This is a genomic window from Microcystis wesenbergii NRERC-220, assembly GCF_032027425.1.
Taxonomy (GTDB): Bacteria; Cyanobacteriota; Cyanobacteriia; order Cyanobacteriales; family Microcystaceae; genus Microcystis; species Microcystis wesenbergii_A.
The window spans coordinates 3,821,372-3,879,042 of the sequence record NZ_JAVSJA010000001.1 but is presented as its reverse complement, the minus strand read 5'-3'; the positions used below and the strand labels follow the sequence as shown (position 1 = coordinate 3,879,042).

46 protein-coding genes, 2 tRNA genes and 7 pseudogenes (1 of these 55 cut by a window edge) are annotated in these 57,671 nt (G+C 42.5%); 26 read left to right on the top strand and 29 right to left on the bottom strand.

From position 1 onward, the window contains the following. The first annotated feature begins 250 nt into the window (after window positions 1-250). From RAM70_RS18845 to RAM70_RS18825, 5 genes are all read left to right on the top strand, one after another. Entirely contained in the window at window positions 251-502 is a 252-nt protein-coding gene (locus RAM70_RS18845) for a hypothetical protein (protein WP_008205084.1), read from the top strand. 8 nt (window positions 503-510) lie between these two features. Continuing rightward, window positions 511-942: a type II toxin-antitoxin system VapC family toxin gene (locus RAM70_RS18840; RefSeq protein WP_002803895.1), complete on the top strand. Its 432-nt coding sequence runs from the start codon at window positions 511-513 to the stop codon at window positions 940-942. Window positions 943-1,544: 602 nt separating this feature from the next. After that, window positions 1,545-4,313: a HEAT repeat domain-containing protein gene (locus tag RAM70_RS18835; protein ID WP_312675090.1), complete on the top strand. Its 2,769-nt coding sequence runs from the start codon at window positions 1,545-1,547 to the stop codon at window positions 4,311-4,313. Window position 4,314: 1 nt separating this feature from the next. Further along, complete coding sequence (locus RAM70_RS18830) at window positions 4,315-4,824, top strand: HEAT repeat domain-containing protein (RefSeq protein WP_002803901.1); 510 nt, start codon at window positions 4,315-4,317, stop codon at window positions 4,822-4,824. Between the two features lie 239 nt (window positions 4,825-5,063). Continuing rightward, window positions 5,064-5,420 carry a hypothetical protein gene (locus RAM70_RS18825; protein WP_312675087.1) on the top strand — a complete coding sequence of 119 codons (357 nt, stop codon included), beginning with the start codon at window positions 5,064-5,066 and terminating at the stop codon, window positions 5,418-5,420. Between the two features lie 19 nt (window positions 5,421-5,439). On the opposite strand, the gene RAM70_RS18820 is transcribed toward RAM70_RS18825, so the two are convergent. The 6 genes and pseudogenes from RAM70_RS18820 to RAM70_RS18795 all read right to left on the bottom strand — a co-directional run. Beyond that, a complete protein-coding gene (locus RAM70_RS18820) occupies window positions 5,440-5,547 on the bottom strand; it encodes a putative toxin-antitoxin system toxin component, PIN family (RefSeq protein WP_080602295.1) in 108 nt (35 codons plus the stop codon). Window positions 5,548-5,703: 156 nt separating this feature from the next. Beyond that, window positions 5,704-8,490, bottom strand: coding sequence for a cation-translocating P-type ATPase (locus RAM70_RS18815; RefSeq protein WP_312675085.1), 2,787 nt, complete (start codon window positions 8,488-8,490; stop codon window positions 5,704-5,706). A 245-nt stretch (window positions 8,491-8,735) separates the two neighbouring features. Then, window positions 8,736-9,842 carry a hybrid sensor histidine kinase/response regulator gene (locus RAM70_RS18810; protein ID WP_190380810.1) on the bottom strand — a complete coding sequence of 369 codons (1,107 nt, stop codon included), beginning with the start codon at window positions 9,840-9,842 and terminating at the stop codon, window positions 8,736-8,738. Window positions 9,843-10,048: 206 nt separating this feature from the next. Then, entirely contained in the window at window positions 10,049-10,486 is a 438-nt protein-coding gene (locus tag RAM70_RS18805) for a pentapeptide repeat-containing protein (protein WP_045359019.1), read from the bottom strand. A 114-nt stretch (window positions 10,487-10,600) separates the two neighbouring features. After that, window positions 10,601-12,073: a BCD family MFS transporter gene (locus RAM70_RS18800; protein WP_045359018.1), complete on the bottom strand. Its 1,473-nt coding sequence runs from the start codon at window positions 12,071-12,073 to the stop codon at window positions 10,601-10,603. 72 nt (window positions 12,074-12,145) lie between these two features. Further along, window positions 12,146-12,466: pseudogene (locus RAM70_RS18795) on the bottom strand (DUF4351 domain-containing protein); the annotation flags it as partial. A gap of 388 nt (window positions 12,467-12,854) precedes the next feature. Between RAM70_RS18795 and RAM70_RS18790 the strand changes: the two are divergent. After that, window positions 12,855-15,302: a HEAT repeat domain-containing protein gene (locus tag RAM70_RS18790; RefSeq protein ID WP_277874318.1), complete on the top strand. Its 2,448-nt coding sequence runs from the start codon at window positions 12,855-12,857 to the stop codon at window positions 15,300-15,302. A 165-nt stretch (window positions 15,303-15,467) separates the two neighbouring features. Here RAM70_RS18790 and RAM70_RS18785 read toward each other — a convergent pair whose 3' ends face one another. The 3 genes from RAM70_RS18785 to RAM70_RS18775 form a co-directional block, all read right to left on the bottom strand. After that, window positions 15,468-15,797, bottom strand: coding sequence for a hypothetical protein (locus RAM70_RS18785; RefSeq protein ID WP_312675080.1), 330 nt, complete (start codon window positions 15,795-15,797; stop codon window positions 15,468-15,470). A gap of 121 nt (window positions 15,798-15,918) precedes the next feature. Beyond that, on the bottom strand, window positions 15,919-17,169 hold the full coding sequence (gene rpoD / locus RAM70_RS18780; RefSeq protein ID WP_312675079.1) for an RNA polymerase sigma factor RpoD: 1,251 nt from the start codon (window positions 17,167-17,169) through the stop codon (window positions 15,919-15,921). 823 nt (window positions 17,170-17,992) lie between these two features. Beyond that, window positions 17,993-19,594: a 2-isopropylmalate synthase gene (locus tag RAM70_RS18775; RefSeq protein WP_312675078.1), complete on the bottom strand. Its 1,602-nt coding sequence runs from the start codon at window positions 19,592-19,594 to the stop codon at window positions 17,993-17,995. Between the two features lie 176 nt (window positions 19,595-19,770). On the opposite strand from RAM70_RS18775, the gene RAM70_RS18770 reads away from it, so the two are divergent. After that, window positions 19,771-20,106 carry a hypothetical protein gene (locus RAM70_RS18770; protein ID WP_045359012.1) on the top strand — a complete coding sequence of 112 codons (336 nt, stop codon included), beginning with the start codon at window positions 19,771-19,773 and terminating at the stop codon, window positions 20,104-20,106. A gap of 153 nt (window positions 20,107-20,259) precedes the next feature. Further along, window positions 20,260-21,807 (top strand): FAD-dependent oxidoreductase, encoded by a 1,548-nt coding sequence (locus RAM70_RS18765; RefSeq protein WP_312675076.1) that lies wholly within the window; start codon window positions 20,260-20,262, stop codon window positions 21,805-21,807. A gap of 241 nt (window positions 21,808-22,048) precedes the next feature. On the opposite strand, the gene RAM70_RS18760 is transcribed toward RAM70_RS18765, so the two are convergent. Then, window positions 22,049-23,557, bottom strand: coding sequence for a helicase C-terminal domain-containing protein (locus RAM70_RS18760; RefSeq protein ID WP_045359010.1), 1,509 nt, complete (start codon window positions 23,555-23,557; stop codon window positions 22,049-22,051). Between the two features lie 153 nt (window positions 23,558-23,710). On the opposite strand from RAM70_RS18760, the gene psb28 reads away from it, so the two are divergent. Next, window positions 23,711-24,049, top strand: a complete 339-nt coding sequence (psb28, locus tag RAM70_RS18755) for a photosystem II reaction center protein Psb28 (protein WP_045359008.1) — start codon at window positions 23,711-23,713, stop codon at window positions 24,047-24,049. Between the two features lie 83 nt (window positions 24,050-24,132). Here psb28 and RAM70_RS18750 read toward each other — a convergent pair whose 3' ends face one another. From RAM70_RS18750 to RAM70_RS18735, 4 genes are read right to left on the bottom strand one after another with little or no spacing between them, the layout of a single operon-like run. Beyond that, a complete protein-coding gene (locus tag RAM70_RS18750; protein WP_312675072.1) occupies window positions 24,133-24,651 on the bottom strand; it encodes an FKBP-type peptidyl-prolyl cis-trans isomerase in 519 nt (172 codons plus the stop codon). Window positions 24,652-24,657: 6 nt separating this feature from the next. Beyond that, complete coding sequence (locus RAM70_RS18745; protein WP_002746237.1) at window positions 24,658-24,981, bottom strand: phasin family protein; 324 nt, start codon at window positions 24,979-24,981, stop codon at window positions 24,658-24,660. Between the two features lie 14 nt (window positions 24,982-24,995). Further along, window positions 24,996-26,819 carry a phosphodiester glycosidase family protein gene (locus RAM70_RS18740; RefSeq protein ID WP_312675070.1) on the bottom strand — a complete coding sequence of 608 codons (1,824 nt, stop codon included), beginning with the start codon at window positions 26,817-26,819 and terminating at the stop codon, window positions 24,996-24,998. A 10-nt stretch (window positions 26,820-26,829) separates the two neighbouring features. After that, window positions 26,830-27,330, bottom strand: coding sequence for a type II toxin-antitoxin system VapC family toxin (locus RAM70_RS18735; RefSeq protein ID WP_312675069.1), 501 nt, complete (start codon window positions 27,328-27,330; stop codon window positions 26,830-26,832). Between the two features lie 250 nt (window positions 27,331-27,580). Here RAM70_RS18735 and RAM70_RS18730 point away from each other — a divergent pair, with 250 nt between their 5' ends. After that, the gene (locus RAM70_RS18730) at window positions 27,581-28,021 is read left to right on the top strand and encodes a hypothetical protein (RefSeq protein WP_045359002.1); all 441 of its coding nucleotides are present in this window, start codon (window positions 27,581-27,583) and stop codon (window positions 28,019-28,021) included. Window positions 28,022-28,269: 248 nt separating this feature from the next. On the opposite strand, the gene RAM70_RS18725 is transcribed toward RAM70_RS18730, so the two are convergent. Together RAM70_RS18725 and RAM70_RS18720 are read right to left on the bottom strand one after the other, a co-directional pair. Then, the gene (locus tag RAM70_RS18725; protein ID WP_045359001.1) at window positions 28,270-29,823 is read right to left on the bottom strand and encodes a bifunctional pantoate--beta-alanine ligase/(d)CMP kinase; all 1,554 of its coding nucleotides are present in this window, start codon (window positions 29,821-29,823) and stop codon (window positions 28,270-28,272) included. 51 nt (window positions 29,824-29,874) lie between these two features. Further along, on the bottom strand, window positions 29,875-30,069 hold the full coding sequence (locus tag RAM70_RS18720) for a YciI family protein (protein WP_190380719.1): 195 nt from the start codon (window positions 30,067-30,069) through the stop codon (window positions 29,875-29,877). 313 nt (window positions 30,070-30,382) lie between these two features. Between RAM70_RS18720 and RAM70_RS23115 the strand changes: the two are divergent. The 6 genes and pseudogenes from RAM70_RS23115 to malQ all read left to right on the top strand — a co-directional run. Further along, a pseudogene (locus RAM70_RS23115) lies at window positions 30,383-30,517 on the top strand (DUF6883 domain-containing protein); the annotation flags it as partial. Between the two features lie 3 nt (window positions 30,518-30,520). Beyond that, a complete protein-coding gene (locus RAM70_RS18715; RefSeq protein WP_045359000.1) occupies window positions 30,521-30,772 on the top strand; it encodes a DUF4926 domain-containing protein in 252 nt (83 codons plus the stop codon). A gap of 503 nt (window positions 30,773-31,275) precedes the next feature. Continuing rightward, a pseudogene (locus tag RAM70_RS18710) lies at window positions 31,276-32,721 on the top strand (AAA family ATPase); the annotation flags it as partial. Between the two features lie 256 nt (window positions 32,722-32,977). Continuing rightward, window positions 32,978-33,715: an HAD family hydrolase gene (locus RAM70_RS18705; RefSeq protein WP_045358993.1), complete on the top strand. Its 738-nt coding sequence runs from the start codon at window positions 32,978-32,980 to the stop codon at window positions 33,713-33,715. An 85-nt stretch (window positions 33,716-33,800) separates the two neighbouring features. Further along, window positions 33,801-33,871: transfer RNA gene (locus RAM70_RS18700), tRNA-Gly, on the top strand. 155 nt (window positions 33,872-34,026) lie between these two features. After that, the gene (gene malQ / locus RAM70_RS18695; protein ID WP_190381761.1) at window positions 34,027-35,529 is read left to right on the top strand and encodes a 4-alpha-glucanotransferase; all 1,503 of its coding nucleotides are present in this window, start codon (window positions 34,027-34,029) and stop codon (window positions 35,527-35,529) included. Between the two features lie 270 nt (window positions 35,530-35,799). Here the strand turns inward: malQ and RAM70_RS18690 are convergent, their stop codons facing one another. From RAM70_RS18690 to RAM70_RS18675, 4 genes are all read right to left on the bottom strand, one after another. Continuing rightward, entirely contained in the window at window positions 35,800-36,225 is a 426-nt protein-coding gene (locus tag RAM70_RS18690; RefSeq protein ID WP_045358991.1) for a hypothetical protein, read from the bottom strand. Between the two features lie 132 nt (window positions 36,226-36,357). Then, window positions 36,358-37,284 carry an ornithine carbamoyltransferase gene (argF, locus tag RAM70_RS18685; RefSeq protein ID WP_002762401.1) on the bottom strand — a complete coding sequence of 309 codons (927 nt, stop codon included), beginning with the start codon at window positions 37,282-37,284 and terminating at the stop codon, window positions 36,358-36,360. A 343-nt stretch (window positions 37,285-37,627) separates the two neighbouring features. Continuing rightward, window positions 37,628-40,864: a tubulin-like doman-containing protein gene (locus RAM70_RS18680; protein ID WP_312675063.1), complete on the bottom strand. Its 3,237-nt coding sequence runs from the start codon at window positions 40,862-40,864 to the stop codon at window positions 37,628-37,630. 2 nt (window positions 40,865-40,866) lie between these two features. Continuing rightward, a complete protein-coding gene (locus tag RAM70_RS18675) occupies window positions 40,867-41,823 on the bottom strand; it encodes a ribonuclease Z (RefSeq protein ID WP_045358987.1) in 957 nt (318 codons plus the stop codon). 429 nt (window positions 41,824-42,252) lie between these two features. Between RAM70_RS18675 and RAM70_RS23110 the strand changes: the two genes are divergently transcribed. Then, entirely contained in the window at window positions 42,253-42,516 is a 264-nt protein-coding gene (locus RAM70_RS23110) for a hypothetical protein (protein ID WP_441338879.1), read from the top strand. A 47-nt stretch (window positions 42,517-42,563) separates the two neighbouring features. Then, window positions 42,564-42,965 (top strand): fasciclin domain-containing protein, encoded by a 402-nt coding sequence (locus RAM70_RS18670; RefSeq protein ID WP_312675061.1) that lies wholly within the window; start codon window positions 42,564-42,566, stop codon window positions 42,963-42,965. 548 nt (window positions 42,966-43,513) lie between these two features. On the opposite strand, the gene glgB is transcribed toward RAM70_RS18670, so the two are convergent. The 3 genes from glgB to psbH form a co-directional block, all read right to left on the bottom strand. Beyond that, window positions 43,514-45,793 carry a 1,4-alpha-glucan branching enzyme gene (glgB, locus tag RAM70_RS18665; protein WP_045358985.1) on the bottom strand — a complete coding sequence of 760 codons (2,280 nt, stop codon included), beginning with the start codon at window positions 45,791-45,793 and terminating at the stop codon, window positions 43,514-43,516. 340 nt (window positions 45,794-46,133) lie between these two features. Next, a complete protein-coding gene (locus tag RAM70_RS18660; protein WP_045358984.1) occupies window positions 46,134-46,382 on the bottom strand; it encodes a TatA/E family twin arginine-targeting protein translocase in 249 nt (82 codons plus the stop codon). A gap of 104 nt (window positions 46,383-46,486) precedes the next feature. After that, complete coding sequence (gene psbH / locus RAM70_RS18655) at window positions 46,487-46,681, bottom strand: photosystem II reaction center phosphoprotein PsbH (RefSeq protein ID WP_002736544.1); 195 nt, start codon at window positions 46,679-46,681, stop codon at window positions 46,487-46,489. 444 nt (window positions 46,682-47,125) lie between these two features. Between psbH and RAM70_RS18650 the strand changes: the two genes are divergently transcribed. The 5 genes and pseudogenes from RAM70_RS18650 to RAM70_RS18635 all read left to right on the top strand — a co-directional run bounded on the left by RAM70_RS18650 (window position 47,126) and on the right by RAM70_RS18635 (window position 50,611). Next, complete coding sequence (locus RAM70_RS18650) at window positions 47,126-47,725, top strand: superoxide dismutase (RefSeq protein WP_045358983.1); 600 nt, start codon at window positions 47,126-47,128, stop codon at window positions 47,723-47,725. A 189-nt stretch (window positions 47,726-47,914) separates the two neighbouring features. Next, window positions 47,915-48,709, top strand: a complete 795-nt coding sequence (locus tag RAM70_RS18645) for an alpha/beta fold hydrolase (protein WP_045358982.1) — start codon at window positions 47,915-47,917, stop codon at window positions 48,707-48,709. Continuing rightward, window positions 48,669-49,565, top strand: coding sequence for a tRNA (5-methylaminomethyl-2-thiouridine)(34)-methyltransferase MnmD (locus RAM70_RS18640; RefSeq protein WP_288000836.1), 897 nt, complete (start codon window positions 48,669-48,671; stop codon window positions 49,563-49,565). The genes RAM70_RS18645 and RAM70_RS18640 overlap by 41 nt, the downstream gene beginning before the upstream one ends. A 68-nt stretch (window positions 49,566-49,633) precedes the next feature. Then, a pseudogene (locus RAM70_RS23025) lies at window positions 49,634-49,714 on the top strand (RNA-guided endonuclease InsQ/TnpB family protein); the annotation flags it as partial. Between the two features lie 456 nt (window positions 49,715-50,170). Further along, window positions 50,171-50,611: a helix-turn-helix domain-containing protein gene (locus RAM70_RS18635; protein ID WP_312673191.1), complete on the top strand. Its 441-nt coding sequence runs from the start codon at window positions 50,171-50,173 to the stop codon at window positions 50,609-50,611. Between the two features lie 346 nt (window positions 50,612-50,957). On the opposite strand, the gene RAM70_RS18630 is transcribed toward RAM70_RS18635, so the two are convergent. Genes RAM70_RS18630 through RAM70_RS18620 form a run of 3 tightly spaced genes read right to left on the bottom strand, consistent with a single transcriptional unit; the run spans window position 50,958 to window position 51,966 of the window. Beyond that, window positions 50,958-51,173, bottom strand: a complete 216-nt coding sequence (locus RAM70_RS18630; protein ID WP_376750905.1) for a transposase — start codon at window positions 51,171-51,173, stop codon at window positions 50,958-50,960. Between the two features lie 47 nt (window positions 51,174-51,220). Beyond that, complete coding sequence (locus RAM70_RS18625; RefSeq protein ID WP_376750908.1) at window positions 51,221-51,439, bottom strand: transposase; 219 nt, start codon at window positions 51,437-51,439, stop codon at window positions 51,221-51,223. A gap of 44 nt (window positions 51,440-51,483) precedes the next feature. Further along, window positions 51,484-51,966 (bottom strand): IS630 family transposase, encoded by a 483-nt coding sequence (locus RAM70_RS18620; RefSeq protein WP_235614858.1) that lies wholly within the window; start codon window positions 51,964-51,966, stop codon window positions 51,484-51,486. A 245-nt stretch (window positions 51,967-52,211) separates the two neighbouring features. On the opposite strand from RAM70_RS18620, the pseudogene RAM70_RS18615 reads away from it, so the two are divergent. Further along, window positions 52,212-53,426, top strand: a pseudogene (locus RAM70_RS18615) (ISL3 family transposase). Here the strand turns inward: RAM70_RS18615 and RAM70_RS18610 are convergent. Then, window positions 53,360-53,785 carry an IS630 transposase-related protein gene (locus tag RAM70_RS18610; RefSeq protein ID WP_312672158.1) on the bottom strand — a complete coding sequence of 142 codons (426 nt, stop codon included), beginning with the start codon at window positions 53,783-53,785 and terminating at the stop codon, window positions 53,360-53,362. The pseudogene RAM70_RS18615 and the gene RAM70_RS18610 sit on opposite strands and share 67 nt — an antisense overlap. Window positions 53,786-53,843: 58 nt before the next feature. Further along, window positions 53,844-54,725: pseudogene (locus RAM70_RS18605) on the bottom strand (ISL3 family transposase); the annotation flags it as partial. A 180-nt stretch (window positions 54,726-54,905) separates the two neighbouring features. On the opposite strand from RAM70_RS18605, the pseudogene RAM70_RS18600 reads away from it, so the two are divergent. Together RAM70_RS18600 and RAM70_RS18595 are read left to right on the top strand one after the other, a co-directional pair. After that, window positions 54,906-56,273: pseudogene (locus tag RAM70_RS18600) on the top strand (molybdopterin dinucleotide binding domain-containing protein); the annotation flags it as partial. Window positions 56,274-56,572: 299 nt separating this feature from the next. After that, window positions 56,573-56,998: a lysozyme inhibitor LprI family protein gene (locus RAM70_RS18595; protein ID WP_312675055.1), complete on the top strand. Its 426-nt coding sequence runs from the start codon at window positions 56,573-56,575 to the stop codon at window positions 56,996-56,998. Window positions 56,999-57,610: 612 nt separating this feature from the next. Here the strand turns inward: RAM70_RS18595 and RAM70_RS18590 are convergent. After that, window positions 57,611-57,671 (bottom strand) — tRNA-Gly (locus RAM70_RS18590); it runs 11 nt beyond the window's last position.

The following is a 57,671-nucleotide window of genomic DNA, read 5'->3' as shown; positions in this document are numbered from 1 at the left end:
ATTATTGCAAAAAGCCGTGAAAAAAGCAAGCAAAATTTTGCCGACAATTGTTAAAAAAGTCGGGCTAATTTTTTTTACGGGGGGATATGACTTTAAACGGGTTATTTCTCGGTTATCCAAGCGGTAAACTTTGATTGATGATAAATTGGGGACGTAAGCGACGGAGTTTGCGTCTCTTTGTTATAATTCAAAGGCTAGGCTATAATAACTCTTCATAAACACCGATAATTTTAGTCAAAGATGTAAAAAAATGAATATTCAACTCGTGGAATCTCTAGTTAATGCAATTAAATCCTTGTCCCTAGAAGAACAAGAATTGTTAGGAAAAAAACTCAAAGATCACCCCTCTTGGGAAATTGCATTAGAACGAATTGACGCAACTCGAAAAGCCATTTATGAACGTCGTCAGGGAAAACCATTTAAAACCGATGTTACTGAAATTATTCATCAAATGAGAGAAGAAAGAGATCGGCAATTGATGGAAGAAATTGTGAGTGAATAGAGAAAATAATGACTAATACATTTATCTGTGTTGATTCTAGTTTTATAGTTCGTTTAACAACGGTTGAACCTTCTGTAACAATGTACAGTCAACTCTGGCAAAAATGGATGACCGAGGAAAATTTAGTGATTGCACCAACTTTATTATGTTACGAAGTCACTAACGTATTTTATCGTCTGAAAAAAGCTGGTCAAATTTTGGAGACGGAAGCGCAAACCCTCCTTACAGAAGTCTTAGATTTACCTATTCAGTTTCATGGAGATCATTACCTCCATTACCAAGCAATAGAAATTTCGCAAACCTTGAATCTTCCTGCTACTTATGATGCCCATTATCTAGTATTAGCTCAACGATTTCAAGCAAATTTATACACTAGCGATAAACGCTTATTTAACAGCGTTAAATCTTCTCTAAGTTGGGTTCATTTGGTTGAAGTGTAGATTTTTATTTCTCTCTCAATAGCTTTAGTTTTATTTAACCTGACTAGGCAGTATGCTTAGAAAAGCACAAAAGTCGAGCTAGTTTTGCTTACGGGGGGATATGACTTTAAACGGGTTATTTCTCGGTTATCCAAGCGGTTGAGAGAAGAAAGAGATCGGCAATTGATGGAAGAAATTGTGATAGAGAAAATCATGACTAATACATTTATCTGTGTTGATTTTAGTTTTATAAATTCTTGTAGGGTGCGTGTTTGCGGCGATAATCTCTGACAAAAAAACAAATTAATAATCTGCACCCCACGCAGCAACTTAATTATTAAATTGCTGCGTTACGCTTTGGCTAACGCACCTACGATTTATGCTTCTGTTTGTGGCTAAATTGACAAAAGTTGCTCAAAATATAACCTTAGCAAAATAAATCGGCCTATTCCTAGTTAACCTGAGTTGAGGATAAGCCGAAACCCTAATTTTACCGTAGCTGGTTAGCTCTATTCTATCTTGGAAGTTGTGACCAAATCTTCTTAGTCCGAACTAACTTAGCTTACAATTAAAATATTAGAAAGTTTAATCGGGATTCCTTCTCGAACTAACAGACAGCATCAATGATTGACTGGACTCCCTATCTCAAATCAATCTCGGACTCGGAAAAGTACGCCCAGTGGGAGACATTTTACACCCTCACGGACGTAGAGGGAAAAACACGCCCGTCGAAAACTGCACCTTTAATGGATTTGCAGGTGCAGACGATTGAAAAAGAACCACAAAACCCACAAGAAAGAGCAGAAAGACCAGAAAAAACCGAAAGATTCACAGTTTTAGATGGTTTACGCAAGTATGCGACTAATCACGTTCTTTTAAAAGGTCGTCCCGGTTCAGGAAAATCGACCGCTTTAGCCAGATTATTATTAGAAGAATCTGTAGGGGCGCAAAGGTTGCGCCCAAATCAACAAAATCAGGCTAAAATCATTCAAATTCCCATTCTCATCGAATTACGCTTGTATGAAACCTCAATTCTTGATTTAATTTTACAATTCCTGAAACGCCATAAATTAATTATTGATAGTAATACCCTAGAAAGTTGGCTGTTAGAAAATCAGAATTTTAGACCATTATTATTATTTGATGGTATCAATGAGTTGCCCTCAGATACTGCACGACAGAATTTAAAAAACTTTCGCCAGCAGTATGCAGAAATTTCGATGATTTTCACAACAAGGGATTTAGGCAGCGACGACTTAAACATTGAAAAAAAGCTGGAAATGCTTCCCCTGACTGAACCACAGATGCGGGATTTTGTCAAGGCCTATTTGCCTGAAAAAGGCGAAGAAATGCTTAAACAGTTGGGAAATCGTCTCAAGGAATTGGGAGAAACTCCTCTACTTTTGTGGATGCTTTGTTCAGTTTTTGATGATAATCAGAACAAAATTCCTGCTAATTTAGGCTTAATTTTCCGAGGTTTTACAAAAAAAATTGACATACGCAAAGGAGTTAAAATTTCAGAGGATTTGCATCTCTGGCAAAATCGACTACTGCAACATTTGGCGTGGACGATGACAACTGGTGAAAACCCAACGGAGATAAAGTTATCTATTTCTAAGAATCAAGCAGAGGAGATATTAATAAAGTTTTTACAGGGCAAAATTTCTTATCCTGATAATACTGCATTGAAGTGGCTAGAAGATTTATTGAAATATCATCTAATTCACCTAGAAGGTAATGATAAAATTGCTTTTCGCCATCAACTGATTCAAGAATATTACACGGCTGAGGAATTAAAGAAAAAGTTACCCCATCTCAGGGATGAGCAGTTAAAGTGGGACTATTTGAATTATCTCAAATGGACAGAACCTATGGCGTTGCTGTTGGGGTTATTGGATAATGAAACCCAAGCAAAACGGGTGGTTAAATTAGGGTTAGAGATTGATTTAAAATTAGGAGCGAGGTTAGCAGGAGAAGTCAACTTTAAGTTTCAAAAGCAGACAGTGGGGTTAGTGCTTGGGTTGGATGTGCCGAAACGGTTTAAGGTGGAGTTATTGGGATTAACAAAGTCTAATCAAGTTGTTAATGAGTTACTCAAGGCTTTAAAAGACTCTGATGAGGATGTTCGTGGGAACGCAGTCGAGGCTTTGGGTAAGATTGGCACAGAAACAGCCATTGCGGGATTACTCAAGGCTTTGGAAGAATCTAATAAAGATGTTCGTTGGAAGGCAGCCTTCGCTTTGGGTAAAATTGGCTCAGAAACAGCCATTCCGGGATTACTCAAGGCTTTAAAAGATTCTGATAAAGATGTTCGTAGCAACGCAGTCGTGGCTTTGTGTAAAATTGGCTCAGAAACAGCCATTGCGGGGTTATTCAAGGTTTTAGAACACTCTGATAAAGATGTTCGTGGGAATGCAGCCTTCGCTTTGGGTAATATTGGCTCAGAAACAGCAATTCCTCGGTCACTCAAGGCTTTAGAAAACTCTGATAGGAATGCTCGTAGGAGTGCAGCCTTCGCTTTGGGTAAGATTGGCTCAGAAGAAGCAATTCCGGTGTTACTCAAGGCTTTAAAAGACTCTGATGGGTATGTTCGTTGGAAGGCAGCCGCGGCTTTGGCTAAGATTAGCTCAGAAACAGCCATTCCGGGGTTACTCAAGGCTTTAGAAGACTCTGATGAGGATGTTCGTGGGAACGCAGTCTGGGTTTTGGGTAATATTGGCTCGGAAACAGCCATTGCGGGATTACTCAAGACTTTAGAACACTCTAACAAAGATGTTCGTGGGAAGGCAGCCGAGGCTTTGGGTAATATTGGCTCAGAAACAGCCATTGCGGGGTTACTCAAGGCTTTAAAAGACTCTAATGAGTATGTTCGTAGCAACGCAGCCGAGGCTTTGGGTAAAATTGGCTCAGAAACAGCCATTACGGGGTTACTCAAGGCTTTAGAAGACTCTAATAAAGATGTTCGTTGGAAGGCAGCCTTCGCTTTGGGTAAAATTGGCTCAGAAACAGCGATTGCGGGGTTACTCAAGGCTTTAGAAGACTCTAATAAGTATGTTCGTTCGCAGGCAGCTGAGGCTTTGGGTAATATTGGCACAGAAACAGCGATGACTGAACTTATCAAATGCCTGAAAAATCCTGATTTTGTCACATTAAATAATGGCAATACTCTCTCTCAAGCTAGAGAAGCACTAGACAAAATTCAAAACAAACTTAAATACTATCACCCCCTCCCTGAATCTATTTCTTACTCCACTCAATCCCCAACCTCTGAAACCTCATCTATTACCTATGATTTCAGAGGAGCTACTATTGGCAATTTAGCTCATAATGTGCAAGGAAGCCAACAGAATTATCCCCAGCAAACTAATAACAATAACCCAGAGAAAAAATAACATGGTTCAGCAACTTAATAACACCCAAATCGCCATCAATACTTTATTGAATAAACTCAACGATTCTCTCCCCCAGATCCGCGCTAAAGCTGCCGAAGCCTTGGGCAAAATTGGCAATAGCAGCCTTGCCGACACCTTAGTATCCCATTTAATAGGAGAAAATGATCTTAATGTTCGCCTAAATCTGATTCGAGCTTTAGGAGAAATTGGCAATGAATCCGCAATTCCTTATCTAGCTTCCTACTTATCTGATACTAATCCCGATATTCGGATAATCACGGCGGAATCTCTCGGAAAAATTGGTAGTGAAAAAGCAATATCCTATCTCATTCAATCCCTACAAGATACGGAAGTAAAAGTTCGTGTCACAGCCACAATTGCTTTAGGTGAAATTGGACTAGAAGATGTTATTCCTGATCTAGTAAATGTTTGTTACGATGAAGATGATAGCGTTCGTTTCAGTGCTGTTGATGCCCTCGGTAAAATTGGCTCTCGTTATGCAGTAAACTGATATGAAATTGAGTACAGAATCCCTCGATTTAATTATCAGAACTCTTGCCAAAAGACTATTCACAGACAAGAATCCAAGTATTCGGATTAAAGCCGCTCAATCCTTATTTTGATCCCCCTAAATCCCTCTTTCTAAGGGGGACTTGAATTCGACGTATCGCTTTCATTCAGAGAAATGGTGTCAGTTTTGCCATTATGGATGCTATAATTATCATCAGTAATCTTCAATCTTTTAATCCTATGTCAGAAACTCCTAAATATGACCTTCGTGGAGCAAATATTGCTAACTTTGCCGATACGGTGCAAGGAGATCAAAAAGCTGTTCAACATAATTACGCCACACCCCAAAATTTAGCCGAAGCCGCTCAAGAAATCCAACAACTTATCAGCCAACTTGCCCAAACTTATCCCACTAATACCGAAATTGAAAAACAAACTTTTGTCGCACAAGTTGACGCAGAAATCAAGAAAAATTCTCGTCTAAGAAGCATTTTAATCACGGGAGGAATTGAATTAATTAAAGTCCTCTGTCCTCTCCTCGGTATTCCCATTGAAATGGGTAAAAAATGGCTAGAAACTGCTAATTTAAGTGAGTGAACCTAGAATATCAATCCTGTTAGTTAGAAACGATTAGATCGGAATCGCCGCTTACAATACAAGTCGCTTGACTATCGATCTCTGATCCTAAATACTGATTATCTTTATCATCTCTGCAAACCTTGATTTTCTCTAGAAGGTATCGATAATAATACTAAATCTGGTTATTAAAAACTGATTATTTATTCTCCCTTTTGCCTGTCCTCGTAAGTCACCTATGCTCAAGGGATTTAGTATCAGTTTACTGTTTACTGTTTACTGAACAATGAAAAAAGCTCCCTGATTATCGCCGATGATACCAACGGGTAAATAATTTTTCTAACTCCACCCAAACGAATAACAAGGTACTAAATCCCAAACAGATTAATAATTCTTCTTTAGTTAAAAATTGAGTACCGAAAAAATCCCGCAGAGCAGGAACATAGATTAACATCAGTTGAAAAATTGTCGTCAGGGTTACTGCTACCCAGAGATAGGGATTAGTCAAAGGATTCATTTCTATGGTAAGATGATCGCTCGATCGCACGGAAATGGCATGACCCATTTGAGCTAAACAGAGAGTAGTAAAAACCATAGTTTTCCATGAACCAGTATTACCAAAAAGCGGATCCAAGCGCACAGCGATTAACATTTGAGTGATATTAATAATCGAAAAAATAATCCCAATTCTCACAATATAACTACCCAAACCGCGAGCAAAAATACTTTCTTGGGGACTAAAAGGAGGGCGACGCATAATATTAGGAGAAGCGGGTTCCACTGCCAAAGCTAAAGCAGGTAAACCATCAGTAACTAAATTCATCCAGAGAATTTGTAGGGGAGTTAGGGGAGTAACTAAACCCAAAAGAGGCGAAGCAGCGATAGTAATCACTTCCCCGATATTACTGCCGAGAATATATTTAATAAAACTGCGAATATTGTTATAAACCACTCGCCCTTCTTCCGTGGCAGCGACGATGGTGGCAAAATTATCATCAAGGAGAATCATATCACTAGCCTCTTTGGTGACATCGGTGCCGGCGATTCCCATGGCAATGCCGATATCTGCTTGTTTCAGGGCCGGAGCATCATTCACCCCATCTCCGGTCATAGCAACAAATTTACCCTTTTTTTGCAAGGCGCGGACAATAGTTAATTTATGTTCGGGGGAGACACGGGCATAGATGTTAGTTTTGTCAATGATGTTTTCTAGCTGAATTGGTGATAATTTATCTAATTCTCGCCCTGAGATCACTAAAGCTCCCGCTTGGGCAATACCAAGACTCTTAGCCACCGCTAGAGCGGTTAATTGATGATCGCCGGTGATCATGATTGGACGGATTCCCGCTTCTCGACACCTAGCCACGGCGATTTGTGCCTCCGGTCGCGCTGCGTCGATCATACCGACCATTCCTAACCAAATTAGGGCATCTTCGCTGATTTCAGTTGATTCTGGTGGATAAATCAGGTTTTTATACGCTAATCCTAAGACTCGTAAACCCCTGTTAGCCATAGCATTGTTAGCGACTAAGACTTTTTCTTTTTCCCTATCCCCAAAAGGAAGACTTTCTAATCCCGATTGGTAGGAGAGACACTGTTCAAGGATTAATTCCGGGGAACCTTTGGTAAATAGTACGCGATTGACTCCTTGACAAATGACCGACATTCGCTTTCTTTGGGAAGAAAAGGGGATTTCAGCGATTCTAGGGAACTCTTGCTTGGTTAGGGATAAATTTAAGCCCGCTTTCGCCCCTAAAACTAATAAGGCTCCTTCCGTGGGATCGCCTAAAATGCTATCGTGACCGTTATCGAGGTCTAAACTGGCATCGTTGCAGAGGACACTGGCAATTAAGAGATGATGTAATTCTAGATCGGTTTTGGGATCGATCGCCCGTTGCTCGGTGTCTAAAAATTGTCCTTTTGGGCTATATCCTTCCCCAGTAACTAAAAAACTGCGATTAACCGTCTCTATCTCGCGTACAATCATTTTATTTTCGGTTAGCGTCCCGGTTTTGTCGGAACAGATCACATTAACGGAACCCAGGGTTTCTACTGCCGGCAGTTTACGAATCAAGGCCTGACGTTTGACCATGCGTTGGGTACCTAGGGCGAGAGTTAGGGTGATAACTGCGGGTAATCCTTCGGGAACGACGGCTACTGCCATACTAAGGGAAACTTCGACCAATTCCTCTAGGGCCGACCAACCTGCATTGATCAGGCCGATGGTAATAGTCAGGGCCACTAGAATGAGAGAACCAGCAACAAGGACATTACCCAAGTGAGTCATTCTTTTTTGGAGAGGAGTGGGTTCATTGCCGACTGTTGCTAACATTTGAGCGATTTTGCCTAATTCCGTTGTCATCCCCGTATTGGTAACGATGACCTTGGCCCGGCCTTGCAGTACCTCTGTTCCAGTAAAGACAAAATTTAAGCGATCGCCAAGGGGAGTATCTCTGTCTAAGGGGTCAATGGAGGCGGATTTATTAACACTATTTGCCTCTCCTGTCAAGGCCGATTCGCGAATTTGCAGGTTAAAAGCTTCGATAATTTGGCCGTCGGCGCTGATTTGGGTTCCCGCTTCAATCAGCATGATGTCCCCAGGGACAAGATTAACCGCGTCTATTTCTCTGCGTTGACCCTCGCGGATAACATTAACTTGGGGAGAGGAGAGTTTTTTTAAAGCGGCCAGAGCTTTTTCGGCGCGACTTTCTTGCAGATATCCGAGGATACCATTGAGGATGACAATTGTTAAGATAGCGATCGTATCTTTGAAGGGAACACCAATTTTAGCCAGATGACCGCGCTGCAATTCCAGTAAATCCAGTCCTCCGGAAATTATGGCCACGGCAATTAAGAGGAGGAGCATGATATTGGTAAACTGATCTAGGAGAATTTGCCAATTACTGCGCCCTGGACGTTCTTGTAGTTCATTTTTGCCATAATATTTAATTCTTTCGGCGATTTGCTCCCTATTGAGGCCATTAACAGCCGAACTACCGAGGATAGATAGGGTGGTTTCCACCGGATAGGTATGCCAAGGTTGTTGCAAGTTAAGCCTAGAATGGGCAGAATAGTCAGCATTAGCGGCCATGGCAAGTGAAGATAGTTGATCTAAATAGATCTTAGCCCTTTCTTTCCCCGGTAACAGGAAAAAACAAATGTTTAAACTGGCTCTTCCTGCTCATAGACAGTCTTAACGAGTAATGTAGATAAGTAGCTGGTTATAATTAAATTGAAGATATATCCCCCCTTAATCCCCCCTTGATCCCCCCTTGATCCCCCCTTGATAAGGGGGGTGTCTGAAAGTTTTTAACATCTACCTACTTAGTCAACAGCTTAGTAGGGCAAAGTAAACCAAAATTGTGAACCTTTTTCGTCATTATTCATAATGCCAATTTCACCTCCGTGAGCTTGGATAATTTGACGACATAGATATAAACCTAGTCCTAAACTAATCTGATTATTATTGTTGCCTCGTTGATAGCGATCGAATAATCGTTTTCTCTGGGTTTCGCTAATTCCCACCCCATTATCGGCAATAGTACACCGGAGATAATTGCCCTCTAGTCTAGCTGACAAAGTGATAATTATCCCTTGAGGATTATGTTTAAGGGCATTGGCTAATAAATTCTCAAAAACTCGCCAGAGATGGTGAGCATCGGCATTAACTAAGGGTAAATCGGGAGAAAAATTATTAATTAAAGTTGCTTGATTTTCCCTTAATCTTAACTCCCATTCCTGACCGATCTGTTGACCGATTTCGTAGAGAGATAAAGGCTTTAGTTCTAGGGAAACTCCCCAAAGATCATTTTGTTGGGTTTCGACGAGAGAATCAATTAAAGTTAATTGTCGATCGCAACTGTTGGCCATCTGTTGTAAAATCTTCAGGGATACTTCTTTAGTTTCTCCCTGAGAATTTTTAATTAAATTATTTAAGATCATTGACATCCCGATCACGGGATTGCGGAGATCGTGAGAGACAGCATGAAGATAAATTTCTAAAGTTTCTTCAGTTTTTTGACGTTCTTTAATTTCGTTTTGTAGTTGTTTTTTTTGACGGCAAATAGTTAATTGATTTTCAATGCGTGCCATCACTTCTTCCCCTTGAAAAGGTTTAGAAATATAATCGACACCTCCCACTTGAAAAGCTTTGACTTTATCTAAGACATCATCAAGAGCGCTGATAAAAATCACGGGAATTTCTCTGGTTTTTTCATCAGCTTTTAACTGTTCACAAACTTGATAACCATTGAGATCGGGCATATTAATATCGAGAAGGATCAGATCGGGAATTAGCGATCGCACTGTATTCAGGGCCATCTGTCCATTAATCGCTTTGCGTACCTGATATCCCTTCTCGGTGAGCATAATCGACAATAGCCGCACATTATTGGGCAAATCATCGACAATTAAGACACTAGGGCGCGGTGTGAGTTGAGTCATGCCGGTTATTTTATAACTCAAACTATTTAGTAAGTAGCTGGTTATAATTAAATTGAAGATAGATTTTGGGTTCGATCCCCCCTGCCCCCCTTGATAAGGGGGGTATCTGACAATTTTTAACACCTACCTACTTAAAAGTGTATAAAAAAACAGACGCAACACTTGCATCTGTTACAAAATTAACTATATTTTGAGGACAAGAACATCTAAGGATTTTCACCACCGACAGCGATGCCTGTACCATAAATCTGAGCATTTGTCAAGTTAATTCTCTCCATTGATGCACCCGTCACATCAGCATCATAGATCATGGCACTGGTGAAATTAACTCCATTGAGATTAGCTTGATTCAAACTGGCATTAGTCAGAAAAGCTGCGGTTAAATTTGCGCCTTCTAGGTTGGCATCGGTCAAATCTGCGCCCTCTAAGTTGGCTTCCTCCAGATTAGCTCCCTGTAAATTCGCTTTTCTCAAATCTGCACCGATTAGATGCGCCCCTCTTAAATCTGCACCCTGGAGATCACACCCCGGACATTCCCGCGTATTCAATAATTGTTGCACCTGTCGGGGATTTTCCGCACCGACGGGGTTAATCAGCAGTAAGGAAGCTAGGGAACCTAGGGCAATCATTAAAGTCCTTTTCATCGTTTTAGCCTCCTCTTTCGTTTTCCTCTCTACTTTTAGGATAGGAAAAAAGCGGCTAACCAACTTCCCCCAATCGGGCTAATTCTCCTGTTCTCTCACTTTTGCTTGCTTTTGCTAGTCGATCTCTCCTTTGATGACAGTTGCGATCGCTGCTCGGGCATTTTCCTTAAATTCCTTGACATCAACGCGACTTAATAACCAAACTGCCAGGATCATTCCTAATGCTTGCAGGAGGAAAACTAAGCTATAGGCTAAAACTGGACTAGAAAAGATAACTTTACCGATATTTAAAATCGTACCGCCCAAAACCGTGGCTAATCCCCGTGCGATCGCTTGTGATAATCCCCAAGCGCCGATAAAAGTTCCCGCGGTTTCGGCGGCGGTTAAATCTAACATTAAACTGGTAGCGCCGGCGGTAATCATTCCCGAAGCTAAACCGAAAAAGAGCAAGCTTGATTTTAATAAACTTTGATTAGCAGAAAAGCCAGCAAAAATCAAGAGAATAAAACAAATTGTTGCAAAAATACAGCCATATTTAGTGGTTTTTTGTTTACCGATGCGGGGAATGAGCATAAATCCCGTGGCGGCAATACCAAAAAGGGTTCCAGTTCCCCAAAAAGCGTTTAATTGGGTGGTTTGGGCGATACACATCCCAAAAACCTCGCCACCAAACGGTTCCATAATTGCATCCTGCATAAATAAACTCAAAGTCATCATCAGCAGGAAGGTGAAAAATAAACCGGTTTGCCGACTAGCGGTGAGAACTTGTAGGGCATCTTTAAAGGTAATTTGATCCTCTCTTTGCACAAGAGTGGACCGACTACTAAAACGAGAATATTTTTTTTCTACGCCAAAAGTCGCTAAAATACAGAGACCGAAAACGATAGCGGGCATAATCGTGAACACGGGGTTAATTGTCGCCTGTAGTTGCGGAATATTGGCTATAGGGGCTGATTGAGTCGGATCATAGGTCAAAATATCTGTACCGCAGATATTGGGAGTATCCAGCAAACGAGAACTAACGATCGCCCCGACGACGATTCCCACCATCAGCATTGACCAAACTATACCAACTAATTGCGATCGATTATCTTCATCGGACACATCCACCAAGAGGGCGGAAAAAGGGGTGGAACTGGCACTTAAAGCGAGTCCGTAGAGGGCGAAAATTAAGGCTAAGAGGGCAATCCAAGCGTAGGAAACGGTATTCCATCCCGAAGTTTGAATACTAAGTCCCAATTGCCAGACTACCTGCAAAGCAATAAAAGCTAAAGCGGTAAAAACTGCCGCCCCAATCCAGACATAACCGCTGCGATGATGACCAAAAATAGTTTTACCGTCGGATCTTTGCCCAAACCAGATGCGTGCTGGACTAACAAACTGGTGCATAGCGATCGCAGCTGCGGCGAGAAAGGGTAAAACTTTTAACTCATCGATCATAATCCGATTGAGAACCCCCAAAGTCAGCAGGGACATAATACCTAGTCCCATCTGAAAGAGTCCTAAGCGAAACATGGTGAAAAGTCCCAGTTTTGGCCGGGGTTTTGGGGATGAGTGAGTAGAATTGGAGATATCGCTGGTAGCCATGGTTAAATCAATACGGGAAAAAAGCCAGTATTTAAAAATTTAACGCAGGACGAGCAGACATCTTCTGGGGATTTAAGTTTCTATCTCCGATAACCAAGTGGTCAGATCTGTCAAGCTGGTAAAATCGAGCAGCGCTTCTCCTAAAGTTTCTAATTGTTCTAGAGATAGTTCTTGGATTTGTTGGCTTAAAGTCGAGGATATTTCACCTAAACGACGGTTAAGTAGCCGTAGAATCAAAGAAACCGCTTCTTCTCGTCTTCCTTCCTCTCTTCCTTGTGCTTTTCCACTTTCCCGGATATCCTGATAAATGACTGATTCGCGCATAATTTCTTCCCTTAATAAGCTTCTGATTATTTCTTTACTTAATACTAAACCCGCCAGAATTGCTGTAGCGATTGGGTGAGGGAGAGGGGTTCTACCAATAACCATTGGGCGAAGTCACGACTATAATTTTGGTGGAGAAACTTACAGATGTTATCATATATTTATTTATTCTAATCAATGAAATATTTCCTGTCAATATTAAAGCCTTTTATGTTAATATAGCGCTTTTCGCGTTACTGAGGTATCGACAAGTTTTGTCAACAAAGGGTTTAAGCCCCTTGCCCATGCCTCATTCTGATGAAAACTGCTATAAATAATTTTGTTTTTTTTCTGATGGCATTTAACAGGGTAAAAACTGGCGAATTTTCTCGAACGATTGCACAGGAATATTCTCATCGATACACCCATAGGGGAAAAAGTTGAGCTATTCTAGAAATATCTTCCCACACCAGTCTTTATGGTAAACTGGCAACTCTATTTCGATTCGATTCAAAAGAGCTATCAAAAATGGTGGCAAGTTGACACGATTATTCGTGTTAAAAATGATTGGTTTAGTAATTCCTCTCCACTAGAGGATTTACAAGTGGAGACGGTTCCAGATGAGACATTTCTGGGGAAAAAGGATAAACAACCCCAAAGGTTAGAGATTTTAGCGGGATTACGGAAATATAGCCTTGATTCGGACGATTCGGACGATCATGTGTTGCTACAGGGGAAACCGGGATCAGGGAAATCGACGGCTTTGGTGCGGTTATTGTTCGAGGAAGCAGGAAAAAGAGATGAAACCCGAATTCCGGTTTTGATCAAATTGCGATCGCACAAAACTTCAACAATTGCCCTGATTAATAACTTTTTGAAAAGCCATAAGATTTATTTGAAAGCTTCAGAGATCGATAGACTGTTATTCGATAATCGATTGTTTGTAATGCTCGATGGAGTTAATGAATTACCTTCCGAGGAGGCGACTAAAGAGGTAAAAGTGTTTAGAGACGCTCATCCAAAAGTGCCGATGGTTTTTACCACACGAGACTTAGGGATATGGGGAAATTTAGGAATCGAGAAACAGTTAACGATGCAACCACTAACCGAAGGAAGGATGAGATCGTTTGTCCGAGGATATCTAGAAGACAAAGGAGAAAAACTATTAAATCAGTTGAATAATGAACGATTAAAAAAGTTAGGGGAAACGCCCTTATTTTTGTTGATGCTATGTTTCGTCTACGATGAGAACGAGAAAATTCCCGATAATTTAGGAGAGACTTTTAGGCGGTTTACTCGCCAGCATTACAAGCAGAGCAAAGCGGACGTTACAACTCTAGCTGATTCTAAGCTATTATGGTCGGAATCTCTGGAATATCTGGCCTTTGAAATGACTAAGCGTAAAGATAAGCCAGCGATTGGAATCAGAGAGGCTAAAAGTATTATCGGAGAATTTTTACAAGAAAATAACGAAAATGACTATTCTACTACTCGTCAGTGTCTCTGGTTGAGTGATTTAGAAAATCATCATCTCATCCAAAAGCTAGACGAAGACAGTATCGAGTTTCATCACCAACTAATACAGGAATACTATGCCGCCGAGTATTTATTACAACAGTTGCAGAAGTTGAACGACAGGGATTTACAGTGGCGCTATCTCAACTATCTCAAGTGGACAGAACCCATCGCGCTGATGTTGGGGTTACTAAAGGATAAAGAACAGGCGTTACGGGTCGTTAGGTTGGCGTTAGCGGTAGATTTAGGTTTAGGAGCAAGGTTAGCGGGGGAGGTTAATCCGTTATGGCAGGAGGAAACGGTTCAATGGGTAGCGGAGTTACCGGTTTCTCCTTTATATAGATTGTACTTGTTGGGAAAAACGGGTTCAGAGAAAGCACACAATATTTTATGTAAAAATTTAGAATCTGTATCGTTAGATGAAAAGATCGCCATCGTGAGGGCTTTAGGAAATATTTCTTCGGAAAAATCAAGAGAAACACTGATTGACCTACTAAAAGATCAAGAAACTAGAGTTTGTCTTGAATCGGCAGCCATCCTAGAGCAAATTTCGCATTCCCAAGATATCCCATCTTTAATAAATATTTTTAAAATTGCTTCGTTAGCGATAAAATTTAAAATTATTGATATATTTGAAATTTTAAATGATCCTAAATTAATATCAGCTTTACTCGATTTAATAGATGGAGAAAAAGATGGCTTTTTGATCCAGAGAATAGGATATGTAATAAAAAACATTACTAACATTGATACATTGTACAAACTGAAAGATTATTGTGACGAGCAAGGTCTAAACTTTCCTATTCACTATAAACCCTATCTCGACGGACACCATCCTTTATACAATAAGATACCTTCTTTTGAAAGAGTTAAATTTTACGGACCGTTTACGAGAGTTTTGTTTGGTAGGGATATTACACTATACGAATCGATTGAAGATTTGTATGATGCTATAAATAGCCCTGATGAAGAAATTAGACAGAGTGCGGTTTTACAATCAAAAAATTTTTCTATAGAAAATGTATTATCTCTACTATTGCAAGCTATCGACGATCAAGATAATTCAGTTCGTTTCGACGCTGTCAATATTTTAAAAAATAATGCCACTACCAAAATCTTGGGTTCACTTTATCAAAAAAAACTTGAAACAATATCAATTAATACACTTTATGATTTAATCGATATTAAAACTTCAATTCAAGGCAAAACCAAACAATATTCTCTCGAACCGATGTCCCTGCCTACCGACTCCGAGAAAAAATCTTCTATAGAAAAAGCATCATTATCGGAAACTCCTCAATCTTCCACCTCTCCCCAAATAATTCAAAACTTTAACTTTAATGCACCAGTTGACACAGTCGCTGGCAATGTTCAAGGAAACCTGATCAATCACAAGGAAGGAAAAGAGTAAATTAACGTAAGTTGCTAGTTACAAATTTTGTCTATGATTTCTAGGTTTGCTCCCCCCTGCCCCCTCTTGAAAAAAAAGGGGAGAACCAGACTCAAAGTCCCCCTTTTTAAGGGGGATTTAGGGGGATCGGAACGGCGATGATTATAACTAGCAACTTGGATTAAATTATTCGACTTCTAGAAATCCCCGAATCGTTTCTATCGGAATACTAATCACGGGAAAAAAGACCTTTAAAGCTTCAGTTCCACCCTGTTTAATCGCGTTAATTAATCTGGCTTTAAGCGTGGGATTATTTCTAATCACCTGCCGCACTAATTCCGCTTCGCTCGCTGTCGGATTTGTGGCTTGAAGCTGGGTTAATAAATCCTGAATTTCCCGGGCGGATTCGGCTGGGGTTTTCGGTTGGGGATTGACGATCATATCGCCTTCCACATTACCCGCCACTCCTGTCACCGGCGCGTTAAAATTCATCTGTATTTTTGGAGTTTCTGACACTTTTTTAGTAGATATAACTATTGTTAATTCATATCATAATAAATTCGATCGAGGAAAGTGTAGATAACAATAAAACTGAGCCTCAAGGAGACTCAGTTTCTAGTTTTTTAAGGACGGGAAATTAACGAATGTACTCTTTGAGGATACTATTACGGTTAGGGTGACGCAGTTTCCGCAGGGCCTTGGCTTCTATTTGACGAATGCGCTCGCGAGTGACGTTGAAAATCTGGCCGATTTCTTCGAGTGTTTTCATCCGGCCGTCATCTAAACCGTAGCGCAGCCGCAGCACATCGCGTTCGCGAGGACTAAGGGTATCGAGGACGTTTTCTAAATCCTCGCGTAACAAATTTTTAGAAACTTCATCTTCTGGGGTTTCCCCATCCGCTTCGATAAAGTCTCCTAAACGGGAATCTTCTTCTTTACCGATAGGAGTCTCTAGAGAAATCGGTAATTGGGCAGATTTGGCAATAAAACGCAGTTTTTCGATGGTCATCTCCATCTTGGTGGCGATTTCTTCCTCGGTGGGTTTGCGACGCATTTCCTGAGAAAGAATCTTGGTGGTTTTTTTGATCCGGGAGATGGTTTCGTAGAGGTGGACGGGGAGTCGAATGGTGCGGGATTGATCGGCGATCGCCCGGGTGATGGCTTGACGAATCCACCAAGTGGCATAGGTGGAGAATTTATAACCCTTTTCGTGGTCGAATTTTTCGGCGGCGCGGATCAAACCGAGGGAACCTTCTTGAATTAAATCTTGGAAGGAAAGACCGCGATTCATGTATTTCTTGGCGATCGAAACCACTAAACGCAGGTTCGATTGTACCATTTTTTCCTTAGCGCGACGACCATGGTACAAACGACGCTTAAAGGCCGATAAGTATTCCTTTGATTTCGCCAGCCATTCTTCCACCATGGGAGCCATTAGCTCCGTCTTAGCTAAATAAGCCTTAATATCCGATAATTTCGGGTCTTTTTCCGATTTTTCGGCGATAATTTTTTCGATGCGCTCGAACAAGAAAACCTGTTTTCCCCATTCGGCATCGCTATAGAGGCGAAAGTCCTCGCGAATGCGTTCTAATTTCAGTAGATCGGCGATTTTTCTCGCTAATTCGATCTCCTCTTCCGCTCTCAATAACCGAATCCTGCCGATCTCTTGCAGATAAATCCGAATCGAATCTTCTGTATAGGGTTTTTTTCTAGCGGCGTCGCGACGACGAGCGCTGGCAAGGCGGCGGGTTTTTTTGCCATCGTTGCTATCGCTGACTTCTTCTAGCTCTAACTCGATATCCTCATCATCGAAGTCTTCGTCTAGGTCAATCAAATCTAAATTCAATGGCGGCTCGGTAAGGGTTAGTACATTGTGGGCCTGCGTCATGCCGTTTTCCTCTTGCTCCTTCTGTGCAAAACTAGAAGATCGAATCTCAATCTAGGTGATACTGAACGAATTTGTGTCTCAAATCCGAGACGGGCAAAGACTTTTCCGATTGTAGCTTTAATTACAACAAATGGGAGAAGATTTTTGCTTAAATTTCCTTGTGTCGATGCGATTTTAGCGACACGGAATGCTGTTTTAGCTCGGTCAACTCATAATCTGGCTCCTGCAAAAATTGGCTAAATGGCTGGAGGACTGAAATCCGATCACCGGTTTGTCTGCGGTGTTGACCAGATAGCTAACAATCAAAGGAATTATTGAACGGGTCAACTGTTCCCATTGGCAAGGGGAACAGCATCCCTATTGGCCCTTGCTAATTCCTTTGGTCCTTAGCTATTGTATTTAATTTGATCGGATTCTTGCGGATAAATTTTATCCCTCATTGCTTTTAGGGGAATCTTGTTTTAGTACACTTGCACCATGATAATTAGGGTGCAAGCTCATACTATTAACTTAGCAACATTTTAGAAATTTGCGAGACAAATTTAAGATTTTCTCCAACAGCGACGTGGGGTGTGGGGTGTGGGGTGTGGGGTGTGGGGTGTGGGGTGTGGGGTGTGGGGAGATGGGGAGATGGGGAGATGGGGAGATGGGGAGATGGGGAAGTGGGGTGTGGGGTGTGGGGTGTGGGGTGTGGGGTGTGGGGAGAATAAATAAAAATAGTCTCCTGTCTCCTGACTCCTGACTCCTGACGACCGGCTACTGACTCCTGACTCCTGAATCCTGACTTCTAACCCCACCGACCAACTTGTTCAGCAAACCCTATCTAGACTTGTAGCATTTCTGGGGTTTTTTCCTTCTGCTGCAGTGCGACATGGAGACGGTTTAAGGCGCTGACGTAGGCGCGAGCGGAGGCGACAATAATATCGGTATCGGCCGCGCGAGCAGAATAGGTGCGTCCTTCGTAACGGAGACGGATAGTCACTTCTCCCAAAGCATCGATTCCCTCGGTAACTTCCCGCACCGAGAAAGAGATTAATTCGTTCGGAATCTTCACCACTCGATCGATCGCTTTGCAGAGAGCATCCACTGGGCCTGTACCAATGGCCGCATCGGATAACTCGCTACCGTCGGGAGTGCGAATCGTTACCGTGGCCGTGGGCCGGGCGCTATTACCACAGGACACTTGTACTAGCTCAAGGCGGAAGTGATCGGGAACCGTATCGATTTCATCGTTAACAATCGCTTCCAGATCGCGATCGGTGATTTCCTTTTTGCGATCAGCCATTTCCTTAAACTGGATGAAAGCGTTATTAAGTTCCGTTTCCGAAAGCTCAAAACCCAATTCCTGTAAACGAGAGCGAAAAGCGTTGCGGCCGGAGAGTTTACCGAGGACGATCTGATTATGGGTTAAACCGATCGATTCTGCATCCATAATCTCATAGGTGAGTTTATGTTTTAACACCCCGTCCTGATGGATTCCCGACTCGTGTGCGAAAGCGTTAGCACCGACGATCGCCTTATTCGGTTGCACGATCATGCCGGTAAGATTAGAAACTAGGCGAGAAGTGCGATAGATTTCCTTGGTGTTGATCTTGGTTAAAGGTTCCGTGGACTCTGCTGGACGACCGAGGAAAGGATTAAAATAGGAGCGCCGGACATGAAGGGCCATCACCAATTCTTCTAGGGAAGCATTACCGGCGCGCTCACCGATACCGTTAATAGTACATTCCAACTGTCGAGCGCCATTTTTAACCGCTTCGAGGAAATTAGCCACCGCTAACCCTAAATCGTCGTGACCATGGACGGAGATAATCGCTTGGTCGATATTGGGGACATTTTCCTTAATTCCCCGGATTAAAGCCCCAAATTCGCTGGGGGTGGTGTAACCGACGGTATCGGGAATATTAACGGTGGTAGCTCCTGCGGCGATCGCTCTTTCGAGGACTTGATAGAGGAATTCCGGATCGCTGCGGCCGGCATCTTCGGGGGAAAATTCCACATCATCAACGAAGGATTTGGCATAGGCCACCATTTCCGGCACAATCTCAAGAACTTCCTGACGGGTCTTCTTAAGTTTGTATTGGAGGTGGATATCGGATGTGGCTAGGAAGGTGTGAATTCTGGGCTTGGCGGCGGGTCTGAGCGCATCGGCTGCTGATTTGATATCTTTTTGAGTAGTGCGGGCTAATCCGCAAATAATCGGGCTATCAGCTTCGCTGCCGACGCTGGCGGCAATTTTCTGTACAGCTTCAAAGTCCCCCGGACTAGCGTGGGGAAAACCCGCTTCAATGACATCAACTCCCAGTCTTGCCAGTGCGCGGGCTATGGTTAGCTTCTCATCCACATTTAAAGCGGCACCCGGGGACTGTTCCCCATCTCGAAGGGTGGTATCGAAGATAATCACACGGTCTGGACTGGTATTCATAGTTTTTTTGTACCGTTAACGAACTTGGGAGTTGTTCCTCTGATTATAGCAGCCCAGGCCGAGGGGGTTATTAGGGAAAATTGCCCTGAGAATTTCTCGACCTGCTTGCGCTTTTCCCGCTTGCCCTCTTTTTGGCTACCATAGAGAATATAGATAAATTGGCGAGGGATTTAACAATGTTTGGCAAACCAGGGAAGGAACCGAACCCACCGGAGGTAAAAGACCTACAGGAAGTGATGTTTTCAATTAAGCAAAATCTCGAACCGGATCAGGATAAAACCGATATTAATCTTGTTGAGACTCCTACTCCAGAGGTGGTTACTGTAGTTGAAAATATTAGTAAAATTCTCTCTCCCTATTTTATCGTTTTAGTGGGTTTATTTCTCTATGATCGGAATAGTTTTATCGGTTTTTTATTAGTCTTTACGGGAGTTTTAGCGATTTTCGGAGTTTCTCTCAAGGATATTAATAAACTCTTTGAAGAAGGGAAAAAGTTTTTCCAATCTAAATAGTTTTCTCCTCTGGGTATAGCAGTGATATTAATGGTGCGGTGGCCAGTCTCTACTGTTAGGAAACGGCTAGAAGGGAGTTTTTTTCAGTGATAAGTAAACAGTGAACTGATAACTGAAAACTCACATCTGATAACTGATAACTGATATAAGATTATGTCTTTAGTTGCATCTTTACTCGATCGAGTATCTTCTCAGAGTTTACAACAATTGCGAGCCAGCGATCGAGCTTGGCAAGCTTTGCGTTTAGAAAATCCGCTTATTCCTGCGGTAATTAATCAAAGTCAAGAATCTTTAGGAGAGACGGATTTTGATCTAGTTATTGCCGGGGGAACTTTGGGAATTTTCATCGGGGCTGCTTTGCAAACTAGGGGCTGGCGTGTGGCATTATTAGAAAGAGGTATTCTGCGCGGTCGTGAGCAGGAGTGGAATATTTCCCGTTTAGAATTAAGCAGTTTTTTAGAGTTAGATTTATTGACCGAAGCTGAATTAAATCAAGCGATAGCTACGGAATATAATCCTGCTAGGGTGGGATTTTATCAAGGTTATGAGCTTTGGGTCAGAGATATTTTAAATATCGGTGTTGATCCGGTTTATTTGCTAGAGACTTTAAAAACTAAGTTTTTGCAAGCGGGAGGAAAGTTATTAGAAAATTCGGGGTTTAGCGGGGCAATTATTCATCCCGATGGAGTAATGGTTAAAACGGGAGAAGTAACTTTAAAAACCCGTTTATTAATCGATGCCATGGGTCATTTTTCGCCAATTGCAAAACAGGCAAGAAAAGGAGAAAAACCCGATGGAGTTTGTTTAGTGGTGGGTAGTTGCGGTCAGGGTTTTCCCAGTAATGAAACTGGTGATTTGATTTATTCTTTTACCCCAATCTTGCACCAATGTCAATACTTTTGGGAAGCATTTCCCGCTAGGGATGGTCGGACAACTTATTTATTTACCTATCTTGATACCCATCCCGATCGCTTTAGTTTAGAATTTTTGATGGAGGAGTATTTAAGATTACTGCCAGAGTATCAAAAGGTAGATTTAGAAGCGGTAAAATTTCAGCGTTTTCTAGCGGGTTTTTTCCCTGCCTATCGTCAAAGTCCTTTAAAAATGCCTTGGTCAAGAATTCTGGCAGTGGGAGATAGTAGCGGTAGTCAATCTCCGGTAAGTTTTGGTGGTTTTGGGGCAATGGTCAGACATTTAAAAAGGCTAACTTTCGCCATCGAGGAAGCTTTACAAATCGATGCTTTAAACCGAGAAGATTTAGCACTTTTACAACCCTATCAACCTAATATATCGGTAACGTGGCTATTTCAAAAAACCATGAGTGTCCCGATGTCTGCTAACCCTAATCCCAATCAAATTAATGACTTAATGAGTGGAGTTTTTCGGGTAATGGATAAGTTGGGAGATGAGGTCTTAAAACCGTTTTTACAGGATGTGGTGCAGTTTTCTTCGCTTTCAAAAACTTTGCCTTTGGTTAATCCTCAATTAGTTTTACCGATGATTCCGCAAGTGGGTATCAGTCCTTTTATCGATTGGACGGGACATTATTTTAATTTAGCTTTGTATAGTGGTTTATATCCCTTAGCAACCAGCTTAAAACCTGTTTTAGAAAAGTTACCCGACAAGCAAAAATATCTTTATCATCGTTATTTGGATAGTTGGAAATATGGCTCTGGGGGAGATTTTATCAGTAATCAGTGATCAGTGATCAGTAAACAGTGAACTGATTACTGATAGGGTGCATCTCTTATTGGTGACATTCTCTCACATATTGGTGATCAGCAGAAGTTATTCCAAGAGGGCGAATGCAATTCGCCCCTACAATAATATTATCGCGTCAATGGTAGGGGCGCACTGCGTGCGCCCAAATGTAATATAGATATTTCTACAAAATTGAGATGCACCCCATCTGATAACTGATAACTGATAACTGATAACTGATTTAATCTTTATCTTGAAAAAATTGTTGATCGAGATAATTAACTTTAGCATAGGGTTCTAAAGCGGAGAGAATTTGTCGGCCATAACTGCGAGCATTGACACGATTATCAAGAACAGCCACACAACCTTGACACTCCCGGAGAGACTGAACAGATTTCTGAATTTCCCTCACTGCTGTGGGTAAAAGATAGGCACGAAACCAGTCGAGATGTTGTCGTTTATAGTAGGCAATTTTGCCAGCAACGAGAGGATTTTCGGGGGAGGGTAAGGGTAAAGTAGCGATAATTAATAAACTGGGAGTGATAAATTTTTCTTGATGGGTTTGCCAGAATTGCCAACCACACACCAGAATAGTATTATTATTAATCTCAGTTTTTTCCACTTGCACTCGCGAACCGTAATCGGCTGCGATTTGGGTGGCAATTTGTGCCTTGAGGGGAACATCTTCAATCAGGATCACGATCGGTTGTTCACTGGTATGATTAGCACTAACTAATTCCCGCACTTGCTTTAATAACATCGGTTGAAATTCGGGCGTATTGGGGGCGCTGATGCGATCGGGTAGATATAAATGAATATATTCACTTTCGCGATCGGCTGCAAACTTTAGAGTTAAAATTTCTCCGATACCCTGATTTTGACGGTATAAATTAGCGGATTTTTCGCTATCTAAAAAACTGCCGATTAAAACAAAGGGTTGCTGCTGCCAAATCGGTTTGAAAAAACTAGCCACCTCCAAAGGACTGATTTTTAGGGTAAATTCTTCTCGATCTCGATCTACGGATGTCCAGAGGAGATAATTATGCTCGGTGATTTTTGCCGCTAAAAGTTGCCAAGCAGAATCAGTGGCTAAGTCTTGATCCAAGCGTTGCAGCAGGGCAATTATATATTCTTTTTCCTTGGCATCAATAAGATAGCAATTATAGGGATTAATGGGATGACCAAGAATACTTTGGCTAAGTTGTGCTTTAATTAAGTTTATAACCTCTCTATGCTGGGGATATGCTGACCCTAAAGCAGACCATTGTTCGGGAGTAATGGTGACGGTGAGATAATCTACTAGACAAGTTTCTAAATCTTCGGCTCGATCGATTATAGTGGCGATATTCTGGGGAAAATGGCCGAGATTGCCCAATTTATCCTCTAACCATTGTTGGGGTGTGGTGAGGAGTAAACCGGTAAAATTAGCGGGAAAGCGATCGCTTTTGAGGATATCTCGCTGAGTTTGTAACCATGCTTGCAGACGGGGGATTTCCACTTCCAATAGTAGGTTTACTTCCGACTCCGGGGCAACAATCAGAACAGGTGTATCACCTAAAAGAGCCGGGGTGAGATAACTGAGACAATAACGGGACAGAGTAGTTCCAGTTTGTATGAGAGAGGACCGTTTTAAGCGTAAAGCTCTAGCCACCAGTCGCCCCATAGTGAGATGATGAGACCAGTAAAAGCGCCCTTGTTCGCGTAAAAAAGCGCGTAGAGAAGAATGAACCGCTGCTTCTAATAAAACCATCTCATCTCAGTTATTGGTTATCAGTAGTCAAACCTACTCCCGCGAGTTGACCGTGGATATTTTAAGTTTATGCTGTCCCATCTGCTTTTTACCTGCGACTTGGTGTGAGATGATCTAGAAATGTGTATTTCATGAGAAGGATAAAGAAAAGTAATGGCAGAAATTCAGTTTTCCAGGGGGTTAAAAGAACCGGTTGTTCCCGATATCCGCTTAAGTCGCACTAAAACGGGAGAGAAAGGATCGGCAAAATTTTATTTTGAGCAACCGATTATCCTCGGAGATCAACAAACCGAGGAAATCACGGGGATGTATCTCGTCGATGAAGAAGGAGAAATCGTCACCAGGGAAGTAAAAGGCAAATTCATCAACGGTAAACCCACGGCGATCGAAGCTACGGTTATTTTCAATTCTCCCGCAGAGTGGGATCGTTTTATGCGTTTTATGGAACGTTACGGTAGCGAAAACGGTCTAGAATTTACTAAATCTTCCTGATTTTACCCTTAGCTTCTGGCAATTTGTCAAAAAACCCGCATTCGGGATCGATGCGGGTAGAGGTGAAAAATCAGAGGAAAAACCTATTTAACTCCCAACAATTCCACATCGAAAAGTAAAGTCGCGTTGGGAGGAATTACCCCACCGGCACCCCGCGCACCATAACCCAATTCTGGGGGGATAATTAAGGTACGCTGCCCACCGACTTTCATCGATGCGACTCCTTCATCCCATCCTTTGATCACTTGACCCACTCCAATGGTAAAGGTAAAAGGTTGATTGCGATCCTTGGAACTATCGAATTTTTTGCCGTCTGTCAGGGTTCCCGTGTAGTGAACAGTCACTTTTTGACCTTTTTCGGGACTTTCTCCGGTTCCTTCCACGATATCGATGTATTTTAGTCCCGAATCGGTGGTAACTGCTTGATCTAAATCCATGGAGATGATTTCCTTATTAATAGTTTGAGTGATAGGGGGTGGATCGATTTCTGCGGCGATCGCATTGGTTTTTTCCCCTCCACCAAAGAGGGAAGCAACGATTAAAAATAAGCCACAAACCGCAATAATAGCAAAACTGAGCAAGATTTCGCGCATTGATTTCATAGTTCCCTAACGCCAGAGTTTATTCTCTAAGTCTCTCACCTGCCGTTCTAATCTATCAATCCTTCCCCGCAGTTCGTCCATTTCCGATTGTCGGGGAACCCCTAAATCCTGCAAGATCTGGCGAATATAGCGTTCTAAGTTATTCTCGAAGCTCCCCTGTTCAGACTTCATCTGTGTCATCAGATCATCGACAAAGTTTTTAGCCTGATCGGAGTTGATTTTACCGTCTTTTACTAATTCATCGCTCACTTCTTTGATCTTTTCTGCCACCATGGAAGTAGTGCCAATACCCATCAGCAGCAATTGTTTAATCCAGTCGCTATTATCCATTGTTTTCACACCTGTCAAGGAGACGGGGATAAAAATATCCCTATTCCATTATGGACTTTTGCGGCGGTAACGGCAGAGCGATCGAGCAGATAACCCGCCAAGGCTATCCCAGTGGAACTACCCCCATCTAGGTTTAAACCGTCTGTTGCCGCCATTAACAGCAAAATTCGGGCTAATTCGCCTAAAGTTGCCCCCCTTCCCCCGACGCGATTATGGATAGCCACTAGCAAAATTTTTCCTTCTTGGTTAACTGCGATCGCACTGCGGGAAGCCTGTTGATTTTGGAATGCCGGACTAAATTTTTCGGCATTTCCATCTAAAACTATGCGTCCATTCTGCAATAATAGGGGACCTGCACCTAAAATCTGGGGATAATTAGCAAAATCCCTCGGTAGGGTGACGCTATCGAGATTGACTGTCTCACCAATCTTTAAATTAATATCTGTCTTTCGGCAGATGACTAAATAGCCATTTTCCGGTATTTCTATACTATCCTGTGGCAAAAGATTATTTAATTTCTCCGTCACGCGATCGCCTTGGACGACTAACCCGGTTTCGCGCTCGGTGAGGGGATGATAATTACTCCCCCAATCGCGAGTATAACGACTGCAGCCGGCTGTCAGGAAAGCACTATTTAACTGGGTTAGGGGAAAACGTTGTCCGGTGGCAGTAATGAGGGTTTCCTCTAAACTGAGGCGATCGATCCTGATTTTACCACGATTATCCCATGCGATCGCTCCTCGGTTTAAAATTGGTCCAGATAACCATTTGCCATCCACACGAATTGCCCCCAAAGGTAACTGATTATTACGATTAAAAAAGCCGCCATTAATCATCGCTACTGCGTTACTTTCGCTATTAATCGTGATCAGGGGATTAGTGCCGCGCATTGAGGTGGAATTAGCGGTGATTGGTTTAATAGTTATCTGAGGATTTCTGGGATCGATTTCTAACCAAGTCACGGGAAACCAATCTTGATCTAACTGGATATATTTTTGATTCCAGATTAACCCTGGTTGCCAAACAATGCGCTTTTCATCCATAGCATCGGGACGAGAATCAATGATAATTCGGGAAGGATTAGCCACACTGCCGATCTGTAATCCGTAGGCAGTGGGAAGGTTAATTTTTAAACGACTGATCACCCCATTATTTTCTAAGGAAGTGATCTGAGTGGGTAAGTTATTATTAGAGTTTCCTAGATCATCTTCATCGTTATTTGGGTTACTGTTGCTGATAGTTTTGGGTTGAAACCTAGAGATGAGCGATTGTTGGGCATTTCCTTCTAGGGTAATCACTGCTTGATTTTTTGCCTGACTAACTTGCCAAAAGGTCGGGCGATCGAGTTGAATAATAATCCTTTGTACTGCTCCATAATTTTCTAGCTGAATATCTTGAATCTGGGGAGCAGGAAAGTTAATAGTTAAACTATCGCCATTAATAGTGGTTGTTGCCCCCATTGTTAGTAAAATATCCGTAACATCCAGCCAGCGATCGGAATCGACTAAATTAGCCGATAAAGTTTGTAAATTAAACCAGTTTATCGGTTGCTTTTTAGGATCATTTGTGCTAAGAAAATCCATGCCGAATAATTGTCCTGCTCCCGTGTCACTCATGGCGATTCTGGTATTATTTCCTGCTGTCCACTGTCGCCAAGAAACGGGCAAAGAACGACCATTAAGAATAATTTTTTTTCCCTGTTGCTGGTTTGATAAATCCCGAGAAGCTAAAGTTATTGGTGATCTATGATCAGCTAAAGATATAGCTGGACTGCCGATAATTATCAAGGAAGTTACCGTTAAACAGATAGATTTGATAGTTAGGTAATTTAACTTCATAATTATCTCCCTAAATCACCTTGATTAAGGGTAAATTTGAGGATTTATATCCTTGGCAAGAGAGGCTAGAAGGGCCTATATTTTCTCGATTGATAACCTCTAATAATTCTTCAGGTGTTACTACCATCGGTTGAGAGTTATATAGATAACTAGAGGCTTTTTTAAGTTGTTGATCGTAGGTAACTAAATAATCACAATTAGCGGCAATACTTAAAATTAAAACATCATTCGAGTTTACCAAAATATTGCGAATATCTCTAGCATTTTGCCAATATTGATCAAGTTTAACTAAATCAAAATTCAAGATAGTCACCTTTTCTTGAATCCGATCGATTATTTCAGGATGATTACGAACTTCTGCTAAAAATAATAACTCTTGTAAAACGATCGCATTAAGAGCAAGACAAACGCGATCGAGTGTTTCTCGATCGAATAAATGTACACTGGCAATATCTCCTCGTAGATAAGAAGCCAAAACATCAGTATCTAAAAAAACTAGAGGTTTTTCCATTGATTTTCTTTTCCTATTTTCCCAGAAACAATATAATTATAGCGTTTCTCAAATAGATGAGGTTCGTTCTTGTAGCTGAAATAGTTGATATGTGCTTCACCTTGACGAGAAAGGCTAGATCATCGACGGCAATAACAAATTATAGCAATTGTCGGCTTTTTTTGATAACGCACCTGAAGGCTGATTCCTGACCACTGATGCTAATATGGAAAGATAGAAAACTAGCATCCGCAGGGAAAGGGTTATCACATTGACGCACACTTTTTTATTAGAACCGGGACGATGGAAATTAGAGGGAAGTTGGTTAGAACGAGATAAAATGCCCATACCGATCAAGGGTCGCCTACTAATCGCTTGGAGTCAAGACAATTGGTTTAGTTTAGTCAGTAAATTAATCTTTCCTGATGGGGAAAAAGAAGACATTTCCTTTCAATACCGCGGTCGTTTGGGAACAGGAAAAAGAGAATATACTTTTGTGCTGCAACAAAGTATTTTAGGACAAATCGAAGGAGAAGGTTGGATCGGTGCTGATACTATTATCCAACGTCATTGGGTATTAACAGACAGCCGGCGCGGGGGTTTTGAAACCTTTTATCGCATTAATAACAACAGTTACCATCTTGCCAGTGGTATTCTCAATCGTCACTACCTAATCAGTACCATGGAAGCGATTCTGGAACGTCAACTTTAAACTGAAGACTGATGACGGAGAAACGCTGGAAAATCGGCCGCATTTAAAGGTTTTAGCTAGGGTAATAGCTTCCGTTAGTCCAGGTAAATGCCGATAAAAGAGCGATCAATCTTAATACAATCAAAGGGATACTTTCTTAAATAACTTCAAGGGAAGAATAAATAAAAGCAATCTCCTGACTTCTGACTTCTGAATCCTAACCCCACCAACAAACTTTTTCAGCCAACCCTAATCTCTCTAGGTACTGATCATTCTTTTGACCTAAAGATGAGTGTGCTTGAGCCTTGATGATAAAGAGCAATGATTTTTTCCGTGACTTCTGTAATAGTGAGATGATCGCTATTAACTTCGATCGCATCTGCGGCTTTTCGCAGGGGTGCTAGGGAGCGATTACTATCCAAATAATCCCTTTTTTCAATCTCTTGGGTTAATTCTGCGAGACTAATCCCCCCATTTCCCTGCGCTTCTAAGTCTTTTAATCTCCTTCTCGCTCTTTCTTCGGGTGTCGCTGTCAAGAAAATCTTTAATTCCGCTTCTGGAAAAACATTAGTACCAATATCCCGACCTTCGACAACTATTCCCCCCGACATTCCCATCTGTCTTTGCAGGGTGACTAACTGCTCTCTCACCGCTTTTTGAGCGGCAATTCTGGACACTTGCGAGGTAATTGCGGGAGAGCGAATCTCTAAAGTCACATCTTGCCCGTTAATCTTCACTATAGTCACATTTTCGGGACTATCGGCCGGAATTATTTCTATCTTCGCTAAAGATAATAACTCGGCGATGGCCGCTTCTGCGGACAAATCCAGACCAGAATTCACCACCAACCATGTCACCGCGCGATACATCGCACCGGTATCGAGATAGGTTAACCCCAATTTTTCGGCTACTAAGCGCGTTACTGTCGATTTTCCCGCTCCAGCCGGCCCATCAATAGCGATAACTGCCCGACGTTGACGCAAGATAATATTATCAATTAAACGGGTTTGACCGATCGATCCAGCGATCGCTAACAAACCCCCTGTCTCGATCTGCTCGATCGGTTGTAAACTCTGGGGATGGACTAAATCCAGATACTGAGGGCGAAATTCTGGTACTCTGTCCAGATTTTTTTGCACAATAGCCAGTAGTTTTTCCCTTTGTCTTTCCCCTAAACGAAAACTTTCGAGGGCTAATTGCAAACTTTGGGCGATAATTGTCGCTTTTTCCTTTTCTGTGGCCGATAGATACTGATTGCGAGAACTAACTGCTAATCCCGATGTTTCTCGCACTGTAGCACAAGCGCGAATCTCGATCGCTAAATTTAAATCCCTGACTAATTGCCGGATAATCGCTAACTGTTGGGCATCCTTTTCGCCAAAATAGGCGATCTTCGGGGCAATAATATTAAACAACCGCGTGACAATTGTGGCTACTCCCTGAAAATGCCCCGGACGAAAAGCACCACATAACCCGCTAGTCAGAGAAATCGGGGGAACAACTGCGGTTATCTCCTCAGAATCACCAATTCCTAAAGTTTCCGCACTCGGAGCAAAAATAGCAGCAACTCCCAAGGATTCACACAATTGGCGATCGCTTTCAAAGGTGCGGGGATAGCGAGAAAAATCCTCTGTAGGGCCAAATTGTAGAGGATTAACAAAAATACTGACCACAGTTACCTCAGCTTCCGTCACTGCGCGCCGAATTAGACTAGCATGACCTTTATGGAGAGCGCCCATGGTTGGCACGAGAGCAATACTATGATCATGGCGATAATCAGCCAAAAAAGTGCGTAAACCGGGGATTGTTGTGAATATTTGCACAGGGTTCACTCCTTTGATAGCCTATTCCACTACTATTCGCCATTCGTGCAGTTAATACTCCACACAGCCATTTTCAATCAGGGGATGCTGCCCGATGATCGATTCGGCTGCTTCTAGGGAATCGGTTTTAAATAATAACATCCCATCGCCTCTTTCTATCCAATAACTCGTTTTTGTCTCCTGTCCTGTCTTGAAAGAGGGTGTAGGGTGTAGGGTGTGGGGTGTAGGGAAAGAAACCTCTTTCATCTGTGGGGGTGAAAATTTTTTCATCGGGACTGACTTGGTTAACCGCTGCATATATGCTTGTTTGACAAACCGGGGCATAATTTTTTTCAGGACAATGACTGGTGAGCAACCCGACAATTATATAGATTAATGGCAAAAAAGACTTGACAAAATCCCTCGATTTGACCTATACTTTTTATTATAATGGGAATCCGTGCCGAAATATATATAAGCCTTTTTAGTCTAGACTATTTAAAAAAAAATTATGCAATTACAACCCCAAAAAAACCTTGAAACAATATCAATTAATACACTTGATCGGTGAATCGAATAGGGAACCTTCGATCGAGTCGAGGGCGAATTAATCGGCAGTAATCAAGTTCGCCTATCCGTCGTCACGATTTGGCTAAAACGAAACCTAGATCATCAATTTCAATTTATCACCCTCAAACCCCGAAAGGAAAAATAAACCATGGCGCAACTATACGAAGAAGTGACCCTAGCCCGCGACGTTCCCGAATACAATCTTAAGCAGGGTGATTCGGCGATTCTTGTCGATATAGTTGCCCATCCGAAGGGGGGTGAGGAAGGATATGTTTTAGAACTATTCAACGAAGTAGAAGAATCGGTTAACGTCGTCATTGTCCCGAAATCGGCGATTCAAGAAGGGGAAAAAGAAGGTTCTTCGTTACTCGGTATGATTCGATCGGGTGGCATAAATTGACTAAATCCTTATCTGGCAAGAGACTTAATTGATTAGTTCGTTCTAGAGCGAAAACAATTGACAAAAATCGCAGCAATGTCTGTCTCTATCGGGGTTTCATTCCTTATAACCCCCTCCCTTGCATAACACGAATAGAAGAACCTAATTTTTTTCAGGACAATGACCGGTAAGCAGCCCGACAATTATATAGATTAATGGCAAAAAAGACTTGACAAAATCCCTCGATTTGACCTATACTTTTTATTATAATGGGAATCCGTGCCGAAATATATATAAGCCTTTTTAGTTCCGATAATTAAGTGGTTCTGATTAAATAGAAGATAGATTTTGTCTTTGATCCCCCCTGCCCCCTAGGGTTGATTCATAGTAGGGTTGATTCATGAATCAACCCTACCTTGAGGGGGTTTGATCCCCCCTGCCCCCCTTGATAAGGGGGGTGTCTGACAGTTAACACCTACCTACTTAATAAACCATCACCGGGTAAATAGCCAGAGATAAAAATTATGAAGGAAAGCACCGTCCCCACCATTAATCTCGCCCCTAAACTCAGACGCGATTTATCTTTACGGAATCCCTTTGATTATCTTTTGCTGTTGTACTGGGTGTTTTATTTTCCCCAAGCAGTGCGCTGGTATGTGGAAACGAGAGGCGGCGGCGATAAATTAAAAGAACAGAAAACATGGCGCGATAGAATGCAATTTCTCCGCGACCATCCCGTACAATTGCGTCTAGGGATTCAGGGTCTTCTCTTAACTGTAATTACCCCTCTGATTATCTGTAGCATAATAGCAGCAAATTTAGGACTTTCTGTTGATTGGGTGGGCGTGGTGTTGGGCGTGGTGTCGGGCGTGGTGTACGGCGTGGTGTCCGGCGTGGTGTTGAGCGTGGTGTACGGCGTGGTGTTCAGCGTGGTGTCCGGCGTGGTGTTGGGCGTGGCGTTGGGCGTGGTGTACGGCGTGGTGTCCGGCGTGGTGTACGGCGTGGTGTACGGCGTGGGGTTGGGCGTGGTGTTGGGCGTGGTGTCCGGCGTGGTGTCCGGCGTGGTGTCCGGCGTGGTGTACGGCGTGGTGTCTGGCGTGGTGTCCGGCGTGGTGTTCGGCGTGGTGTCCGGCGTGGTGTTCGGCGTGGTGTTCGGCGTGGTGTTCAGCGTGGTGTCCGGCGTGGGGTTTATATTCGCCTTTTTCCGTCTTGATAATTGGCTAATCGGGCTTTTGGCTAGTCCCCAAGGGCGACTTTTTCCCCGTATTACCCTTCTACCGCTGCCGGGGTTAACCTCGACTCTACAACAATGGTTACAGCAAGACTGGGAAACGGCTATTAATAACCTCAATCAATACCTTCAGTACAGCCGCCAGTTTATTCCTGTCCTTGTCGCCGTTAACCGCGTTTTATCGCAATTCCCAGAGGCAGAAATTATCTATCGCGTCTCCCGTCTGGCAGAAAATCCCTCCGATTGGCAATTGTTAAAATATGCGTCGGCGAAACTGTTTTCTTTTCCTCCCAGCAAAATCCGTCTCGATACCCCTGCTCGTGCCGCCGCCGCCGGTTTTTGGTATCTTTGCCAACTGGACACCGAAAAAGCCGAAAAAGCCTTTGCTGTGGTACGTTCCCTCGCCTACGGGGAAGAAATGTATAGCCTCGCCCAGACTTTACACCGATTTAGTCAGGCAGCAACTTTCGATAGTATCGCTTCCCTGGAGGTTGCCCCCATTGCCGCAGAACCGTCATTACGTCCGCAAACTTGGCAAGCTATCAGCAGTTTAAATCGAGTTATCGCAGAAATAGCTTTAGTCCAGAGAAGTGACTCCCGAAAGACTAGAAAACTCGCTCTTAATCGGATTATCAGGGAATTAAGGGATATAACCGACCGACAGGCTGCCAATTTACCCCAAGCAGAAAAAGCATTAATCCTTTCTATCGCCCAAAAATGGAAAACTTGCTGTTCTTCTAGCTTGTAAGCTAGGACGCATTTAAACCGCTTATTCTTAGATTAGCCGAATCTCCCCCCCCCTGCCCCTAGGGTTGATTCACAGTAGGGTTGATTCATGAATCAACCCTACCCACCCCCCCAACCCCCCCGACATCGGGGGGGGGCAGGGGGGGTTGGGGGAAAATGGGTCTTAGCTTACCCACACCTGGCCATGACGAAAAACTTTAGTATAATCAAGAACACTGAGTATTTATTAGCTTTTCTGTCTAAGATTGATGTTAAAGGCTGTTCTGTTCGATTTTAATGGGGTGATCATCAATGATGAACCAATCCATCAAGAGTTAATCAATGAAATCTTGATCGGGGAAAATTTACTGCCCCTAGGGTCGGAATTTGCGGAGTTATGTCTGGGAAGAAGCGATCGCGTCTGTTTGCGTAATGTTCTCACCCGTCGCGGTCGTCAAGTGACCGAGGAGTATCTGACTAAGTTAATTAACAAAAAAGCCAGTTTATACCGAGAAAGATTAGAAAAATTAGAGAAACTTCCTATTTATGAAGAGATATACTCTTTTTTAAAACGGGTTAAGGCCAGGGATCTACAAATCGGTTTGGTGACGGGAGCAATACGCTCGGAAGTAGAATCGATCTTGCAACAGGCGGGCCTTGGGGATTACTTTAGTGTCATTGTCACCGGTGATGAGATTAGCACCAGTAAACCTCAACCGGATGGTTATTTACTGGCCGTAGAAAGATTCAATCGTTGGAATTTTAATCTACAGTTGCAACCCTGGGAATGTCTGGTGATTGAAGATACTTTTGCCGGTTGCGAAGCGGCAAAAAGAGCGGGAATGCAGGTGGTGGGAATCGCTCATACCTATCCCTTCCATTTTATGCAGAGAGTGTCGAACTGGGCGATCGATAATTTCTCCCAACTAGACCTCGATCGCGTGGAGAAAACTTTTAGCCAAATCGGGGAAATAACCGAGCGATCGGGATTTTTAGGCAATCTATAACCATCTAGGGGCGATTAACAAGCTGAAAATCCCTACTTGCAAAAATCGGCAATTCGTGTTATGCTAACGAAAGTGCTAAGAAAATGCGGGTGTAGTTTAGTGGTAAAACCCTAGCCTTCCAAGCTAATGATAGGGGTTCGATTCCCCTCACCCGCTTAAGTTGTTGTGTATCATTTTGTCCTATAGGTCTAATAAAGTTGTTAAGTATTGCCCTTATCGATCGAGAGCGGGTTAGCTTGGAGATAGCAGTGAGCATTCAGCTTTAAACACTTAATAACTGCTAACCGAATCACTGATAAGGGGGTTTTTTCATGGCTTTTAGCCGTTCTAGCGGTATTTTGCTTCATCCCACCAGTCACCCCGGTCGTTACGGGATTGGAGAACTAGGTAGGGAAGCCTATCAATTTATCGATTTTTTGGCTCAAAGTGGTCAAAAACTCTGGCAAATTCTCCCTTTAGGCCCCACAGGGTACGGTAACTCTCCCTACATGAGTTTTAGTGCCATTGCCGGCAATCATCTCCTGATTAGTCTCGATATTCTTCGGGAAAAAAACCTGCTTAGTGAGGCAGATTTCGAGGATATTCCCGATTTTCCCCTCGATCAAGTGGATTTTGATAAATTGATCGCTTGGAAAATTCCTCTACTTAGAAAGGCGGCGAGCAATTTTGTCAAGGGTTCTGACACAATTCTTTACAAACAGTTTGCTGGCTTTTGTGCTGGCAATGCCGATTGGTTAGAGGATTACGCCCTATTTATGGCTTTATCCCACGCTTACCCGGGTAAAGCATGGATGGAATGGCCGACAGAAATTCGCGAACGTCATTGGGGAGCGTTGGAAACACCGAAACAGGAGTTACAAGAGGAGATTTTTCTGCACAAATTCCTGCAATTTGAGTTTTTTGAGCAGTGGTTAGCCCTAAAACGCTATGCTAACTCCCTCGGTATCGAGATTATCGGTGATATCCCCATTTATGTCTCCCATAATAGCGCCGATGTTTGGGCAAATCCGCAGGTTTTCCGACTAGATACCCAAACCGGTAATCCCTTGGAAGTGGCCGGGGTTCCCCCAGATTATTTCTCAGAAACGGGGCAATTATGGGGAAATCCTCTTTATAACTGGGATTATCTCAAAAATACGGGCTTTGACTGGTGGGTACGCCGTTTAAAAGCGGTTCTTTCCCTAGTCGATATCATCCGTATCGATCATTTTCGCGGATTAGAGGCCTATTGGGCCGTGGCTTTTGGCCAGGAAAACGCTATTAATGGTCATTGGCTCAAGGCCCCGGGTTATGATCTCTTTAATACTATCGGCACTCGTTTAGGTAAATTGCCGATTATTGCCGAAGATTTGGGCGATATTGACCAAGCAGTCCTAGATTTTCGCGATCACTTTGCTTTCCCGGGGATGAAGATTCTCCACTTCGCTTTTGGGGGTGATGCGGGTAATCCCTATCTTCCTTTTAACGTCGAACGCAACTGTGTGATTTATACCGGCACTCACGATAATAATACCACTGTGGGCTGGTTTCAGGATAACGCCAACGACTACGAAAAAGCGCGACTATATCAATATCTTGGCGCTCCCAGTGGTCAGGGAGTGGCTTGGGATCTGATTCGACTGGCCTATAGTTCCGTGGCTAATCAGGCGATCGTACCGTTACAGGATGTGTTAAGTTTAGGATCCGATGCGCGTATGAATACCCCCAGTGTCGCAGAAGGGAATTGGTCATGGCGCTATCGTCAGGAAGCTTTAACCGGAGAATATAGCGAGAGATTGCGAGATTTAGTCAATCTTTTTGGCAGAAATCGTTAAATAGGGTTTGCTGAAAAAGCTTTTCCTGGGGGCAGGGTGTGGGGTGTGGGGTGTGGGGTATGGGGTTTTACCGATTTTGAGGTAGTCAATTACCTAATTTTCAGGGAAAAAGTACCTGAATTTTCCCCCCGATCCCCCGCAACGGCTGGCACTTTTTGAGTAAAAGCAAGTCTAAAAGTCTTATCCAACAAGGTTTTTAGATTTATTCAGCAGACCCTAAATATCAATCCTTTTTTCGAGACGTTACTTCTAACGTCTTTTTTTGTCCGGTTAATGTGGGTGAGAATTTTTTAGCAATCTTTGCCGGATGCGATCGAGATTTTCTTGACTATTGACGGGTAAATGGGGTAGGGGTAATTCTAAATTGGGCCAATTACTCAAATCATGGCAAGGACAGGATAAACCCGATTGTCCCATCACTTCAATTGGTACAGGTATAGTACAACGAGCGCAGGGATGAAATTCCCATTGAGGGGAAAGTAAGTCTTGGATGGTTTGTTGAGTACCTTCTAGGTAACAATCGCCACTTTGAGGATCAAGAATTTTTTGCCAACAATCTTCAAACTCCGACGAATAGCGATCAGCATTGAAAATTGGCAGCGGAAATAGCATAGCTTGGTTTTTGGGACAAATAACTTTTTTTCCCAATTGAAACCAATGGGCGAGATATTTTTTAACGGCGGAGGTGTCTGACATATAGTTTGTGTGGAGGCTGCCCTGATTATTGCTCTTACCATCAATCCTAGCGTTAACTTCCGGTGTCGGACAGGTCTTAGGATGATTGATTATGTAGTTTAATAATTATTTTAGGTAACTGAGCATCTGGAGCTAGATTAATCCCAATAAACTCACCATTAAAGCTTTTTGGGCGTGCATCCGATTTTCCGCTTGCTCCCAGACTTTTGATTGTACACCCTCGATCGCCCCGTCGGTAATTTCTTCGCCCCGGTGAGCAGGTAAACAATGGAGAATAATCGCGTCTTTGTCAGCGTGACTCATTAGCTGTTCATTGACTTGGTAGGGCTGAAAAACGGGAATTCGGGCATCAGCGAGGCTTTCCTGTCCCATACTTGCCCAGACATCAGTATAGACCACCTGAGAGTCTTTTACGGCCGTAACGGGATCGTCGGTAATTAAGATTTTACTACCGGTTTTCTCGCCAATAGCCTGGGCGCTGGCGACAATTTCCCCATCCGGTTGATAGTTTGCGGGGGAGGCAACCCGCACATTTAACCCCATCAAAGCACCACCCAAGAGGAGAGAATTAGCGACATTATTACCATCCCCCACATAGGTGAGGTTAATTCCCCGTAAAGTCTGAAAAGTCTCTTGGATAGTCTGTAAATCGGCTAATATCTGACAGGGATGTTCTAAATCCGTTAAAGCGTTGATAATCGGAATGCGCGAGTAATTGGCAAAAGCTTCTAAATCCTCTTGTTTAAAGGTGCGAACTGCGAGAATATCGAGATAGCGATCGAGTACCCGGGCCGTATCGGCTAAGGGTTCCCCGCGCCCCACTTGGGTTACACTGGGATTGAGATCGATCACCTGTCCCCCTAACTGGTACATGGCGACGGTAAAGGAAACCCGGGTCCGGGTGGAAGCTTTATAAAATAGCAATCCCAAGACTTTTTTGCAGCTAGGGTTAAGAGTGCCAGCTTTAAGCTGTGCCGATAGATTGAGTAGGGCGCTGATTTCTTCGCTACTCATGTCGGTTATTCTTAAAACATCTCGTCCTTTTAAAGTGGCTACCATGGGTTTTTCTCTCGATAAACAGGGGTCTTGATTGGGTTTTATGGCAGTTAGCGATTAGCAAAAATCTTGAGTAAAGACCTTATTATAATCCAGTTTTTTCCCTATTAGGCAATTTTTCCCGAAAATTTTCATTGTGGGGGATGTTGGTCTAGCTAACACCCCCACTTTTTCTGTTATCCGAGGACTAATACCATTTTTCTTTATTCTTGGCAGGTATCTTACCCCCCCTTGCCCCCCCGACGTCGGGGGGGCAAGGGGGGGTGGGGGGTTAGGGGTGAGGGCGATTAACCATCTCTGCCATTACTTATGAAAAATGGTATAAAAACAAGCAATTGCCTAATTTCTACTTAACTAATTTTGCCCCACACTTAGAACAAAAATTAGACGAGGGCGGGTTTTTGTGTCCACAATTACCGCAGATAATTAAAGCTAGGTTAGCCACTTCCGTCACCGGAGAAAGAGGAATTTCTCCACCGCTATCCAACTTATAGTTATGGATTAACTGCAAAATAATTGCATCTTCCCGTTTATATTCTGTATTGTCTTTTCCTCCTGTCAACTCCTCGGAACGTTGTTGTAAATATTGGATAAAAGTCCGATACAAAGCTTGTTTTTTCTCGGGGGTGGACGAATCCTGTAACTTAGCTGTCACCTGAGTTTGAATTTTTTCCTTATCTTCGCGACAAGCTTTTACTTCTAACACCTGTACCGCATCTTCCCAACTGGTAGCGATATCGACTTTTTTTAATCCCGTTGCGGTTTTAATTTCATAGCGAATTGTTTTCTCATTAGTGACTCGATTGACTTCTGGAAAAAGCACTTTTAAAGCCCGGGCTGTTACTACCAATTGATAAATACTCGGATCTTCGGGAAAAACATCCCAGAAAGGCGGTTCCTTTTGGATATGCACGGGGATGGGTAAATCACGATTTTCGCCCATTTGTTGGGCGCGTTTAGCGAGAATAAATTCTCCTTTCCAGTCCTGATAGGATTGCCGCAGTTCTCGCATTCCCTCGAGACAGCGTAGGGAAAACCCGCCAATTTCCTGCACGAAGACAAGACGATGTTTTTCCACTTCTGCCAAGGGTTTAATATCGTCTTCGTTGGGAATAAATTCCCGCAGTTTCGGCATAATTTTTTGGGCTGCAGGGTTATTGGTATTTCTTCCCCCAATCAGGGCAACATTTTGATTTAATTGGGGTGTAAAACCCGCATCTTTTCCCCGCAAAACCGCAGGATTAAGCATAATTAGGGGTCGCGATTTTTGGTAGGCAATGCGAAGATTATTGATAATATCTGCATCGTTGTTATAAATTTTTAACAAGCGATCACAAGCGGCTAATTCCTGCTGAATTTGACTACTAGCGGGGGCATTTTGTAGTAATTTATTAGCTTGGTTTAGGACAACTTGTTGAAAATCTCTTTGACGAATATCGGCAATCTCGGTGATGTCAAATAAACGCATATTTTCGTCGGAGCGGCGCGTTTCTTTCCAGAGGGGGCTAGATTGCTTTAAAATCTCTTCTGAGAGGGGTAAACAAAGGTTATCCATACCTGTATCGTAGGCATTTTTGTTACCAGCAATCCCGGAGGCAAATTGTTCGACAAAGTCTTGATAAAGACCATTTAATTCTTGTCTGTCAAATAATTTAATCCCATTAATTAACAAAGCATCGGCACTATCAATCTGTTGGTTAGCTTGTAGATTAAATAGATCGCGACTTTGAATTAATTTCTGACGAAAGCGATTAAAACGGCTTTCTAATTGATTAAGATGTTCTAGTAAACGATTAATAACCTCTACTCCTGCACCTCTGGTTTTTCGTTGAATATTGGCCATTAAATAGCCTTCCAATCCCGTTAAAGCTTGTTCACAATATTCTTCCATCTTATCTTTTTTCGAGATATGAAGTTTATCTTTCAGATCATTAATTTCCGCTAAAGCTGTATCGTATTCTCGTTGACGTTTACTTTCGTTTTGACTCCAAACCTGTTCTTGATCGCGACGGAATTTTTCTGCTATGTCGGTGAAGATTTGTCGTACTAAAACAATAAAACTCTCGGCAAATTTTACCCCACGGTTCCGATCCTCAAGGATATTATAAAACTCTATTTCCAGGGACTTTTTACCCCGTTGAATAATTTCATCCCGATTACTATAAATCTTTTTCAGGTAATCGCCGTGCAGCCGTTCATCGGGACTCAATTCTAGTAAATGATTGCGTTTAAATTCCTCGACTCTTGGCGTTAAATAATCATTGATAAATTGGAGAATTTTTCCCTGTTCATTGCCTAAAATATTAACACCCTGTTTGGTACAAGATAGCCAATTATCTTGATTGATTTCCTGACGAGTTTCGTTAATCCATTGGGAGATTATGGCAATTAAAGAGCGATCCTTGTCGGCACATAAATCCATAATTAATTCTCCTTCGCTCAAGCGCATTCTTTTGAGGATATCACCTCTTACTAAGTCCAACATTTGAGCGGGTAAAATCACGGCATCATTCAGCCACCAATTAATTAAATCTTTGGCTAAACGTTCCGATAAGGAGGCACGAATTTGGGCAATAGGAATTTCAATAGTTGATAGCCCAAAACTCATAAATTGCTTAGGATAACCGCGACCCCCAGGGTCAGCTTGCGCCCAAGAACCCTTAATATTATCTCTAATAGAACGCTTATGGGGGGCAAAATCAGAGGTCATATCTAGGAAGATATTTTGGGCGATCATTTCCCGAATTTGACCGAGTTTAAAATCACCTTCGCCGTTTTTTGTCCCCACTAAATAGGTAAAATCAAAGGGGGGTAATTTACTAACCACTTCATCGACTAAACCGCTGCTAAACTGTTGATGATATTCGGTTCTGTAGTCGGAAAAGTAATTTAATTCCATCAGGGCAGCGTAACCATTAGCCAAAACTCGATCGCCGACACTAATCCCCGCAAATGCTTCAGGAGTGGGAACAATTGCCGTACTCAAAGGACTACTTTCCCCTCGTAACCAATTACGAATACAGTAGCCTAGATCGATTAACATTCCGCTACCTGTACCACCGTTTAAAGACCCCGTAGTAAAGACATTAATAGCAGTATTATTAACTTTAATTCCATAGCGATCGAGCATAAAGTTTTCTTGTCCCTTTACCCGTCTCACCGCATCTAGAAATTTTCTTTGGATCTCATGATAATTACAAAATAAAGCAAAACGTCCACAGGCGCGAATTTGTCCCGCCCCCGCTTCCAGGGAAGTAATATTTCTCTCTAATTCCGGGGGAAACCAACTATTAATCCAGGGATATCTATCCATGTCAGATACCATCTCCTGTACCTGTTTTCCACTCACCCGGGCCCAGTGTTTTTCGTTATCTTTAAAAGCACTGCCGGCAGCTTCAGGATTACTGATTTTATAATCCTTATCCGTGTCAACCACCAAAAAACTGACAATCGGAAAATTGCTCAAACTGCCATAACTTTCCTCGATTAAACGACGCAATCGCGATAAAATTTCGTTACCCGTGCCACCAATACCCACTAAAACCGTGGGAACCATGCTTTTTTCTTCCACTGCTGCTGGCATAATTACTTAACTCCTAAAGCCATTTCTTGACGGTTGCGGGGGACTTCGTAGGTGAGGAAATCGTAGGCTAATTTAGTGTTAGGAAAAATTGCCCGCGCTTCCTCTAACAGATTGGAAATATCCAGAGAATTACCCGGTAGATAACGGGGACTAAAATGGGTCATTAATAACAATTTTACCTGGGCTGCCAAGGCCACCTGGGCTGCCATCGTCGAAGTGGAATGAACACTTTCAAAAGCTAACCCAGCATCTTGGTGTGCAAAAGTCGCCTCATGAATTAGCACATCTGCATTCTGTGCCAATTCGATCGAACCTTCACAGAAAATAGTATCGGTACAGTAGGCAATTTTACGGCCGATTTCCGTTTCCCCGCAGAGGGACTGACCGCGAATTTTTCTGCCATCGGGGAGGGTGACAGTTTCTCCTCTTTTCAGCTTGCCGTAAATTGGTCCGGGGGGAATACCCAAAGCGTTGGCTTTTTCCACATCAAAACGTCCTGGACGGTCTTTTTCGGCGATGCGATAACCGTGGGCAGGAATACGATGTTTTAATAGCTGACAGGAGACGGTAAATTCTTCATCTTCGTAGAGTATGCCGGGGGAAACGGCATGGACTCGCACCCGATTGGCGAAATTAGTATAGGAATACTTAGCACAAGCACGCAGATAGTCCCCTAGTCCGGGGGGTCCGTAGATATCAATATCCTGAGCAGAACCGGCTAATCCGATACTGGCTAACAATCCCATTAAACCAAAGATATGATCGCCGTGCATGTGGGTGATAAAAATGCGTCGGATTTGGGAACTTTTTAGGTCGCTACGCAGTAACTGGTGTTGAGTTCCTTCTCCACAGTCAAACAGCCATATTTCCGCCCGTTGCGGCAACCGAAGGGCGATACTAGAGACATTACGCGAACGAGTCGGAACCCCGGAACTGGTTCCTAAAAAAGTAATCTCCACAGGATAGCTGTCGGGATAGAGGATTATTTTTCTAGTCTAGGCTGTTTTGATCGATTTCTTGATCGAATTGCTGCTTTTCTGTATTTGATCACTTGGAAACAGGAAATCCCCTGATTTTGACCTAACTCTGCAATAATTACTCGCAGCCAGAAATACGCCAGCGTTCATATCATACTTTCTGCTTTTTGTCAAAAAAACTTTTTTTTTGCAATAAAACTACACAAAAAAAAGATCATCGTTGTGGGTGAAATTGACTCATTTACCCGTCTTAATTAGGATCACCCTGTAGGTGTGGCAAGGGTTTCAACCATTGCTACCCAAAAAAGCACAGAATAACCCATTATGAAATTCAGTAAAATCGCTGTAACCATTGTAACATCGTTGTTAAATAAAAATCTTTCTCAATTAATTCTTAAGAATTTGTAAATATTGCGGAATGTTAATTTAAATATTCTCAAGTTTTTGGAGTCAATAGATAATTTTTGCTTATCTTTGACCAACATGGGGTTAGAAGTCAGGAGTCAGTATTCAGGAGTCGGGAGTCAGTATTCAGGAGTCAGTATTCAGGAGTCAGGAGTCAGGAGTCAGGAGACAGGAGATTATTTTTATTTGTTCTTCCCACACCCTACACCCTACACCCTACACCCCACACCCCACACCCCATCCCTAGAACGATCTTTGGGACAAGATTAAGTTTAAAATCTGAAATAGATGATTTTTTTGAGGATCGAGTCAAGTTTATGGCAGATATTGTCGATATTGCGGTCAGTGCCGATAATTTTAAAACTCTAGTGACGGCGGTACAAGCCGCTAGTCTTGTGGATGCCCTAAAAAGTCCCGGCCCCTTCACAGTTTTTGCCCCCACCGATGAAGCTTTTGCCAAATTGCCCCCCGGGACGATTACAACCCTAGTGCAGAATATCCCCCAATTAACCCGAATTCTCACCTATCACGTCGTTGCGGGCAAATATATGCAGGAAGATTTAGCAAAATTGGCTGTAGTGACTTCTCTAGAGGGTTCACCGATTCCCATCGATTGTAGCGAAGGTTTTGAGGTGAAAAATGCCACGGTGGTCGCAGGTAATATCGAGGCGGATAATGGTGTGATCCACGTCATCGATACGGTGATCCTGATGGGTTAGTTTTTGACCGGCTTTTCCCCGGGCCGCATCCAGGGCGGCTCCGTCTTATTTAGTAACCAAATATACAGACACTTTTGCTTGTTTATGGGTTCGATGATCGACGGAGGAAAATGCCCACTTTCTGCACTTTCTTGTCTGTACCTGTTCAGACTAAATCCTGTTATTAAAGACTGATTATCTATTGATCCTTTTGCCTATTGCAAGAGTGCCTATTGCCTCTCCTGATATTTAGCCTATACTCAACGGATTTAGTATCAGACCATCAAATGGCTTTGCTACCATAAATATTAACGAAAAAGTAAGGAAATATTAAGGGAGATGAAAAATGGTTAACCAGTTTCTCCCCCTGATTAATTTTCGCCTTAATAGTTTCTGGAAAATTCACCCTAAAAAGAGGCCACTTTCCGGAAGATGGCCTCTAAATTTTTTCTTAGGGGTTGGGTGTTGGGGTTTTAGGGTGTTAGGGTGTTAGGGTTTTAGTTGAATTCCCCCATTCCCCCACTTCCCACACCCCACACCCCACACCCCATACCCTACACCCCACTTACCTATTCCCCAGAAGCATGGGGACCGATTTTGAGAACTAAAACCCCTAAAGGTGGTAAACAGAGATCGATCGAGTGGGGACGGCTATGATAGGACCATTCCTCCGACCATTTACCACCGAGGTTGCCCATATTACTACCGCCATATTTACCCGCATCGCTGTTAAAGATTTCCTGATAAAAACCGGGATGGGGTACACCAACGCGATAATGGCTGTGGGGTTGGGGAGTAAAATTACAAACCACCACCAGAAACTCCTGCCAATTTTTGCTCCAGCGCAGGAAAGAAACGACGCTATGACTATTATCACTACAGTCGATCCACTCAAAGCCATCCTCACCAAAATCCTGGGTATATAAAGCAGGTTCACTCTTATAGGTGGCGTTCAAATCAGTGAAAAAGCGTTTTAGCTGTTGATGGGGTTGATACTGCAAAAGACCCCACTCCAAATCACCCCAAACATTCCACTCACTCCACTGACCAAATTCCATGCTCATAAACATGGTTTTCTTGCCAGGGTGGGTAAACATATAACTAAATAAGGCCCGGACATTGGCAAATTTTTGCCACTCATCCCCCGGCATTTTGCCAATCATATTACTTTTGCCGTGAACCACTTCATCGTGGGACAAAGCCAGCATATAATTCTCGCTGTGGTTATACCACATACTAAAAGTGACATTATTTTGATGGAATTGACGGAACCAGGGATCCATGCCGAAATAATCGAGCATATCGTGCATCCAGCCCATATTCCACTTTAAATTAAAGCCTAAACCGCCCATATAGGTGGGCCAGGACACCATCGGCCAAGCGGTGGATTCTTCGGCAATAGAGAGAATTCCGGGGAAATAGCTAAAAATTACATGATTTACTTGACGCAGGAATTCCGCAGCCTCTAAATTTTCCCGGCCACCGTACTCGTTAGCCACCCATTCCCCATCTTTACGACAATAATCGAGATAGAGCATAGAAGCCACCGCATCAACTCTAATACCGTCAATATGGTACTTATCGAACCAAAATAGGGCATTAGCGACGAGGAAATTTCTGACTTCGTTGCGACCGTAGTTAAAAATTAAGGTTCCCCATTCCTTGTGTTCCCCCTTGCGCGGGTCGCCGTGTTCATAAAGATGAGTACCATCAAAGAAAGCTAACCCGTGACCATCTTTGGGGAAGTGACCAGGGACCCAATCCACTAGCACACCAAGGCCATTTTGGTGACATTGATCGATAAAATACATAAAATCTTCAGGATTGCCGTAGCGACTGGTGGGGGCAAAATAACCCGTCACTTGATAACCCCAAGAACCATCAAAAGGATGCTCGGCGATCGGTAATAATTCGATATGGGTGTAACCTAATTCTTTAACGTAGGGAATTAGTTTTTGGGCTAACTCGTAGTAACTCAAAAAGCGCGCCCCGGTGTTCCATTCCGACACGGGAACCGCTTCCCCGGACCCAGAAAGTAAACGGGGGGGTTCGGCACTAGAAGCGTGCAGCCAAGAACCGAGGTGTAATTCGTAAACGGAAACCGGTTGAGTTAAAGGATCGTTATGGCGACGTTTTTCCATCCAATCGCTATCATCCCAAGTATAGCTATCTAAATTGGCCACGATCGAGGCGGTTTTTGGGCGTACTTCTTGGGCAAAACCGTAGGGATCAGATTTTTCGTAAATATGACCTTCCCAATTTTTGATCTCGTATTTATATTTAGTGCCCACACCGATTTCCGGGATAAACAATTCCCAGACCATATTATTACGTTTCCGCATTTGGTGATCCCGACCATCCCAACTATTAAAATCACCAATAATCGAGACGTTGCGGGCATTAGGAGCCCAAACGGCAAAATAAACCCCCTTAATACCCTCGATTTCGGCTAAATGCGCCCCTAATTTTTCATAAATGCGATGATGGTTGCCCTCCCCAAACAGGTGTAAATCAAAATCGCTGAGTTTGGCAGAACGGAAGGCATAGGAATCATAGATTACCCGTTCCTGTTCCCCCTCGTGGATGCGTAATTGATAATTGTTCAGTTCACCGATATCGATGACGCACTCGAAAAAATGGGGATGATAAGCGGTCTTCATGGGATATTCCTGTCTTTGGGACGGTAAAATAACCCAAGCGGCCGTGGTTTTCGGTAAATAGGCTCTAACAACCCATTTATTGACTTTTCCTTCTTCTTCTAGGGGATGGGCCCCCAAAACCTCAAAGGGATCGTGATGGAGGTTGTTGACGATTTGATGGACTTGTTCGGGGGATACCACTATAGACATTCATTTACCACTCTTGACATCTACAATACTTATAGCAAGGAAATAGTCATTTTTTCCCTGCCGTCTGGGAATTCTCAAACTAATGGTATATTCTGCCTACTTATTCAACTATGGCTGTGGCTGCTGCCGAAATTATCGTCGTTAAAGACGATTTTGCACTCCGAAACCTAATTTCCCCTTTTCTCGGTCAAAAAAACTAGCGAGTAAAAGTAGCGGCCGATGGTAAAACTGCCAATTTAATCTCGATTTTGTCATTCTCGATGTTAATCTAGCGGATAGCCTCGAATTTGATCTACAAATTTATCGCCCAATCTTCTTCCTTTTTATCTCTATACAGTTCTTAACTGGAACGAGTTTGATCGCTAGGAGATTGACTTTCTTCTAATTCAGCTTTGATTTTTACCGAGTCTTCAATCTGCTGGGCCTCTCGCTTAAATTCACTTTCAAATTCCTTGGATGCTTCTTGAAATCCTCGAATCGTTTTGCCTAAACTGCGACCGATTTCTGGTAATTTTTTCGGTCCGAAAACTAGCAGGGCAATCAAGAGAATTAACCCCATTTCCGGTAATCCAATCCCAAAAATATTCATTTTTTTGCTCCTAATAAAAAACTAGCGGTGGGCAATAACCCACCTGCCAAAGTCCGAGGGATAATTCTGCCGCCAAAAATGCCGACGAGATTGTTGGAATCTGCTTACTGACCCCAATCTACATTAAATCCTTCTAAAATTAGGGAGGAGTTGTAGATCTGTAAAATAATCAGCAAAAAGACTAAAAACAGAGCCATAAAAACTCCCATCAGCAAGGTAGTTCCCCAACCGGGAGAAACTTTACCATATTCCGAGTTGAGGGGACGAAGGATTTCACCTAAGCGTGTACGCTGTGCCATAAGTTACCAAGAAAGATCTGTAAATGATAATTTTGTATTGATCCGTAATTTGACGAAGTGCCAACCGGTCAACCCAGTGAGATAAAATCTACTGCTGTTTCCAGTGGAGCTTTTTTGGTCTAATTCCGAACGGAATCGTTTTTCGCCTGCCCTGCCACGCCCACAAGAATCTGCAAGCGCCTACAGTACGGGAATTATTCTAACATTGTTTGGTGATCTTCTCAGGATTTAGGAGATGGTCGATGGGAGTTGAGGTGATGGGGGAGAAGGGATATGGGAGAAAAAAGCTGATCGATCAGTGATCACTGATCAAGTCTCCTTCGGTGCTATGATCGAGGATGTAAAGTTTTATTGCAACGGTATTCGTCTTAGTCAAGCTGAATACTGACAAAAGGTTAACAACACTACCTTAAACAAGCTCTCAAGAGAGGATACAGAGAACACATGGCTTACACACTTCCCCCTTTACCCTACGATTACACTGCCTTAGAGCCTTGTATCACCAAAAGTACCCTAGAATTCCACCACGACAAGCACCACGCCGCTTATGTCAATAACTATAACGGTTTGGTCAAAGATACGGAACTCGATACTCTCTCTTTAGAAGAAGTTATCGTTAAGGTTGCCGGTGATGCTTCTAAAGCTGGGGTTTTCAACAATGCCGCCCAAGCATGGAATCATAGTTTTTATTGGGACTGCATGAAACCGGCGGGTGGTGGCACGCCTACTGGTGCTTTAGCCGATAAAATTCAGGCAGATTTCGGCAGTTTCGAGAAATTTGTCGAAGCTTTCAAAACTGCGGGCGCTACTCAATTCGGTAGTGGTTGGGCTTGGTTGGTTCTCGATAACGGTACTCTCAAAGTTACCAAAACCGGCAACGCTGACAATCCTTTAACCGCCGGACAGGTTCCCCTCCTAACTATGGATGTGTGGGAACACGCTTATTATCTCGACTACCAAAATCGTCGTCCCGATTACATCAGCGACTTTTTAACCAAGTTGGTTAATTGGGATTTCGTGGCTGCTAATTTAGCGGCGGCCTAAAAATTTGGCTCAGTTAATCAGTTATCAGTTATCAGTTATCAGTTATCAGGGGTTGGGGAGCAGGGAGAAACAATCCATAGGTTGGAGGTTAATACTACTCTTAAAACTGGCAAATCTCTCTAATATTAATTATCCTTAAAATAGATAACCAGAAAAAACTTTTTTAACATCGATCGCGCTGCTCGCACCATGGAACAACCTGTCAGTTGGATTATTCCCCGTCATCCCCGTCCCGATTATCCCCTGTTTGTATTTTTACCCGGAATGGATGGCAGCGGCCAACTATACCATCGTCAGATTAAAAACCTTGCTCCTTACTTCGATCTGCGTTGTTTGGTGATTTCCCCGCAATATCTCGGTGATTGGGAGGAGTTAAGCACCCTCGTGATCGCTTTATTGGAACAGGAATTAAAGCGACAATCGAGAAAAGTCTATCTCTGCGGTGAGTCTTTTGGCGGCTGTTTAGCCTTGAAAATAGCGACAAAATCAGCAAAATTAATTAAAAAACTGATTTTAATTAACCCTGCTTCTTCTTTTAATCAAAGACCTCTTTTAAGCTTGGGAATCGGTATCACCCAGATAATGCCCGATTTCATCCACGGCAGCTCGGCCCTAACTATTTTACCCTTTCTCGCTGCTCTGGGTCGAATATCCCGGGAAGATCGCCGCTCTCTCCTCAAAGCCATGCAATACGTCCCACCGAAGACGATTAGCTGGCGTTTATCCCAGTTACAACGGTTTCAGGTTAGTGCCAGCGAGTTAAAAAGTCTGCAATTGGGGGTGTTATTGATAGCCAGTCAAGGCGACCGACTGTTACCATCGGTAGCGGAGGCTAAACGCCTAATTCAGCAGTTACCCGCCGCAAAATTGACGATTCTGCCCAATAGTGGTCACGCTTGCCTGCTGGAAACCGATATTCACCTCAAAGACATTCTCCATCACCATGCTTGTCTCCCCCGAAGCCTACCCGCAAAAAGTCACTGAGGATGGTTCTTATACCTTTTTTTCGACCGAATTCGGCGAATGTTATCATTCTACCTCCGGGGCAAGGGAAGAGGCCGAGAAAAAATTTATCCTCTCCAGTCGTCTGGCAGCAAAAGCAGACCAGAGCAATAATCTAAAAATTCTTGACATTTGTTACGGCTTAGGGTATAATGCCGCCGCGGCCTTAGCAGCCATTTGGCAAGTTAGGGGGGATTGTCGGGTAGAATTATTAGCTTTAGAAAGCGATCGAGTGGTTCCCCTCGCGGCTATTAGAGAAAATCTCTTAAATAGTTGGAGTCAACCAATTCCCGAATATTTAAGTGATTTTGCCCATAATCACCGGCTGGATCTGCCTAATCTCACGGCTAAACTGTTAATCGGGGATGCGCGACAGACGATAACCAAGGTGATTGAGGCGGGTTTTCAAGCGGAGGCAATTTTTCTCGATCCCTTTTCCCCGGGTAAATGTCCGCAACTGTGGACGGTGGAGTTTTTAGCTTTAGTGGCGAAATGCCTGAGTCCGACGGGTTATTTAGTCACCTATTCCTGTGCTGCCTCGGTGCGAAGGGCTTTACAATTAGCAGGATTGCAGATTGGGGCCACCGATAGCGTCGGGCGGCGATCGCCAGGGACAATAGCCAGTTTTTTGTCTTTACCCCCATCTCTATCGGCACAGGAACGGGAACATCTGCAAACTAAGGCCGCTATTCCCTATCGAGATGCGACTTTAACCGACTCAGCCGAAGTGATTATACAACGTCGTCGCACCGAACAGGCTCTCTGTGACTTAGAACCGACTAGCCACTGGAAAAAACGTTGGCAAAGATCGGTGAGTTCGATCGAAATCTCGGAATGAGAATAGTGTAGTTAAATGTCTGAGAATTCGGGCTTTTGTGGTTGTAATAGCAAAAATCGCCAGAATTAACAGTAACAGTCAGATTAAATCCTTCTGGACGTTGGCATATCTCAATAAGATTTGATGATCCAACTATTAAACCCTTACCCGCAAGACAGGGTGAGAGCATCTCAAACGCTATTGACAATTGGCCAATTTTGTGATCCGCGTGAGCATTTCAAGTGATACCAGTCAATCAGAATAGTTACGAAATCGACCAAATGGGTCGATTTTTGCTTAACAATTGAGAGGGCAAATTCTCCTCAAATATTCCTGAATCGCCCTCTGGGTAAGCAACTCACATAAAGTTCATTTTGTCAAGGATTGTTAAGATGCGCTTACCCTGACCCGCAACAGATAAAGCCCTCGGAATTGACTTAGGAATTAGTAGCCTAGTAATACTAAATCCGGTTATTAAAGACTGATTATCTATTCCCTCTTTTGCATGAGTGCCTCTTGCATGAGTGCCTGTCCTGATATGTAGCCTATACCCAACGGATTTAGTATATAGCAAAGAGCGGGATAGTTAGGACATAATAGAGAAAAAGAAATGAGGAGAAGCTTTCATGGCAGCACCCTATAGTGATGATTTAAGACAGAAAGCAGTGAGTGCCGTAGAGCGAGGGGAGAAAAAAAGCCATGTCTGTCGCACCCTCAATATTAGTCGTAATACATTAGACATCTGGCTGAAACGGAAGAAACAAACTGGGACGGTGGCCGCTAAAACTAACTATCGTCGAGGGCCGAAGCCCCAAATTGACGATTTAGAAGCCTTTCAAAAGTTGGCCGAACAATATGGGCATTTGACCCAAGAAAAAATGGCGCAAAAATGGGCTAACCCAGTCAGTAGGATGAGAATTGGTCAAGCGCTCAAAAGAATTGGATTTACTAGAAAAAAAAAACTTATGGCTACAGAGAAAGAGATGAAGAAGCCCGAAAAGAGTTTCTCCAAAAAATCAGAGGTTATGCCCCGGAAAGATTTGTCTATATTGATGAAGCTGGAATAGATAAGTACCTAAGCAAAATTAATTACACATATCTAAACACCTCTTGCAAGAGGCACTCTTGCCTCTTGCAAGAGGCAAGAGGTGTTTAGCCTGCATTATTCATGAACCAAAAAACAAGGAACCCGAAAAACTGGATTTACATCCAGTTTTTTTGGGGTTTAAATAAGTAAGTAAAAATCCTTAATCAACCGCACAAAATTAACAATTAAAGCCTGAAAAAGCGACTAAAACTGTCATTTATGGCATAGAACGAGTTAGTTAGGACAGATGCCTGAAGGCTTTACTCACAGCATCCACAAGGTTTTCACTATCATTGATAATCTGACTATGGCATAGAACGAGTTAGTTAGGACAGATGCCTGAAGGCTTTACTCACAGCATCCACAAGGTTTTCACTATCATTGATAATCTGACTAACATAGTTTTTCAATCTAGCCCAGAACTTTTCAATTTTGTTGAGGTCTGGAGAATAGGCGGGTAAAAATAGCACTTCACATCCCGCTTTAGCTAACAATTTTTTGATTCTCTCTTTGGGATGAAAACTGGCGTTATCAATGATGATAATTTGACCGGGTAGTAGTTCGGGTAATATGGCATAGAACGAGTTAGTTAGGACAGATACCTGAAGGCTTTACTCACAGCATCCACAAGGTTTTCACTATCATTGATAATCTGACTAACATAGTTTTTCAATCTAGCCCAGAACTTTTCAATTTTGTTGAGGTCTGGAGAATAGGCGGGTAAAAATAGCACTTCACATCCCGCTTTAGCTAACAATTTTTTGATTCTCTCTTTGGGATGAAAACTGGCGTTATTAATGATGATAATTTGACCGGGTAGTAGTTCGGGTAATATGGCATAGAACGAGTTAGTTAGGACAGATGCCTGAAGGCTTTACTCACAGCATCCACAAGGTTTTCACTATCATTGATAATCTGACTAACATAGTTTTTCAATCTAGCCCAGAACTTTTCAATTTTGTTGAGGTCTGGAGAATAGGCGGGTAAAAATAGCACTTCACATCCCGCTTTAGCTAACAATTTTTTGATTCTCTCTTTGGGATGAAAACTGGCGTTATCAATGATGATAATTTGACCGGGTAGTAGTTCGGGTAATAGCAATTGTTCTATCCACTCACACACCAACTCTGTATTACAGTACCCCTCAAACACCATTGGCGCGATCGTGGAACCACGCCACCAACCGCTGATCACACTAACTCGTTCGCTACAGTGACCTAACTTTAAAGCCTCAAATCTTTCTGATTTGTGACAATATCCATAAGGATAATCGATGGTGTTATCTATTCCAGCTTCATCAATATAGACAAATCTTTCCGGGGCATAACCTCTGATTTTTTGGAGAAACTCTTTTCGGGCTTCTTCATCTCTTTCTCTGTAGCCATAAGTTTTTTTTTACGGCTCTTCGGTAATTGTTATGCAAATAATTAACTTCAAATAAAATTCGATGATAGTGCCTACGCTCAAAAATAGCTGAAATTTATACAGGGAGAGATTTTAGACACAAACAGGTTAATACCAAAAGATAGACAATCGAGTTAAGATTTGATATAATAGCCAAAAACCAGAGTATTTTACTTATGATACTTGACAAATTTTTGAACCTAGAAGGAACCTCTATTCAAGGCTATCGACACCTAGAAAATGTCGGTATAGTTTGACCAGTCGAATCGAAAAAGAAAAAAGCAATCTGTCCTCGTTGTGGGTTAGAGAGCGATAAACTACACCAAAATCATCGATATTTAGTCAAAGATTTACCAATCTCAGGACAACCAGTGTACCTACAAGTTAATCGTCGTCAATTTAAGTGCGATAATTGTCGAAAACCCTTGAGCGAAGAGTTAGATTTTGTCGCCAGTAAACGAACCTATACGAAAAGACTAGCCGAAAATATACTCGAACAATTAAAATCAGGAGATATTTTAAATGTTAGTCGAATAAATGACGTAACGGAAGAAGAGATTCAAAGAAGGCTAGAGGACATTGCTGAAGAAATTACCGAGCCAGACCTATCGGAATTAAAAAGACTAGGAATTGATGAAATCGCTCTAGTCAAAGGACAAAAAAATTACTGTGCGGTTTTAGTAAATTTAGATACGGGAAAACTAATAGCTATTCTAGAGAAGCGAACACAAGAGGAGTTGAGAAAAACGCTTACAGGCTGGGGAAAAGAGGTGTTAGAGCCAATTGAAGAAGTGAGCATAGACCTTTGGTTGCCCTATAAAAATTTGGTGAAAGAATTGATGTCATCGGTTGAATTAGTCGCCGATAGATTCCATGTAATGAAACAAATTAATCAAGAGTTAGACGAACAGAGAAGAGCAGAAAAAAGAGCCGTAGAAGCGCAGAAAAATAAAAAACAGAAAGCGGAAAAAGAAGCGAAGCTAGAAGTTTTAAAGCGAAGTAAATATAGCCTGTTAAAAAATGAAGAAGATTTAACGGAACCCCAAAAAATCAAACTAGAAGCTATCAAAAAAACTTGGCTAAATTTGAAAGAGATGCACGAATTAAAGGAAGAATTCAGAAGGATTTACGAAACCTCAAAGAATCCGACAGAGGGAATGCTATCCATCTCGGAATGGTTGGCAAAATCCTCCAGTGTTTTTACCAAGAGTTGTCAAACAATCCGAAACTGGTTTGGAGAAATCATTAGTTATTTCGAGCGAAGGACAACGAATGGATTAGTCGAGGGAATCAACAATAAACTTAAACTAATAAAACGAAGAGGCTATGGCTTTAGAAACTTTCGGAATTTTTGGGTTAGAAGTATGTTGTCTTGGCATCTTGTCTGTTGATTTAGCATAAAGAGTAACGAAGAGCCTTTTTTTCTAGTAAATCCAATTCTTTTGAGCGCTTGACCAATTCTCATCCTACTGACTGGGTTAGCCCATTTTTGCGCCATTTTTTCTTGGGTCAAATGCCCATATTGTTCGGCCAACTTTTGAAAGGCTTCTAAATCGTCAATTTTGGGCTTCGGCCCTCGACGATAGTTAGTTTTAGCGGCCACCGTCCCAGTTTGTTTCTTCCGTTTCAGCCATAGGTCTAATGTATTACGACTAATATTGAGGGTGCGACAGACATGGCTTTTTTTCTCCCCTCGCTCTACGGCACTCACTGCTTTCTGTCTTAAATCATCACTATAGGGTGCTGCCATGAAAGCTTCTCCTCATTTCTTTTTCTCTATTATGTCCTAACTATCCCGCTCTTTGCTATAGTTTGATTTTTTGGGGTTCCGTTAAATCTTCTTCATTTTTTAACAGGCTATATTTACTTCGCTTTAAAACTTCTAGCTTCGCTTCTTTTTCCGCTTTCTGTTTTTTATTTTTCCGCGCTTCTACGGCTCTTTTTTCCGCTCTTCTCTGTTCGTCTAACTCTTGATTAATTTGTTTCATTACATGGAATCTATCAGCGACTACCTCGGCCGACGGCATCAATTCTTTTACCAGATTTTTATAGGACAACCAAAGATCTATGCTTACTTCTTCAATTGGCTCTAACACCTCTTTTCCCCAGCCCGTAAGGGTTTTCTTAAACTCTTCTTGTGTTCGCTTCTCCAGAATAGCTATTAGTTTTCCCGTATCTAAATTTACTAAAACTGCACAGTAATTTTTTTGTCCCTTCACTAGAGCGATTTCATCAATTCCTAGTCTTTTTAATTCCGATAAATCTGGCTCGGTAATTTCTTCAGCGATGTCCTCTAGCATTCTTTGAATCTCTTCTTCCGTTACGTCATTTCTTCGGCTAACATTTAAAATATCTCCTGATTTTAATTGTTCAAGTATATTCTCGGCTAGTCTTTTCGTATAGGTTCGTTTACTGGCGACAAAATCTAACTCTTCGCTAAAGGGCTTCTGACAATTATCGCACTTAAATTGACGACGATTAACTTGTAGGTACACTGGTTGGCCTGAGAGCGGTAAATCTTTGACTAAATGTCGATGATTTTGGTGTAGTTTATCGCTCTCTAACCCACAACGAGGACAGATTGCTTTTTTCTTTTTCGATTCGATTCGTCAAACTATACCGACATTTTCTAGGTGTCGATAGCCTTGAATAGAGGTTCCTTCTAGGTTCAAAAATTTGTCAAGTATCATAAGTAAAATACTCTGGTTTTTGGCTATTATATTAAATCTTAACTCAATTGTCTATCTTTTGGTATTAACCTGTTTGTGTCTAAAATTTCTCCCTGTATAGATTTCAGCTATTTTTGAGCGTAAGCACTATCATCGAATTTTATTTTAAGTTAATTATTTGCATAACAATTACCGAAGAGCCAAAAATCTTTGATCGAACAAAATTTAGTCCGGTGGGATTATCTGGAATCCCATACAGAAAATTGGCAATCTGTTATAGATTACGCCCGACAAATACCCTGGGAAACCATTACTAAAACCTGCGGTTTATCCCGAGAAGAAATTGAAGCAACCGCCGCCCTTTTCGGCAAATTAGAGCGCGTGGTTTTCGCTTGGGCGATGGGAGTTACACAACAGGAAAACGGTGTCGATAATATCATCAGTATCGCTAACACGGCCTTACTCACAGGTAATGCCGGCAAAATCGGAGCCGGAACCATGCCAATTAGGGGTCATTCTAATGTACAGGGCTTCGGTTCTATGGGCGTTACGGTGAAATTACGTCGGGAAATCGCCGAGGCACTTTCTCAACTTTTAGGAAAGCCATTAAATATAACTGGCGGTTATGATACCAGGGCATTAATTGAAGCGGCCGAACGGGGAAAAATCAACACCCTTTTCTGTTTGGGAGGTAATCTTTATGGGGCAAATCCAGATTTAACTCAAGCCAAAAAAGCCTTAGCACAAATTGATACGATTTTTTATGTAGCCACCAAGCCAAATTTAGGACATTTTCAGGGATTAGCCCGACAAAATACGGTAATTTTACCCGTCTTCGCTCGTTTTGAAAATCCTCACCCGACAACCACCGAATCGGGCAATAATTTTGTCCGTTTTAACGAGCGGGGAAGCAGTCATCTACAGGGTTCCGATGTCGATGTCATCTCGGAAGTAGAACTATTAACAAATATTGCCGTCAAAGTTTTAGGTACTGACCCGATCGATTGGTCGAGATTAGACGACACCGCCTATATTCGTCAGCTAATCGCCAGAACGATTCCGGGTTATCAAAAAATCGGGCAATTAGATCAAACCCAAACAGAATTTACCATTAGCGGACGGATTTTTACCGAACCTCATTTTGCGACCTCAACCGGAAAAGCGCAAATGTCTGTCACCCCTTTACCCACTTTAAAAGCGCCGCAAAAGCAAGATTTCAACCAACCGGAAAATGCCCCCGGAATTACCCTCATTCTCGGAACGGGACGCAGTTATGGACAACATAATACCGTCGTTTATCAAGTGGGCGATAAATATCGGGGAATGCCTCACCGTCATTGTTTATTGATGAACGCCGAAGATGCCAAAAAAGCAGGCTTTCGGGAACATCAACGAGTCACCGTTCAAGGAGATGCCGGCAAATTAGAGAATATCGAACTTATTTTCGGTCCGATTCGCGAAGGTGTTGGCTTTATGTTCTATCCCGAAACCAATGTTTTATTCAAAGCTAAAATCGACCCTCGCTGTGGGACTCCTGCTTATAAACGAGTTCCCGTCTGGGTTTTTTAGTTACCGATTCCTCTGATTTTCTTTTTTGGAAATAATGAAATAGAGTTAAGCAAGCGAATAAATGAATCATACTAAATCTGGTTATTAAAGACTGATTATTTATTCCCCTTTTTGCATGAGTGCATGAGTAGAAAACGGGTTTCTCCGAGAAACCCGTTTTCCGTGCGTTACTCAACGGATTTAGTATCAAACCTAGTCTGCTTCCTAAAAAGCTAGATTAAAAACGCTACTGATTCGCAATCCGATCACTTCGATCGCATTTCTGTTATCCTGTTCTTACGATCATAGAATAAATAGCCATGGGTAAGTTTTTACTAACCATATTAAGCATAGCAAGTTTGTTTGCTGTCGGGATGGCTACCCGTGGCATTGCAAGTCCCACATCTGCAGCGACGAACTTGCAACTAGCTCAACGCCCTAACTGTAACAATCCTCAGACTCAAAGCGAAATGAACATTTGTGCCAGCATAGCTTATCAAAACGCTGATCGCAAGTTAAATCAAGTTTATCGACAACTACTGCCAAAACTGTCAGCTTCTCGCCAACAAAAATTAATTAGCGCCCAACAAGCTTGGATTAAGTTTAGAGACAGCAGTTGCGAATTTGAAAGAAGTGCGTTTGAGGGAGGCTCTATAGCTCCCATGATTTACAGTAATTGTTTGGCAGCTGTCACCGAGCAGCGTACCAAAGATTTGCAGAGATATTTAGAAGATAGCGATCGCTAAGTCAAAATCGCTATTTTTATCGCCAAAAATTCCCTAAAAGTCAAGCAAAATGCTCAATAAACTTCTTATTCCTGAACTTTTCCCCTACATATATACTACAAAAGCCGAAAACCCTTATCGCATTTCGCTGTTATAAGTCAATTGATTTAAAGGTACGTCCTAAGTAGTCGTGCAAAATCAATTTCTTGGTCAGGATAGGCACTCATGCAAGAGGCAAAAGGCTTCGGCAGTGAGACTTCGGCGTGAGACTTCGGCGTGAGATCAGTAGTTCGACAAGAGTTCGGCGAGGCTGACTCGAGCCGCTCACTAACACTCACTAACACGAACACTCATACAAAAGGCAAGAGGTAGTTAGATATGTGTAATTAATTTTGCTTAGGTACTTATCTATCATTATAAGGGTGATAGAGTGAAGGGTCATAGATTATACTGAGGGATTGGCGAGAATGAAGGTGTATCAGAGCGCGAGCGCCGATGAAGACGCAAGGTTTTTGAACCACTATCCCTCAAAACCTTGCACCTGTTTCCCATCCAAAAGCTCCAAAACCCTTACCTCATCTATATTTCACATTTATTCAGCCAGCCCTAGTTATCGTCACAATTGTCCTCAGAAGCGGGTAACGCGACTCGAACGCGCGACATTCACCTTGGGAAGGTGACGTTCTACCACTGA

Coding starts and splice junctions, on each gene's coding strand:
- RAM70_RS18845 (WP_008205084.1), top strand. CDS start 251: ATGAATATTCAACTCGTGGAATCTCTAGTTAATGCAATTAAATCCTTG.
- RAM70_RS18840 (WP_002803895.1), top strand. CDS start 511: ATGACTAATACATTTATCTGTGTTGATTCTAGTTTTATAGTTCGTTTA.
- RAM70_RS18835 (WP_312675090.1), top strand. CDS start 1,545: ATGATTGACTGGACTCCCTATCTCAAATCAATCTCGGACTCGGAAAAG.
- RAM70_RS18830 (WP_002803901.1), top strand. CDS start 4,315: ATGGTTCAGCAACTTAATAACACCCAAATCGCCATCAATACTTTATTG.
- RAM70_RS18825 (WP_312675087.1), top strand. CDS start 5,064: ATGTCAGAAACTCCTAAATATGACCTTCGTGGAGCAAATATTGCTAAC.
- RAM70_RS18815 (WP_312675085.1), bottom strand. CDS start 8,490: ATGGCCGCTAATGCTGACTATTCTGCCCATTCTAGGCTTAACTTGCAA.
- RAM70_RS18810 (WP_190380810.1), bottom strand. CDS start 9,842: ATGACTCAACTCACACCGCGCCCTAGTGTCTTAATTGTCGATGATTTG.
- RAM70_RS18805 (WP_045359019.1), bottom strand. CDS start 10,486: ATGAAAAGGACTTTAATGATTGCCCTAGGTTCCCTAGCTTCCTTACTG.
- RAM70_RS18800 (WP_045359018.1), bottom strand. CDS start 12,073: ATGGCTACCAGCGATATCTCCAATTCTACTCACTCATCCCCAAAACCC.
- RAM70_RS18790 (WP_277874318.1), top strand. CDS start 12,855: ATGGTAAACTGGCAACTCTATTTCGATTCGATTCAAAAGAGCTATCAA.
- rpoD (WP_312675079.1), bottom strand. CDS start 17,169: ATGACGCAGGCCCACAATGTACTAACCCTTACCGAGCCGCCATTGAAT.
- RAM70_RS18775 (WP_312675078.1), bottom strand. CDS start 19,594: ATGAATACCAGTCCAGACCGTGTGATTATCTTCGATACCACCCTTCGA.
- RAM70_RS18770 (WP_045359012.1), top strand. CDS start 19,771: ATGTTTGGCAAACCAGGGAAGGAACCGAACCCACCGGAGGTAAAAGAC.
- RAM70_RS18765 (WP_312675076.1), top strand. CDS start 20,260: ATGTCTTTAGTTGCATCTTTACTCGATCGAGTATCTTCTCAGAGTTTA.
- RAM70_RS18760 (WP_045359010.1), bottom strand. CDS start 23,557: ATGGTTTTATTAGAAGCAGCGGTTCATTCTTCTCTACGCGCTTTTTTA.
- psb28 (WP_045359008.1), top strand. CDS start 23,711: ATGGCAGAAATTCAGTTTTCCAGGGGGTTAAAAGAACCGGTTGTTCCC.
- RAM70_RS18750 (WP_312675072.1), bottom strand. CDS start 24,651: ATGAAATCAATGCGCGAAATCTTGCTCAGTTTTGCTATTATTGCGGTT.
- RAM70_RS18745 (WP_002746237.1), bottom strand. CDS start 24,981: ATGGATAATAGCGACTGGATTAAACAATTGCTGCTGATGGGTATTGGC.
- RAM70_RS18740 (WP_312675070.1), bottom strand. CDS start 26,819: ATGAAGTTAAATTACCTAACTATCAAATCTATCTGTTTAACGGTAACT.
- RAM70_RS18735 (WP_312675069.1), bottom strand. CDS start 27,330: ATGGAAAAACCTCTAGTTTTTTTAGATACTGATGTTTTGGCTTCTTAT.
- RAM70_RS18720 (WP_190380719.1), bottom strand. CDS start 30,069: ATGAAAGAGGTTTCTTTCCCTACACCCCACACCCTACACCCTACACCC.
- RAM70_RS18715 (WP_045359000.1), top strand. CDS start 30,521: ATGGCGCAACTATACGAAGAAGTGACCCTAGCCCGCGACGTTCCCGAA.
- RAM70_RS18705 (WP_045358993.1), top strand. CDS start 32,978: ATGTTAAAGGCTGTTCTGTTCGATTTTAATGGGGTGATCATCAATGAT.
- malQ (WP_190381761.1), top strand. CDS start 34,027: ATGGCTTTTAGCCGTTCTAGCGGTATTTTGCTTCATCCCACCAGTCAC.
- RAM70_RS18690 (WP_045358991.1), bottom strand. CDS start 36,225: ATGTCAGACACCTCCGCCGTTAAAAAATATCTCGCCCATTGGTTTCAA.
- argF (WP_002762401.1), bottom strand. CDS start 37,284: ATGGTAGCCACTTTAAAAGGACGAGATGTTTTAAGAATAACCGACATG.
- RAM70_RS18680 (WP_312675063.1), bottom strand. CDS start 40,864: ATGCCAGCAGCAGTGGAAGAAAAAAGCATGGTTCCCACGGTTTTAGTG.
- RAM70_RS18670 (WP_312675061.1), top strand. CDS start 42,564: ATGGCAGATATTGTCGATATTGCGGTCAGTGCCGATAATTTTAAAACT.
- glgB (WP_045358985.1), bottom strand. CDS start 45,793: ATGTCTATAGTGGTATCCCCCGAACAAGTCCATCAAATCGTCAACAAC.
- RAM70_RS18660 (WP_045358984.1), bottom strand. CDS start 46,382: ATGAATATTTTTGGGATTGGATTACCGGAAATGGGGTTAATTCTCTTG.
- psbH (WP_002736544.1), bottom strand. CDS start 46,681: ATGGCACAGCGTACACGCTTAGGTGAAATCCTTCGTCCCCTCAACTCG.
- RAM70_RS18650 (WP_045358983.1), top strand. CDS start 47,126: ATGGCTTACACACTTCCCCCTTTACCCTACGATTACACTGCCTTAGAG.
- RAM70_RS18645 (WP_045358982.1), top strand. CDS start 47,915: ATGGAACAACCTGTCAGTTGGATTATTCCCCGTCATCCCCGTCCCGAT.
- RAM70_RS18640 (WP_288000836.1), top strand. CDS start 48,669: ATGCTTGTCTCCCCCGAAGCCTACCCGCAAAAAGTCACTGAGGATGGT.
- RAM70_RS18635 (WP_312673191.1), top strand. CDS start 50,171: ATGGCAGCACCCTATAGTGATGATTTAAGACAGAAAGCAGTGAGTGCC.
- RAM70_RS18610 (WP_312672158.1), bottom strand. CDS start 53,785: ATGGCAGCACCCTATAGTGATGATTTAAGACAGAAAGCAGTGAGTGCC.
- RAM70_RS18595 (WP_312675055.1), top strand. CDS start 56,573: ATGGGTAAGTTTTTACTAACCATATTAAGCATAGCAAGTTTGTTTGCT.